Origin of the sequence: Amycolatopsis sp. WAC 01375 (assembly GCF_003947325.1) — a bacterium.
Classification (GTDB): Bacteria; Actinomycetota; Actinomycetes; order Mycobacteriales; family Pseudonocardiaceae; genus Amycolatopsis.
Window position 1 is genome coordinate 171883 of the sequence record NZ_QHHW01000033.1, and the last position, 56908, is coordinate 228790.

Consider the following 56908-nt stretch of genomic DNA (forward strand, 5'->3'; position numbering starts at 1 on the left):
TCGCCGCCTTGGCCGCGTACCGCTCGGCCTGGGTGACGAGATCCGCCGGCCCGTCGTAGGACGGGCACAGGCGGCGGATCTCGTCGTCGGTGATCTCCGGGTCGTAGCCCAGGTACACGCTCCGTCGCTCGGGCACCGCGCGCAGCACCGGCTCGGCGGCACGCTTCATCAGTTCCTTCACGGTCGCCGGTTCACGCATGGTTCTGCACCGCCTTCACGATCCATTGCTCGGCCGTCGACCGGCTGGCCGGGCCCCAGGTGAGCGTCCAGCGGCCGTCACCGTCCATCGCCGCGCTGAACTGGTATCGGCCGAGGTCGTTGTCCACCAGGCCGAACGCGCCGTGCGGGTACTCGGCGAGGATGGAGTTCCGCACCGCGAGATCGACGAGGACCGTGCCGTGCCGCGGCCGCGAAGCACCCGCACGGATCACCTCGACGGCCTCGCGGGCCCGCAGCGGGATCAGCCCGCCCGCGTCCGTTTCGATGCGCACGGTCTCGCCGGTGCCCGGCGGATGGTCGGGCAGCCCGTCGAACACCCAGCCGGGCAGCGCGCTGAGGAAACCGGACCGCAGCCGCGCTCGCCTGCCGAGCTTGTTCAGCACCGTGGTGTAGTCCTCGTCGCCGAAGAACCGGACCTCCCACGGCTCCGCGCGGGACGGGAACACCCCGGTCACCACGCCGCGGATGAACCCGCCGCGCAGCGCCCGGTACAGCCCGACGGCCTCGGGCGTGACCTCACCGCCGGGGGCCAGCCCGATGGTCGCCATCCCGCTCACGAACCGGGTGTACTGCTCCACCTCCTCGGCCAGGGTGAGCCCTGGAGTCGGCTCCTCGTCGGCCAGCACCGGCGGCACGGCGAGCTCGGGGTCGTAGAACTCCATCACCGAGGGACGCTCCGGAACCTCGGCGGACAGCGGGGCGATGACCTCGTCGATGACGTCGAAGACAGCGGTCGTTGAAGTGCTCACCTGACCATTGAACACCCTGGTACCGACAATTTTTAGAACTTTTGTTCGAACGGGTGAGGTCGGTCGGCGAGCGGTCGGTGAGCGGTTTCCGGTCGACAGATTTGCTCATCTGAGCTATTTTTTGCTCATGCAAGCAAAAGCGAAGACGTTCACCGAGAGTGCGAGACGAGCACAGATCGTGGCCGCGGCCATCGAGACGATCGCCGAGCTCGGCTACACCCGCGCGTCGTTCGCCCGCATCGCGAAACAGGCGAATCTGTCGAGCACCGGGCTCATCTCGTACCACTTCGCGAACAAGGAGGAACTCGTCCGCACGGTCCTCGAAGACGTCTTCCGCGAGATCGGCGCGTTCATGGCCGAGCGGATGGCCGATCCGCCGTCCGCGACCGCCGCGCTGCGGACGTATCTGGAGGCGAATCTCGAGTTCGCCGCCGCGCGGCCGACCCGGATGCGGGCGTTGCTGAACATCTTCCTCGGCGGCGCCCTCGACTACGACCCGGCGAACGAGCGGGCGGCGCTGGAACCGGTCGAACGCATCCTGCGCTGGGGCCAGGAGTCGGGCGAGTTCCGCGAGTTCGACGTCCACGTGATGGCGACGACGATCCGGCGTTCGGTGGAGGGTCCGGTGTTCCTGCTCGCCGGCACGACGGAGCCGGACCTCACCGCCTACGCGGCCGAGCTCGTGACCCTCTTCGATCTCGCGACCCGGAAGCAGTGATCCCGTGCTCAGGCAGTGGGGTGTGGTGCTGCTCGAGGTCGTCGTGCCCGTCGTGGGCTACTACGTGCTTCGCGGCTCCGGCGTCAGCGCGCTGTTCGCGCTCGCCCTCTGCGCCCTGCCGACCGTTCTCTTCGTCCTCTACCGGGCGATCCGGTGGCGGAAGATCGACACGCTCGCGATCTTCGTCCTGACGATCTTCGCGATCAGCGCCGCCGCCTCGTTCGTCACCGGCAGTCCCCGGTTCATGCTGGCGAAGGCGGGCTGGGTGACCGGGGTGATCGGCGCCGGTTTCCTGGTCTCGTTGCTGTTCGCCAGGCCGCTCGTGTTCGGCATGGCCCGCTCGATGGTCGCGAAGAGCCGCTTCGCGGACACCCTGCGCGCGGCCGAATGGGACGAGCTGTGGCCGCGGCACGCGTGGTTCCGGCGGGCGTGGCGGGTCGCGACCGTCCTGTGGGGTGTCGGCCTGCTCGCCGACGCCGCCGGACGGGTCCTGCTGGCGTACACGCTGCCGGTGGACGCCGTTCCCGCCCTCGGCACCGCGCTGTACGGCGTCACGTTCGTCGCCGTGCAGGTTCTGCAACACCGCTATTTCCGCCGTGTGGGGCTGTGGCGCCGTCTCGCGGACTCCTGAAAGGACCTGTCATGCATCTCCTGCTGGCCATCGTCACCGGCCTTCTCACGATCGTCGCCCCCGCGGATCCGCTGGTCGTCCGCACCGACGCCGGCCCGGTCCGCGGTATGGACTCCGGACCGACCCGGACGTTCAACGGGATCAGGTTCGCCGCACCACCCGTCGGCGAGGATCGCTGGAAGCCTCCGCGACCGCCCGAACCCTGGAAGGGCGTCGCCGATGCGACGAAACCGGGTGCCGCCTGCACCCAGTACCTGCCGGGCAGCGCCGAGGACTGCCTCTTCCTGAACGTCACCGTGCCGCGCGACGCGGGGAGCCGTCGCCTGCCGGTGCTGGTCTGGCTGCACGGCGGCGGCTACACCATGGACGCGGGAAGCCTTTACGGCGCGCGGCGCCTGGCGGACCAGGGCGACGTCGTCGTGGTGACGACGAACTACCGGCTCGGCGTCTTCGGCTACTTCGGTCTTCCCGGCCTCCACGGTTCCGGCGATTTCGGGCTCATGGACCAGCTTTCGGCACTGCGCTGGACCCAGCGCAACATCTCCGCGTTCGGCGGCGACCCACGGAACGTGACACTGGCCGGGCAGTCCTCGGGAGGGATGAGCACCTGCGCGCTGCTCACCTCGCCCGCCGCGGCCGGGCTGTTCGACAAGGCCGCGATCATGTCCGGCTCTTGCCTGCTCGACTGGCCGCGCGGAGGCCTGATCCCGAATCAGGAAGCACAAACGCCGTATTCGCCGCTCTCCAAGACCGAAGCCGACGGTGCGGCGGTGGCCGCGAGCCACGGCTGCACGGGTCCGGACACGATCGGCTGCCTGCGTCGGCTCCCTGCCGCGGATCTGCTGAAGGACAACCAGTCGTTCAGCAATCACCTGACCTATCACACGCCGTTGCTGCCGGCAGATCCCGCGAAAGCCGTGCGACAAGGCGCTTTCCACCGGGTACCGATGCTTTCGGGCGGCACGCACGACGAAATGCGCGCGTTCATCGCCGGTGTCGAAAAGCTCAAGCCGATCACCGAGGAGCGCTATCAGGAGTTCCTGCGCAAGACGTTCGGCGAGCACGCGGACGAGGTCGCGGCCGAATACCCGTCGCGGGACTACCTCTCGCCCGCCGTGGCCTGGGCGACAGTGACGACGGACCGGTCATGGGCCTGCCCGACGGCTGAGGGGAACCGGCTGCTGTCCCGGCGGACGTCCGTGCACGCCTACGAATTCGACGACAAGAACGCGCCGAACGTCAACCGCAACGACGTGCCCACCGTGCCGCACGGCGCGGCGCACGCCCTCGACCTGGTCTATCTGTTCGAGCTCAGCGGAGTCGAACAGTCGCTGGACGAGGCGCAGAAACGCCTTTCGGAGCAGATGATCGCGTACTGGACCACCTTCATGCGCACGGGTGATCCGAACGCGGCCGGCTCACCCCGGTGGGACCCGTCCGGGCAGGTGCTTTCGCTCGCGCCGGACGCGATCCGTCCTGTCGCGCACGACGCCGATCACCGGTGCGGCTTCTGGGCGGGCCTTCGCTCCTGACGCACCCTGTCTCCAAGCGCTATGAAAGGACCTTTCCTTGCAAATTTTGCAAGGAAAGGTCCTTTCATAGCGCGCTAAGGGAGCTACTTCGTCTTCGTGGCCGTCGAGCGCGTCGAGGGCTTCTTCGCCGTAGTCGTCTTCGCCGCCGTCGACTTGGTCGCGGTGGTCTTCTTGGCCGTGGTCGTCTTGGAGGCCGCAGTCTTGGAGGCCGCCGGCTTCCGTGCCGGAGCCTTGCGCTTGGGCGCGGGGCCCTTCGCGCGCTTCTCCGCCAGCAGTTCGGCGCCGCGCTCGGCGGTCAGCTCCTCGATGCTGTCCGACTTCCGCAGCGTCGCGTTGAACTCGCCGTCGGTCACGTACGGGCCGAAGCGGCCGTCCTTGACCACCATCGGCTTACCCGACACCGGGTCGTCGCCCAGTTCCTTGAGCGGTGGCTTCGCGGTCGCGGACCGGCCACGCTGCTTCGGCTCCGAGTAGATCTTCAGCGCCTCTTCGAGTGTGATCGAGAACAGCTGGTCCTCGGTCGTGAGCGAACGCGAGTCCGTGCCCTTCTTCAGGTACGGCCCGTAGCGCCCGTTCTGCGCGGTGATCTCGTCACCGGATTCCGGGTCCTTGCCGACCACACGCGGCAGCGAGAGCAGCTTCAGCGCGTCTTCGAGGGTCATCGCCTCGATCGACATCGACTTGAACAGCGAACCCGTCCGCGGCTTCGGCTGCTTCGCCTTCGCGGCCTTCTTCTGCGCGGCTGTCGCGCCCTCGGGCAGCGGCTCCGGCTCGGGCAGGAGCTCGGTGACGTACGGTCCGAAGCGGCCTTCCTTCGCCACGATCTCGTGTCCGCTGACCGGGTCCGTGCCGAGCACGCGGCCTTCCTGCGGCGTCGCGAACAGCTTCTCGGCGAGTTCCAAGGTCAGCTCGTCCGGCGGCAGGTCCTCGGGCAGGTTCGCCCGCTGCGACGTGCCGTCGACCTCACGCTCGAGGTACGGGCCGTAGCGGCCGACGCGCACGACGACGGTGTGGCCGTCGGGGTCGCTGAACAGCGGGATCGAGTTGATCTCGCGGGCGTCGATGTCCTCGACACCGGAGCCGACCAGCTTCTTCAGCCCGCCGAGGCGGCCGACGGAACCGTCGACGCCCATGTCGCCGCCGAAGTAGAACTTCGACAGCCACTGCGTGCGGTGCTCGTCACCGGCGGCGATGCGGTCGAGTTCGTCCTCCATGCCGGCGGTGAAGTCGTAGTCGACCAGCCGCTCGAAATGCCGCTCCATCAGCCCGATCACGGCGAACGCGACCCAGGAGGGCACCAGTGCGGAACCCTTCTTCCACACGTAGCCGCGGTCCTGGATGGTCTTGATGATCGACGCGTACGTCGACGGGCGGCCGATGCCCAGCTCTTCGAGCTTGCTGACCAGGCTCGGCTCCGAGTAGCGCGCCGGCGGGGACGTGGTGTGCCCGTCCGGGCTCAGGTCGGTCGCGGTCAGCGCCTGGTCCTTGACCAGCCGCGGGAGACGGCTCTGCTTGTCGTCCGCCTCGCCACCGCTCTCGGTGTCGACGGCCTCGACGTACGCCTTGAGGAACCCGGCGAAGGTGATCGTGCGGCCCGATGAGGCGAACGTGACCTCTTCGCCGCTGGTGGCGGTGCCGACGATGCGCACCGACATCGTGGTGCCCTTCGCGTCCGCCATCTGCGACGCGATCGTGCGCTGCCAGATCATCTCGTAAAGGCGGTACTCGTCGGTGTCCAGATCCTTCGCGACCTGGCCCGGCGTGCGGAAGACCTCGCCCGAGGGACGGATCGCCTCGTGGGCTTCCTGCGCGTTCTTCACCTTGCGGGTGTACTGGCGCGGCGACGGCGAGACGTATTCCTTGCCGTACAGCTGCGTCGCCTGGCTGCGCGCCGCCGAGATCGCCGACTCCGACAACGTCGTGGAGTCGGTACGCATATAAGTGATGTAACCGTTCTCGTACAGCTTCTGCGCGATCCGCATGGTGCGCTCGGAGGTGAACCGCAGCTTGCGGCCCGCCTCCTGCTGCAGGGTCGAGGTCATGAAGGGCGCGTACGGCTTCCGCGTGTACGGCTTCTCCTCGACGCTCGCGACCTTGAAGTCACGGTTCTTCAGCGCCTCGGCCAGCCGGACCGCGTCGGCCTCGGCCAGCACGCGGATCTCGTTGTTCGAAGCCTTGAGCTGCCCGTCCGAGCCGAAGTCGCGGCCGGTGGCCAGACGCGCGCCGTCGACGGCGATCATCCTGGCCGGGAAGTTGCGGGGAGACGCGTCGGCGCCAGCGTCCATCGTGGCGGAGATGTCCCAGTACGACGCCGACGTGAAGCGCATGCGCTCACGTTCCCGCTCGACCACGATCCTGGTCGCCACGGACTGCACGCGGCCCGCCGAAAGCTTCGGCATGACCTTCTTCCACAGCACGGGCGAGACTTCGTAGCCGTAGAGCCGGTCCAGGATGCGGCGGGTCTCCTGTGCGTCGACGAGGTCGCCGTCGAGCTCACGGGTGCTGTCGGCCGCGGCGCGGATCGCCTGCTCGGTGACCTCGTGGAAGACCATCCGGCGGACCGGGACCTTCGGCTTGAGGGTCTCCAGCAGATGCCACGCGATGGCCTCGCCCTCGCGGTCGGGGTCCGTCGCGAGGTAGAGCTCGTCGACGTCCTTCAGCAGGCTCTTCAGCTCGGTGACCTTGGACTTCTTGTCCGGCGTGACGACGTAGAGCGCCTTGAAGTCGTTGTCTACGTCGACACCCAGCCGTGCCCACGACTCGCCCTTGTACTGGGCGGGCACGTCGGCCGCGCCGCGGGGAAGGTCACGGATGTGTCCGACGGAGGACTCCACGACATAGTTCGCGCCGAGGTACGGGGCGATCTTGCGGGCCTTGGTCGGCGACTCGACGATCACCAGCCGACGACGGCCCGCGCCGTCGTCCGACGCCGAGGTCTTCTTCGTCCGTGCTCCTGCCACGCTGTCCTGCTCTCCGCTCATCTTCGGCGCCTTCGCGCCGCCTCTCGACCCGTCAGTGTGCACGCTCGCACCGCCCGGACCACGGCTAGGTGGTGCAACACGCCGCCGATCGTGTGTCCAGCGCATCGCCGCTGACCTCGTCGATGTTTCCTTTCAACACCTAGCACGTGATGTCCGACACGTCGGCCCGGGGGCCCGCGTGATGGCGTGAACACCCTCCGTTCGACGGTGGTGGCTCACTCCCGCCAACGCTTCACTTGATGTCCACGCCGACCCGAAAGGACTCCACGTGACCCGACGACTCCTCGGCACACTGTTCGCCATGCTGACCGCGTCCGCGCTGGTCGGGACCGCACAGGCCGAAGCAGCCACGACCACTTTCGCCGGAACCGTGGCGTTGTCGAACTGCTCCGGGTCGGTGGTCAAACCGCCCGAGGCGAGCCTCGACGACCCCGCCCTCGTCCTTTCCAACGGGCATTGCCTGCAAGAAGGTTTCCCGGACCCCGGAGAAGTAATCGTCAATCAGCCGTCGTCGAGGACCTTCAGCCTGCTGTCCAAGGACGGCCGTTCGTCGCTGGGCACCCTCAAGGCGAAGAAGCTGCTCTACGCGACGATGACCGACACCGACGTCTCGCTCTACCAGCTCAACACCAGCTACGCCAAGATCAAGGCGACCTACGGTATCGCCCCGCTGACACTTTCGCCGACTCGTCCGGCGGCGGGCATCGCGATGGACGTGGTGTCGGGATACTGGAAGAAGATCTACTCCTGCAACATCGACGGCTTCGTCCACGAGCTGCACGAGGCGGACTGGGTCTGGAAGGACTCGATCAGGTACACCTCGGCGTGCAAGACGATCGGCGGGACCTCGGGGTCGCCGATCATCGAGACCTCGACCGGGAAGGTCGTCGGCGTCAACAACACCGGCAACGAAAGCGGCCAGCGGTGCACGATGAACAACCCGTGCGAGGTCGACGCCGCCGGGAACGTGACCGTGCGGAAGGGCATCAACTACGGGGAGCAGACCTATCAGCTGACCTCCTGTCTTTCGCGCAGTGAACTGGACCTGTCGAACCCGAACTGCCGGGCTCCGAAACCCTGACCTACCCCGTCACCAAGTGCAATGAAAGGCCCCTTCATAGCGAAATTTGCAATGAAGGGGCCTTTCATTGCACTCGGGTCACTGGACTCGGGTCACTGCACTTGAGTCATCGCACTTGGGCGAGGATCAACCAGCGCGGACCACGGGTACCAGGCTCGGCCAAGCGGGTTCCGCCCCGGCGGGCGCGTCCCCGATCAGCTCCAGCACATGCGCGAGCCGCCTCCGCCCGGTGACCCGCAACAACGCCTCCTCGCCACGCTGCGCCTTCGCCGGCACGCCCAGCTGGGCCAGCGCCGCGATCAGCCGCTCGTGCGTCTCCGGCGCCTCCGGGTCGAGCGCGAGCAGGTAGCCGTTGCCCTGGGGACTGCCCGCCGCCAGCGCCCACATCCTCAACATCGCACCGTCGAGCCGGAACCCGTCCGGCAAGACCTTCTCTTCACCCCGGCTCCAGCCACGCTCCAGCGGCAGCAGGTCGACCCGGAACGGCGTTCTCACCAGCGGCCGCCCGCATTCGGCGGCCGAGACCTGCGCTTCGGCGCCGCGCCGACGGCACTCCCTGGCGAGGGCACCCGCCCGCCACGGCTCGTCGACCACGGCGGACAGCCGCGCGGCCGTTCGCCCGAAACCCGTCATCCGCCCGGGCCCGCACAGCACCCCGGCGAGGTCGGCGAGCCCCGGCCCGCTCGCCTCCGCCGAGAAGAGCGAGATCGTCCCGTCCACTCGCACAGAATAGAACACAAGTTCGAGTCATGGCCAGTGATGAGGCGGTGACTCAACGAGGTTGTTTGACCAATTCCTGGCAAATCGGGATCCGGCTGCTCGCCGCGGCGAGCTGAGGGACGTCGCTAAGGCCCCTGAGAAGGTCGAGGCGGTCTAGTTCGTCGAGCGACGTCCTCGCGTCGCGAAGCGCGGTTTTCGTCGCTTCGGGGTCGGCTGAGGAGTCGAGACGGTGGCGGACGTCGTCGGCGCGGGCGCGGATGCCTTCGAGCTGGACGACGGCGGCCGTTCGCGAGGTGTCGCCGCCGGCGACCGGGGCCGGGCCGAGGTGCTCGAGCGCTGCGGTGGTGCGGTCCAGCCCTCGGACCACCGAGGCCATCAGCTCGCTGGAGGTACGCGAAGCCTGCTGCGGCGAGCTCGGATCGACGCTGGGCAACGTCGCCAGCGTCCGGACGAGTCCGCCCGCCGCGCCGCAGTATCCCTCCGCCCAAGCGGAGGCGGGGTCGGCCTCCGACGCGCTGACCGTCGCGAGACCTTCTTGTCTGGCGTGGGAAGTCACCGCGGGCTGCTGCCCGCACCCGGCGAGGCCGAGCCCGATACCTGTTGCTAGCGCGGCAAGGACGGTGAACCGCGGCCGCACGAAAACACCTCCCGACCTGACGACTTCCCGATTGGCCCCCGACGGTACCGATACCGGTGGGCAATGCAAATCAACGTGGCGGCAAGAAGGGTCAGGAAGGCAGCTTCTTGCAGTTCGGCGCCTGTGCGGCCAGCGCTTTCAGCGACGCGTTCGTTTCCAGCTGCTGGAACGGGTCGGGCATGTCGTTGATGTCGGAGCCGATCTGCCGGAAAGCGGCCGCGGCGGCCGCCACGGCCCTCTTGTCGTCCTTCGGCGCGGCGTCCAGCGCGGCCTTCGCGGCGAGGACCTCGTCCCGGATCGGCGTCAACGCGTCGACGATGCTCTTTCGTGCCGCGTCCGCTTCCGCGCTGGGTGCCTGGCCGAGCTTCCGCAGGCCCGTGACCGCGTTGTCGAAACCGGGCGCGAACACCCCGAAGGCCTCGTCCATCACCCTCCGCGCGCTGGCGACGTCGTCCTGCTCGAAGTCGGGCATGGTGAAGTCACCGATCTTGGCGAAGTCGATCAGCGAACCGCAGAAACCGTCCATCCACGAACCCCCGGCCACGGGAGCGGGAGAAGAAGGAGAAGGGGCGGCCGCCTGCTCGGCGCCACCGCAGCCCGCCAGCAGGAGAACAGCGGCGAACAGGACGATCGAACGCCTCATGGCAGGGACTCCCCCGGATCGGTTCGGCGTGACGCGCAGAGATTAGCCTGCGCCGGAAAGCCGCCGGGCCCGCCACGGAAATCGTGGCGGGCCCGGCGGAGCAGAACTTTCGGCGTTACGCCTTCGCTTCCGCGGGCGTGTCGGAAAGGACCGACTCGCGGCGCTTGGAGACGACGATCGCGGCGACGATGATCGCGACGGCGACCAGCGAGATCCCGATCCGGACGCCGATGTTGGCGTCCGGGCCGATCGAGAACTGCACGACCGCCGGGGCGATCAGCACCGACACCAGGTTCATCACCTTGATCAGCGGGTTGATCGCCGGACCGGCGGTGTCCTTGAACGGGTCGCCGACGGTGTCACCGATGATGGTGGCCTCGTGCGCGTCCGAACCCTTGCCGCCGTGACTTCCGTCCTCCACGAGCTTCTTCGCGTTGTCCCAGGCACCACCGGAGTTGGCGAGGAAGATCGCCATCAGGGTGCCGGTCGCGATCGCACCGCCAAGGTAACCGGCGAGCGCGCCGGTGCCGAGGCCGAAACCGACCGCGATCGGGGCGAAGACCGCGAGCAGACCGGGAGTGGTCAGCTCACGCAGCGAGTCGCGCGTGACGATGTCGACGACACGGCCGTACTCGGGCCGCGTGGTGCCCTCCATGATCCCCGGGATGTCGCGGAACTGGCGGCGCACTTCGTAGACGACCGCGCCGGCGGCACGGGACACCGCGTTGACCGCGAGACCGGAGAACAGGAACACGACCGCGGCGCCGATGATCACACCGACGAGCGTCTCCGGGCCGACGATGTTCGCGACGAATTCCTTGCCATCGCCGATCGCCTTGGTGATCGCGTCCTGATAGGACCCGAACAGCGCCGTCGCCGCGAGGACCGCCGTGGCGATCGCGATGCCCTTGGTGATGGCCTTGGTGGTGTTGCCGACCGCGTCGAGCTCGGTCAGGATCTGCGCGGCGTCCTCGTCGACGTCACCCGACATCTCGGCGATGCCCTGCGCGTTGTCCGAAATCGGGCCGAAGGTGTCCATGGCGACGATGACACCGACGGTGGTGAGCAGACCGGTACCGGCCAGCGCCACGGCGAACAGCGCGACGCCGCCACCGACGAGGAAGGCTCCGAAAACGGCCGCGCCGATGACCAGCGCGGTGTACACGGCGGATTCGAAACCGACCGAGATACCGGCCAGGATCACCGTCGCCGCACCGGTTTCCGACGACTTGCCGACCTCCTTGACCGGCTTGTACTCGGTGCCGGTGTAGTAACCGGTGAGCTTGAGGATGATCGCGGCGAGCACGATGCCGATGATCACCGAGAGGGTCGCGATCAGCGCCGGGTTGCCGGACTTGCCCGCGAACGCCTGGCCGAACTCGGAGAACGAACCGGGCAGGTAGACGAACGCCGCGATCGTCGAAAGCACCGCGGAAATCCCCGCGGAGATGTAGAACGAGCGGTTGATCGTGACCAGACCGCCTTCGCCCGCCTTGGCCTTGGTGATGTAGACACCGATGACCGCGGTGATCACGCCGATGGCGGGAACGATGAGCGGGAAGATCAGGCCGTGCACGCCGAAGGCGGTGCTACCCAGGATCAGCGCCGCCACGAGCATGACCGCGTACGACTCGAAGAGGTCCGCCGCCATCCCGGCGCAGTCGCCCACGTTGTCACCGACGTTGTCGGCGATGGTGGCCGCGTTGCGCGGGTCGTCCTCGGGGATGCCCTGCTCGACCTTGCCGACCAGGTCGGCGCCGACGTCGGCGGCCTTCGTGAAGATGCCGCCGCCGACACGCATGAACATCGCGATCAGCGCGGCACCGAAACCGAAGCCCTCCAACACCTTCGGAGCCTGTCCGGTGTAGACCAGGACGACCACCGCGGCGCCGAAGAGGCCGAGACCGACGGTGATCATGCCGACGACGCCGCCGGTGCGGAACGCCAGTCGCATCGCCTTTTCGCGACCGCCGGGCTCACGCGAAGCGGCCGCGACACGCAGGTTCGCCTGCGTCGCCAGCCACATGCCGAGGTAGCCGATCGCGAAGGAGAACCCCGCGCCGACCAGGAAGAAGAGGGACCTGCCGATCTTCTCGTTCCAGTCTTCGGCCGGCAAAGCGAAGAGCAACACGAACACGATTCCCCCGAAGATCACGAGGGTGTTGCGCTGCCGTTTGAGATAGGCAGCCGCGCCTTCCTGCACTGCCTTCGCGATGTCCTGCATCTTGGAGGTGCCCTGGCCAGCGGCCAGAACCTCCTTGAGCAGAACGTAGCCGATGACCAGTGCGGCAAGGGCGACCACGGCGATCACACCGACGATGGTGTAACCACCTCCGGAGAGCGTGAGGTCGCCCTCCGCGAGGAACTGCCGGGACATTCGTCCTCCTGGAGACGTCGCCGTTGGCCAACGACGATCCGCCGATGGAACCGGCGGCTCGTGCGCTGGCATGGGGATCCGAGCCGAACGTCACGCTAGTCGCACTGCAAGGCACGTCTCACATGACGCTCGCCACAGACGGTGTGGATTGCGGGAGTGTATTGGTAGTGGGATGGAGGGCGGCAAGGCGTCCCCGCCACCGCACGTTCCGTAATCTTGTGAGGCTGGTCACTGTATCGATCACCGGCGGCCCGTTCCAGTGCTCGTTTCGTCCGGCGGCGGCCCGTTTCCGTCGGTGCGCTGTGCGAAGCTTCCGAAGGTGGACGGCACGGCGGAATCCGGTAAGGGTCGGCGGCTTCTCGACCGCGCGACGGCGGGAATCCCGGCTTCGCTGTACCCGGTCACCCATGTGGCCGAACTGCCGTCACGCCCGGCGGATTCGGTGGACTGGCCGGAGTGGGCGGCGGCTCCGGTCGTCGAGGCGCTGAGGGCGAACGGCGTCAAGGCGCCGTGGCGGCATCAGGCGGAAGCCGCGTCGCTGGCTCGCGACGGCGAACACGTCGTGATCTCCACTGGCACCGCGTCGGGCAAGTCGCTCGCGTACCAGTTGCCGGTGCTCTCGGCACTGGTCGAGGACGAGCGGGCCACGGCGCTGTACCTGTCCCCGACCAAGGCACTCGGCGCCGACCAGTTGCGCGCCGTGTCCTCTTTGGACATCAAGAAGGCGCGGGCGGCGTCGTTCGACGGCGACACCCCACTGGAAGAGCGGGACTGGGTCCGCGCGCACGCGAACTGGGTGTTCACGAACCCGGACATGCTGCACCGCGGGATCCTCTCGTCACACGCGCGCTGGTCACGGTTCTTCCGGCGGCTCTCGTTCGTCGTCGTCGACGAATGCCACAGCTACCGCGGCGTCTTCGGTTCCCATGTCGCACTGCTGCTGCGCAGGCTGCGAAGGGTCGCGGCGTACTACGGCGCCTCGCCGGTCTTCGTCCTCGCGTCCGCGACCACGGCGGATCCGGCGGCGTTCGCCGCGAAGCTCTCCGGACAGGACTGTGTCCCGGTCACCGAGGACGGTTCGCCGCGCGGCGCCCGCACGGTCGCGTTGTGGGAACCCCCGCTGCTGTCGGAACTTTCGGGTGAGAACGGGGCGCCGGTGCGGCGCTCGGCCGGCGCCGAGGCGTCCCGAATCCTGGCCGAACTGGTCATCGAGGGCGCCCGCTCGCTGGCGTTCGTCCGATCGCGGCGAGGAGCGGAGCTGACCGCTCTCGGCGCCCGGCGGATTCTGTCCGAAGTGGACGGTTCTTTGGCGGAATCCGTCGCCGCGTACCGCTCCGGGTACCTGCCGGAGGAGCGGCGTGCCCTCGAAGCGGCGTTGCTCTCCGGGCGGCTGCTCGGTGTCGCGACGACGAACGCGCTCGAACTCGGCGTCGACATCGCCGGGCTGGACGCGGTGGTGCTGGCCGGTTACCCGGGGACGCTCGCGTCTTTCTGGCAGCAGGCCGGCCGGGCCGGGCGAGCGGGTGACGCGGCACTTGTCGTGTTCGTGGCCCGCGACGATCCGCTGGACACCTATCTTGTGCACCATCCGGCCGCGATCCTGGACCGGCCGGTGGAGGCCGCCGTCCTCGACCCGTCGAATCCTTATGTGCTGGGGCCTCAACTGGCCTGCGCCATCGCCGAACTCCCGCTGACGGAACCGGAGGTCGCGGCCTTCGGCGGTGACGCGGCGCGTGCCGTGCTCGCCGACCTGGTCAAGGAGAAGATCATCCGGCGCCGCACGAGCGGCTGGTACTGGACTTCGCGCGACCGGCCGCATTCCGAGGTCGGCATCCGCGGTTCCGGCGGCGAGCAGATCGCCGTGGTGGAAGCCGATTCCGGCCGGATGCTGGGCACGGTCGACCCGGGTTCCGCCTGCTACGCGGTGCATCCCGGCGCGGTGTACCTGCACCAGGGTTCGTCCTATGTGGTCGACGAACTGGATCTGGAGACGGGTCTCGCATTGGTGCACGCGGAGGATCCGGACTGGACCACGTCACCGCGCGAGATCGTCGACATCAGCGTGCTGCGCACCGAGGAGACGCGGACGCACGGCGGGATCACGGTGAACCTCGGCGAGGTGTCGGTGAGTTCGCAAGTGGTCGGCTACTTGCGAAGGCGTCCGTCGGGCGAGGTGCTGGACCAGACCCCGCTCGACCTGCCGGAGCAGAGCCTGCACACCCGCGCCGTCTGGTACACGATCTCGGCGGAACTGCTCGGTCTGTCCGATGGCGTGGCGGGGACCGGGGGCCATCGGCCGGGGGCCGGGGTTCTGGAGCCGGTGGGGACCGGAGGCTCCAGGGTGGGGACCGGGGAACTTGGCGGAGCACCGGGGACGGGCGCCGGATTGGATCCGGCGCGCGTCCCCGGTGCCCTGCATGCCGCCGAGCACGCGGCGATCGGCCTGCTACCGCTGTTCGCTACGTGCGACCGCTGGGACATCGGCGGGGTGTCGACCGCGTGGCACGAAGACACCGGGGAGGCGACGGTGTTCGTGCACGATGGCCATCCCGGGGGTGCGGGATTCGCCGATCGCGGGTTTGCCGCAATTGTCCCTTGGCTGGCCGCAACGCGGGAGGCGATCGTTTCCTGCGAGTGCCCGGCCGGCTGCCCGTCCTGCGTCCAGTCGCCGAAGTGCGGGAACGGCAACGATCCGCTGGACAAGGCGGGGGCGGTGGCTGTTCTGGACACCGTGCTCGGGGCGTTGCGTCAGCACGGGTCCCGGTCCGGCCACCTGTTGGCTTGAAATTGTGGGTTGATCAGGCGGCGGTGCTCAGGGTCGCCACGGGGGTGGCGGCCTTGTCACCGGCCAGCGCACGGACGAGCACGTCGTGCACCTCGGTGGCCTCGGGCAGCTGCCAGCCCCAGACCTCGGGTTTGACCCGCCAGTGCACGACACCGTGCTGGAACGGCGACGGGGGCAGCGGGATGTAGTCGTTCGCGCCGTGCCACTGGATCGAAGCGTCGTCGGCCAGTTCCCGCGGGATGGTCGTGGCGACGGTGGTGAGGAACAGCCAGCGACCGTTCGGCATCGCGACGATCGGCGCCGGGTGACCGGTGGCGCGCAGCAGGCGGGCAGCGGCCTTGCCGAGCTCGTCGTCGACCTCGATGGCGTCCAGCACGGTGCCGGTGGCCACGAGCAGGCTGTGCGTTTCGTCGCCGAACCAGGTGGCGGCCTCGTGCGGGTGGGTCTCGGTCAGTTCGCGCCAGTTGTCCTGGGCCGGGACGGGACGCCGCCAGGTGAGGTCGTCACCGTCGGCGTTGAGCGCCGCGGGCTCGGCACCCGGGAGCACCGGCCAGCCACGCCAGGCGAGACCGATCGCCTCCGCACGCATTTCGATGCGGAAGGCGCCCCGCCAGCTGTCCGGCCAATTCGCGTCCAACATTACTGTCCCTGCCTCAGGTCAACTCTGTCCTGTGTCTGTCTCTGTCGCACCGGCCTCGGCGAACTTTTCGAAGTGGCGCACATCTCAATAAACGGCAAGTTGCACATCGGGAGAAGACCTCACGCGACAACCGGCGGTTACGCAGCGATGAACGCGCGGTAGTGCGACCGGACGGACCGAACGCCGGACGTCCGGTTAACCGCCGTCTCCGACCGGGCCTGGGCCGTTCGTCGCAGCCGACCTGGGCTTCCAGCCTCCGTGACGGCGCTAACGGTGAGCGGCGGACGACCGTTCGGCGGAGCGCTGATCATGGTTTCGACCGCTCGCCGTGCGTCAACGACCGCTGCCCGCGCCCAGCGGTTACTCGCGCGTACTACCGGCCGGTCACCGCCCGGCGACCGTTCACCGTGCGACGCCCGTCACGGTGGCCGGTCGACCGGACCGGCCCTGGCGCGTGCCTCGGCCCGTCCGATGGCCGCCAGGTGTCCCGACGGCTCGGATCGCACCTCGACCAGGGCGTCGCCGCGTTCCCACCGGCAGGTCAGGAGCGTGACCGACATCCGGACGGCGACCTGCAGCGCCCGTTCGCAGGCCACGCCGGGGCCGTCCGTCGCGTGCGAGGCCGCCGCTAGCGCCGCCAGATCGGCGGCGGCCTCGGCGCGGTGCCGGGTCGTGACGGCGGCGCCGATCCAGAAGACGAACGCCGCCGCGCCGATCAGGACGGCGACGATCGAGGCGGTCCACGCGGTCGCGACGCCGCGATCGTCCGCGGTCACGGCCCGCTCCCCGGCTCAGCGATGGCGAAGGCACGGGAGTTCAGCCGGATTCCCGGCAGGAGTCCGGCCACCGGTTCGGCCTCGACACCGGCGGAGATGGCGTCGCCTTCGCGGACGACGTCCAGTCGCGCGCCGGGCGGCGCGATCTCCCGCACCGCCTGCTCGGCACGAGCGGGTTGCCCGCGGGCGAGGAGCCGAGCCGCCTCGCGAGCCGCGTCGGTGCAGCGAAGCTGGTCGGCGGCGACCCCGATCCCGGCGAACAGCAGTGTCGAGACGAAGGTCAGCGCGCCGATACCGAGCGCGGCCTCCACCGTGACGGATCCGCGGTCGGGCATCAGAACTTCACCGACAAGGCCCGCTCGATGAGCCCGGTGAGCCCGGAGACGACGGCCTCGCTGCTGACGACCAGGTAGAGGACGGCGGCCAGCGCGGCGGCGGCCAAGGTGGCGATGGCGTATTCAATCGTCGCCATGCCGTCGTCGTCTCGGAAGGTGGGGAGCTTGTACATGGAATCGCCTTTCGGTTCAGTGTGTCGGTGAACCCGCGACCGCGATCGACGTCGGCAGGACGCTGCCTGGTCTTCCGACGTCACGGTGATCGACAGGGCGTCCTGCCACCGCGATAGCGGGGCCTTCGGTTGTCAGAAGAGGCCGCCGAGACGACCGGCGAGGCCGAGCACGACGGGCAGGACGCCGAGGCAGAGGAACGCGGGGAGGAAGCAGAGGCCGATCGGGGCCGCGAGCAGCACTCCGGCCCGTTCGGCGCGTTCCTCGGCCTCGGCGGAGAGCGACTCGCGCAGTCTTCGCGCAAGGTCCTTCGCGTGGGTCGCGAGCGCGGTGCCCGCTCTCGCCGTGCGGACGGCGGCGACGGACAGTTCGGTCAGGCCGGGCCGATCGCGGATCGGCGCCCAGGCTTCCGCCGGTCCGATACCCACGGCGAGGTGCGCCGTCACCGAACGCAGCGCCGCCGCTGTCTTCGGTGACGCGGCCGGTACGACGGCCTCGAGCGCGACGGGCACCGGCAGCCCACCCGCCAGGCAGGCGGCCAGCAGGTCGAGTGTGGCGGCGGACCGAAGGAGTTCGGAGACGCCTTTGTCCCGGGACGACCGTTCCCGGAGCCAGGCGAGGAGGCGTCCCGGCCGCGCGACGGTCCGGGCGGCGACATACGGCCAGGAGAAGACGGCACCGCCCAGCAGGATCAACGCCGCTCCGGTCAGCACGGCGCCACCCGCCCGGTGAGTGCCCGGCACCAGGCCGTGCCCGCCCAGATGAGCCCGCTGCCGACGACGAGCAGGAACTGACCGGCACCCGTCCCGGTGAGGACGCCGACCGGGCTCGCCCCCATCGCCTCGCCGAGTGGCAGGCACACCAGCGGGAGGACGGCGAGCACGGCGGCGCTCGCCCGCGGACCGGCCATCTTGGCTTTGAGACGGCGCCGGAAGCCGATCTCCGTCTCGGCGTCCCGTCGCGCGGCGTCGAGCACGTCGGCCATCGGAAGCCCGAACCGGTTCGCGAGGGTCCAGGCGTTCACCAGCGCCGGTGGCGCGTCCGGATCGGCGATCTCGCCGCCGAGCCGGGCGGCCGCACTGAGCCCGCGCAGCCGTTCGGACGCCGCGGGCACCGCCGCCGCGGTGGCTTCGAGAGCCGCCACCGGATGGGCACCCGCCCGGAGCTCGCCGATCATCGTCCGCAGCACGGAGGCGGTGAGTTCGGCTTCGGCCAGCGCCGCCTTCGCCCGTGCCCGCCATCGGTGCTCCTGGCGGACGGTCAAGATCACCACGAGCGTCGCCACCGCCCAGCCGATCCCGAGGACCGGCAGGACGAGCAACGCGGGCAGCGGCCACCAGCCCGCGCGGACGGCTCGGGGCGGCCGCCAGACGAACGGTGTGCCCGCCACGGGTCTCGGCCAGCAGGCCACTCCCACGCCGCAGGAGAGGAGGAACCAGGGAGTCATGCCGCCATCTCCTCGAACGGGGTCTCGTCGCCGATCCAGTTGCCCTTGCTCCAGATCGGGACGACCTTGGCCTCGCCACGGAACGACCGGAGGACGCCGACCTCGTCCAGCCGCCGGATCCCGCCCGGCAGGCGGCGCATGTGGAGCACCACCCGCACCGCAGCGGTCAGCTGGCTGTGCAGGGCGTCCCGTTTGAGCCCGCCGAGCGAGGCCAGCGCCTCCATCCGGGCCGGGACCTCCATCGGTGAATTGGCGTGCAAGGTGCAGCCCCCGCCCTCGTGCCCGGTGTTCATCGCGTTGAGCAGCGCGCAGACCTCCGCGCCACGCACCTCGCCGACGACCAGGCGGTCCGGGCGCATGCGCAACGCCTGCCGGACCAGCTCACCGAGGCCGACCTCTCCCGCGCCTTCGACGTTGGCAGGGCGGGCGACCAGGCTGACGAACTGCGGATGATCCGGTTGCAGTTCGCCGGCGTCCTCGACGCAGACGATGCGTTCGCCCGGCGGCACCGCGCCGAGCAGCGCGGAGAGCAGGGTCGTCTTGCCCGCCCCCGTCCCGCCGGACACCAGGAACGCGAGCCGTCGCCGGATGACCGAATCGAGCAGATCCGCACCGCTGGTGCCGAACACCCCGCGCAACCGGAGTTCGGCGAGATCATGACTGGCGGGCCGGAGAACGCGGAGCGAAAGGGAAGTCCCGGCGGGCGCGATCGGCGGGAGGATCGCGTGCATCCTGATCCGGCGTCGCGGTCCCGCCCCCGGCAGCCAGCAGTCGGCGAACGGTTGCGCGTCGTCCAGCCGCCGTCCACCGGCGAGGGCGAGCCGCTGGGCCAGCCTGCGGACCGCTTCCTCGTCGGCGAAGCGAACTTCCGTCTCTTTGGGACCTTCACCGTTGTCGGCCCAGACCTCATCGGGGGCGGTGACGAGAATGTCGGTGACGCCAGGCTTTTCGAGAAGCGGCGCGAGCGGGCCGACGCCGACGAACTCGTCACGCGCTAACCGGACCGCGCCGAGGACGGCGTCCTGACCGAGCGCCCCGCCTGCTTCGGCGCGGACCGCCCGCGCGACGCTCACCGGATCCGCCGGGACGGCCGATCCGGCCAGCCGCCGCCGGACCCGCTCGACCAGATCGTCGGTCATCGCGAGGCACCGGCCAGGTTTCCGCGTGCGGCCGCGAGGACTTCGGTGGCGGCCGTTGCCAGGTGTCCGCGAGGCTTCAGAAGGAACTCGCCGCGATCGAGGGCCGCCGAAAGGGATCGCTCGCGACCCATCGACGTGATGAGCGGGACGCCGACGGCGTCGGCGATCTCTTGCGGGATCAGCCCGGCGGGCGACGGACCGCGGACCGCGACCCCGATCCGGGTCGCGTGGGGTTCGAGCCTGGCGATGACCTGTTTCGCCGCCGCGCAGGCACGGAGTTCCGCGGGGACGACGACCACGACCAGATCGGCCAGCCCGATCACGGCGGACGTTTCGGTGCCGAAATACCTCGGCAGATCGCAGACGACCGTCCGGCCGGCTCGCCGACCGGCGCACAACACGCCCTCGATCGCGTCGGGCCCGGGGCCGCGTCCTTCCCTGCCGTAGGACACAAAGGACAGTGAGCCGGTCGCGTATTTCTTTCGCGGCAAGGCTTCGCTCAGCGCGGTCATCGACACCCTGCCGCCGAGGTCGAGCTCCGGCCAGCGCGGCCCGCGATCGCGTTCGGCGGCGAGGAGGACGTCGACCCCGCCGCCGAGCGGGTCGCAGTCGACGAGCAGGCCGCCGCTCCCGGACTTCTCCGCCCGGTACGCGACGGCGGCCGCCAGTACGGAAGCACCCGCTCCGCCCCGTCCGCCGATGACCCCGATGACGACGCCGTCGTCCCGAGCGGGCCCGTCGACGACGTCGGCGAACTCGCCGATGAGGTCGCTTTCCTCGTCCGGCAGCGAAAGGACCTTCTCCGAACCGGTGTTGAAGGCACGCTCCCACGTCACCGGGGTCGGCGCGCCCTTGCAGACGAGCAGGACCTTGTTCCGTCGCAGCAGGCGATTCGGTGTGCTCGCGGCCTCCTCGTCGAGCACCACTAGCGGCGCGCGGGCCCATCTCCCGCGTGCGGCGTCCAGATCCGGTGCTCGTTCGACCTCGCAGCCCGCGGCCGCCGCCACGCGCAGGATCTCGTCGAGCAGGATTTCGTCTCCGGCGACGACGAGTGGATGTTCTTCGGTCATGGCTCCCCCAGTGATCGGTCGGATTCGGGTTGTGACTCCACGGTCGCGCCACTTCCGGCCGCGCACAACGCCGTTCCGTCCCGCCTGTGGACAACCGGGGTGTTGTGGACAACTCCGCGGCGGGAGATCGGTTTCCCGGCGGTTTTGTCGGTCCCTTCCGGCACACTTCCCGGCTTTCCGTCCGCCCTGTTCCTCGACGAAACCGCGCACGGAAACCCTTGAGAGAAAAGAAAGTTAACGAACTCCGACCGATTCAGCCTTGCCCTGAAGGGATTTTCGCGACCGACAAGGTCTGAACCATTGGCAAGACGGGAAGTTAGAGGGCGGCCCTCGCCAGGGGGGAGGGACGAGGGCCGCCTGGGGTTCAGCCCCGGGGGGTCGGACTGAACCAGGGCCCGGTGCTACACCGGACAATCTCACTGTAACTCCGATACCGGCCCGTTGCGGGCGACGCCGGTACCCACAATTCGATAACGGCACGACGCGCCGGATCCGGTGCGCGGTCGTGAATTTTCCACCGCGATATCCCGGCCGTGGTCGACCAACGGGCGGGCCGATGTCCGGCTCTCCTATCCTTGGCGGGTGGACCGACCCAGCACGACGCCCAGCACGGTCGCGGCGTTCTTCGATCTCGACAAGACGATCATCGCCTCCTCGAGCGCGCTGGCCTTCAGCAAGCCTCTTCTGCGCGAAGGCCTGATCAACCGCCGAGCCGCGCTTCGCAGCGCGTACGCCCAGCTCGTCTTCTCCCTCGCGGGCGCGGACGCGGCGAAGACCGAGCGGATGCGGGCCGAGGTTTCCGCGCTGTGCGCCGGATGGGATGTCGCCCAGGTGTCCGCGGTCGTCCGCGAGACGCTGCACGACGTCGTCGACCCGCTCGTCTACGCGGAAGCCGCGGAACTGATCTCCTCGCATCGCGCGGACGGGCACGACGTCGTCGTGTTGTCGGCGACCGGCGAGGAGGTCGTCGCCCCGGTCGCCGAAATGCTCGGCGCGACGCGCAGCGTGGCCACACGGATGCAGATCGTGGACGGTCGTTACTCGGGCGAAGTCGATTTCTACTGCTACGGCGAGAACAAGGCCGTCGCCGCGAAGCAACTCGCGGCGACGTACGGCTACGACCTCACCCAGTGCCACGCGTACACGGACTCGAGCACCGACATCCCGCTACTCGAAGTCGTCGGACGGCCGCACGCGGTCAACCCCGACCGCGTCCTGCGCAAGCACGCGACCGAGCAGGGCTGGGAGATCCTCGCCTTCGAGCACCCGATGTCGCTGCGGACCCGGATCCCGGCGCGATCGGCGGGACTGGTGGCGCTCGGCGCCTTCGCCGCGGGGGCCACCTGGTACGGCTACAACCGGCGCAAACGCACCCGCTGAGCGCACACCCACACGGCGGCACCGAACCGGTTTTCGCAGCCAGGGTCGCGAATTGTCCGTCGCGGAGGGTGCCCGTGTCACTAGATCGAGCCTCTGTACCGGTGCACCCGTCTGCGCACTTGAAGTGACCCGGCTCACGGCGTAGAAAGTAGGTGCGGACGTTCGGTCGGCCAGGGAACAGGTAGAAGAGAAGCCTGTTCCACCCCGGCGAATCTCCGTGTGCGGACACCGGGTACCCACGCGCAGCGCGCCGCGGGAGGCTCGTCGTCTAGGGACTGCGTACCGGGACGCCGGACGCCGAGTCCATGAAGGTACGACCAGAGTTGCACGCTTGGTCGCCCGAGTTGCCCGCACTGACTGGCGGCGCCCGCCGGCTACGGCCGACGGGCGCCGCCAGTGTTTTACCCCTGTTTTCAAGCGTGACAGGCCCGTTCGCGTCCCTTTGTGTATGAACGGACCGATCGCGGGGGTGGCCGATGGACAAGCAAAGTGCTCGTGGGTAGCTTCCGGATATCAGTGCTTCCAGGTGGACTTCTTTCCACCTGAGAGTCAGGCACGAATCTGGGAGGCTTTGAGGTGACGACCCGAACCGCGCACGCCCGTCATCGGAGGATCCATGCGCTCGCCGTGCCCCTCGCGGGTCTGCTCACCCTCGCCGTCACGGCCGTTCCGGCGACCGCGCAGCCGGTGACGGCGGACGTGGAGGCGCAGCGGACGCTGCGCGGATTGACCCTGGAGCAGAAGGTCGGGCAGCTGTTCGTCACCTGGGTGAACGGGAAGTCCGCCGACGAGGTCAACGCCAAGAACAAGGCCGACTTCGGCGTGGACACCCCCGCGCAGGTGATCGAGAAGTACCACCTGGGCGGCGTCATCTACTTCAACAACGACAGCCGCGACAACTTCGACGATCCGGTGCAGGTCGCCAAGCTGTCGAACGGGCTCCAGCGGGCCGCCCTCCGCAGCGGCGCCCACATCCCGCTGCAGATCGCGACCGACCAGGAAGGCGGCACGGTCACCCGGATGGGTGCCCCCGCCACCGAGCTGCCGAACGCGATGGCGATCTCGGCCGGCCGTGACACCAAGGCCGCGCAGGAGGCCGCCCGGATCCTCGGGCACGAACTGCGCGCCGTCGGCATCAACCAGGACTTCGCCCCCGACGCCGACGTGAACTCGAACCCGGCGAACCCGGTGATCGGCGTCCGTTCCTTCTCCGGCCGTCCGGAGCTGGCGAGCGAGTTCGTCGCGGCACAGGTCAAGGGCTTCCAGAACTCCGGGCGGCGCTCCGAGACGGTGTCCGCTGCCGCGAAGCACTTCCCCGGTCACGGCGACGCCGCCACCGACAGTCACCACGAGCTGCCCAGGATCGACCGGAGCGAGGCCAGCTGGCGCGAGACCGACGTGCCGCCGTTCAAGGCCGCGATCAAGGCAGGCATCGACTCGATCATGAGCGCGCACATCCAGTTCCCCAGCCTCGACCCGTCGGGCGAGCCCGCGACGCTGTCGAAGCCGATCCTCACCGGCAAGCTGCGCGAGGAGCTCGGTTACCGCGGTGTCGTCGTCACCGACTCGCTCTCGATGGACGCCGTGCGCGAGATGCACAGCGACGCGGAGATCCCGGTGCTGGCGCTGAAGGCGGGCATCGACCAGCTGCTCATGCCGGTGAACCTCGAAGTCGCGATCAACTCGGTGCTCGACGCCGTCCGCAAGGGTGAGCTGACCGAACAGCGCATCGACGAGAGCGTCCTCCGGGTGCTCAAGCTCAAGCTGAACCGGGGCATCCTGACCTCGCCGTTCGTCGACCCGGCCAAGGTGATGTCGAAGGTCGGCACCCCGGCCAACCTCGCGACCGCGCAGGGCATCGCCGACCGGTCGGTCACCGCGATCCGCAACGACGGCGGCGTCCTGCCGCTCAAGCAGCAGCCCGCGAAGACGCTCGTGACCGGCTGGGGCGTGAGCACGACGACGTCACTGGCCGCGAAGCTCACCGCGCACGGCACGCAGGCGACGGCGTTGCAGACCGGCCAGACACCGACCGACGCGCAGATCGCGCAGGCCGTCGCGGCGGCGAAGAACGTCGACCTCGTCGTCGTGCTGACCAACAACGTCGGCACGTATCCCTTGCAGGGCAAGCTGTTGCAGGCGCTGGCCGACACCGGGAAACCCGTCGTCGCGGTCGCCGCCCAGATCCCCTACGACGCCGGTTACGAGAACCCGATCAAGACGTGGCTCGCCACGTACGGCTACATCTCGCCTTCGCTCGAAGCGCTGGCGAAGGTGATCCTCGGGAAGGTGAAGCCGCAGGGCAAGCTGCCGGTGGACGTCCCCGCAGGCAAGGACGTCGGCACGGTGAAGTACCCCTTCGGCCATGGGCTGACCTGGTGAACCTCAACCGCCGCCACTTCCTCGCCACCGGTGCGCTCGCGGTCCCCGCGCTGACGGCCGGGTCCTCGGTCGCGCGGGCGCAGCCGGAAAGCGAGAGCAAAGGTCCCCCGCTCACCCGCACCGGAGCGGACGTGCTGGCCGCCAAGGGCTGGGCACCGCTGTCCGGCCGGAAGCTCGGAGTGCTGTCGAATCCGACGGGTGTCCTGGCGAGCGGCGACCACATCGTCGACTCGATGGTCGCCGCCGGCGTCCGGCCGCTCGCCGCGTTCGGGCCGGAGCACGGTTTCCGCGGCAGCGCGCAGGCTGGCGGTTCGGAGGGCGACTACACCGATCCGCGCACCGGCGTGCCGGTGTACGACGCGTACGGCGCCGACGCGACGAAGCTCGCCGGGATGTTCACGAAGGCGGGTGTGGACACCGTCGTCTTCGACATCGCCGATGTCGGTGCGCGGTTCTACACCTACATCTGGTCCCTGTACACGGCGATGGTCGCGGCGGCGAAGGTCGGCGCGGCGGTCGTCGTGCTGGACCGGCCGAATCCGCTGGGCGGCAGGGCCGCCGGACCGATGCTGAACCCGGCGTTCGCCTCGGGTGTCGGCCGGAAGCCGATCGTGCAGCAGCACGGCATGACCGTCGGCGAACTCGCGCGGTTCTTCGCGGCCGAGTTCCTGCCTGCCGAGGGCGTCACGCCGGGCAAGCTCGAGATCGTCGAAGTGCGTGACTGGCGGCGTGATCAGCTCTTCGACCGCACCGGGCTGGCGTGGGTCCCGCCGAGCCCGAACATGCCGACGCCGGACACCGCGCTCGTCTATCCCGGCACCGGGATGTTCGAAGGCACCGTGTTCTCCGAAGGCCGCGGCACCACCAGGCCGTTCGAGATCATCGGCGCGCCCGGCCTCGACTGGCGCTGGCGTGAAAAGCTCGGCGAACTGCGGCTTCCCGGGGTGAAGTTCCGTGAAGCGTACTTCGTGCCGACGTTCGGCAAGTTCGTCAACGAGCCTTGCGGCGGCGTGCAGGTGACCATCACGGACCCGCGCGCGTTCGACGCCATCCGCACCGCGGTCACCATGTTCGTCACCGCGAAACAGGTGCACCCGGACAAGTTCAAGTGGCGGCCCGACAACTTCCTCGACAAGCTCTCGGGTTCCGACAGGCTGCGCACGATGATCGACAAGGGCGCCACGCCGGACGAGATCGTCGGGTCCTGGCAGGCCGAACTGGCCGAGTTCGACCGGAAACGCCGTCGCCATCTCATCTATCGCTGAGGGGAACGGCGGAGCCGAAGATGCATCCGAAAAGCAACCGAACGTGTGAACCCGCCCCGGCCGAAGGCCCCGCTATCGCGGTGCCACGGCGCCTTATCCGCCACCTTGACCTGAAAGACCAGGTCCGCGCCGTGGCGACGTCGATCGCGGTGGCGGGTTCCTCGACAAGCGCTGAGGGGAACGACCTTGCGTGTTAGGAAGATCCTGATCGCGGCTGTTTCCGTCCTGGTCGCGGCGACCACGCTGTCGACGGCGGGAGCACAGGCGATTCCGGGTACCGGAGAACAGGGAGACCGCGCGGCGGGCCGGTTCGACAGGCCGCGTGAGGGCTTCGCGCCCGCGTCCACCGTCCTGCGCGACGGCGCGCCCTCCGAGGTCGGCCTCGACCCGGCGCCGATCAAGGCGGCCGAGCAGTTCATCGAGAGCTGGACGAAGCCGGACGCCACCGGGCATCCCCACTTCTCCGGAGCAGTCGGCCTGCTCGCGCACGACGGCGTGGTCGTCGAGCGCCAGGCCGTCGGCGGCGCTGTCCGCTACGCCGACGCGAAGGGCACAGAGCTGCCACCGGAGCAGCAGGTGCCGATGCGCGCGGACACCATCTTCGACATGGCCTCGATCTCGAAGCTGTTCACCTCCATCGCGGTGATGCAGCTGGCCGAGACGGGCAAGCTGGACATCTCGGCCCCGGTGGTGCGGTACCTGCCGGAGTTCGGGGTGAACGGCAAGGAGGCCGTCACCGTCCAGCAGCTGCTCACGCACGTCTCGGGCTTCGCCGCGACACCGCTCCCGTCGCTGTGGGAGGGCTACCCGGACATCCCGTCGCGACGGAAGGCCGTCCTCGACAGCCCGCTGAAGAACGCGCCCGGCAGTACGTACCTGTACTCCGACATCAACCTGCTGACGCTCGGCTTCCTGGTCGAAAAGCTGGCCGGGGCACCGTTGGACAAGGTGGTCCAGAACCGCATCGCCGGCCCGCTGGGCCTGGCCGACACCGGATACAACCCGCCGCTGTCGAAACTCGCCAGGGTCGCGGCGACCGAGTACGCCGCGAAGCCGCCTCGGGGGCTCGTGCGCGGCGAAGTCCACGACGAGAACGCCTGGTCGCTGGGCGGCGTCGCCGGGCACGCGGGCGTCTTCTCCACCGCGCCGGACATGGCCGTGCTGGCGCAGACGATCCTCAACGGCGGCGCGTACCGCGGTCAGCGGATCCTGCGTCCGGAGACCGTCCAGTCGATGCTGACGAACTACAACCACAAGTTCCCCGACAACTCCCACGGGCTCGGCTTCGAACTCGACCAGCCCTGGTACATGGGCGCGCTGTCGGCGCCCTCGACGGCGGGCCACACCGGGTTCACCGGGACCTCGCTGGTGATCGACCCGCTGTCGAGGTCGTTCGCGATCCTGCTCACCAACCGCGTGCACCCGACGCGGAGCTGGGGCTCGATCAACCTCGCCAGGGAGGCGTGGGCGAGCTCGCTCGCGAAGGCGATGGCCGTCCGCCCGGCGCACGGCCGTGAGGCGTGGTTCAGCGGCGCCGGGGACGTCTCCACGGCCACGCTCACGACTCCGCCGCTACAGACGCGCGGTGGGCCGCTGAAGGTCTCCTTCGCCACCTTCGTGGACACCGAAGGTCCCTCGGACTCGCTCTTCTTGGAAACAAGTACCGACGGCGGAGCCACCTGGAAAACGATTACTCTGCGTGCAAACGGACCAGGCGCTCCCGCCGGGGACCAACCCGGACTCGGCGGGCACGGCCATCGGGCTTGGTGGCGGGTCGCCGCCGAGGTGTCGCAAAGCTCACAAATCACCCTCCGCTGGCGTTACACGACCGATGCCCGTTACACCGGACGGGGAATTTCTTTGGACGGTGTGAAAGTCACCGAACGCGGCCGCACACTGCTGGACAGTGAGCATAATCCGCCTACTTTCGTCGCTACCGGCTGGAAATTGAGCCCTAGGTAACCAGCCGGTTCCGATGCGGTGACCTGACCGCCCCGTTGACCGGGACACAGCCCCTTGCGTCGCGACACTAAGTTGCCAAGTCGTTAGCTCGACCTCGTTAACGGCCTCGACCTGGTTAGCGACTTTCTGGTCAACGATTAATCGCAAATCGAATCCGCAGACACGGATAGGTTGCGATCTTCCCGAAGGGTGTGGGTAGCCTTGTCGCAGATGCCAACGGTTAGTAACTTTCCCACGGTGGGCGATACCGATTCCGTAATCGCGGCCGCACCGTCCGAGGCCGTGCCGGCGCAGCCGACACGGGACGCTGACGCGAGCCCGCTTGTCCGGATTCGCTCCCTCCTGCCCGGGCTCGCCCGGGCAGAACAGCGTGTCGCGAAGGTCGTCCTCGAGGACCCCGCGACGGTCGCACGACGCAGCATCACCGAGGTCGCGCTCGCGGCCAACACGAGCGAAACCACCGTCACGCGGTTCTGCAAGGCCGTCGGTGTCGGCGGATATCCGCAGCTCAGGATCGCCTTGGCGGCCGACACCGCCCGCACGGAGGCCCGGTCGAGCCGGAACCTCGGCGGCGAGATCGGTCCGGAGGACGACCTGGCCGCGGTGATCGGCAAGGTGAGCTTCGCGGACGCCCGTGCCGTGGAGGAGACCGCCGACCAGCTCGACGTCCCGTCGCTACAGCGGGTGATCGACGTTTTGGCGGGCGCCGGCCGGGTCGACGTCTACGGCGTGGGCGCGAGCGCGTTCGTGGCCGCGGACCTGCAGCAGAAGCTGCACCGCATCGGGCGGGTCAGCTTCGCCTGGTCGGACACGCACATCATGCTCACCTCGGCCGCCGTGCTGAGCCCGGGAGACGTCGCGATCGGCATCTCCCACACGGGCGCGACCACGGACACCGTCGAGGCGCTGCGCGTGGCCCGCGAGCACGGCGCGATCACCGTCGCCGTGACGAACTTCCCGCGTTCGCCGATCACCGAGGTCTCCGACCACGTACTGACCACGGCCGCGCGGGAGACGACGTTCCGCTCGGGTGCGACCGCCAGTCGCATCGCGCAGCTGACCGTCATCGACTGCCTGTTCATCGGTGTCGCGCAGCGGCACATGGACGCGTCGGTCAACGCGCTCGACGCGACCAGGGACGCGGTTGGCTCGCACCGTCTGGGCGTCCGGCCCGACGGCAGGCGGCGGCCGCGGGAAACCGGCAAATGAGCGAAAAAGTGAGGCGCATGATGACCGTCCCACGCCAGGTGGTGCACGTCGATTCGCCAACCGAACAGCGCAATCCACGGACGACCGACATCGACCTGATGTCGACCATGGGGATCCTCGGCGCGATCAACGCCGAGGATCGCCGGGTCCCCGAAGCCGTCGCCGAGGTGCTGCCGCAGGTGGCACGGGCGGTCGACTTCGCCGTGGAAGCGCTGCGGTCGGGAAACCGCGTGCACTACTTCGGGGCCGGCACCTCCGGCAGGCTGGCGACGTTGGACGCGGCGGAGCTCGTGCCGACGTTCAACGTGCCCTCCGATTGGTTCATCGCGCATCACGCGGGCGGCGCACGCGCGCTGCGCCAAGCCGTCGAAGACGCTGAGGACGACGCGAAGGCCGGAGCCGCCGAGGTGACCGAGTCGGTCGCCCCCGGCGACTTCGTGCTCGGGCTGACGGCTTCCGGCCGGACTCCCTACGTCCTCGGCGCGCTGGCCGCGGCCAGCCGTCGTGGCGCCCGGACCGCTTTGGTCTCGGGCAATCCGGCCGCGGTGACGCCGCCGGGGGTCGATGTCCTCATCGCGGTGGACACCGGCCCCGAGGCGATCGCCGGGTCGACGCGGATGAAGGCGGGCACGGCGCAGAAGATCATCCTCACGGCGTTCTCCACCGCGACGATGATCAAGCTCGGCCGCACCTACTCGAACCTGATGGTCAGCATGCGGGCGACCAACGCGAAGCTGCGCGGACGGACCATCCGGATCCTGCGCGAGGCCACCGGGATGAGCATGGCGGACTGCTCCGACGCGCTCACCGAGGCCGACGGCGACCTCAAGGTCGCGCTGGTCCATCTGCTGTCCGGCGAGGACGTCGCGAACGCGGCGAAGGCGCTGGCGGCCAACGATGGCCACGTACGCAAGGCTCTCGACTCCCTGCGGGTGCGCGCGAGCTGAACCCGATCGCCCAGGCTCCCTGGTCTTCGCGACCGAAACACCGGCGGACAGGCCCGTTCATCCCGGCGCTTCGCGCTCACGCGACGCGAACGGGTGTCCGTCGCCGGGATGACGCTGCTCGGCGTCATCGGCTGGGGGTCCTGACGCTTTCGTGGCGCCGCGCCAGTACGGGCTCGGCGCCGCAGGCGTGTCCGTGGTGACCCCGGTGCCCCCGCCGACCCCGATGCCGCATTGGGGACACCACAGCAGGGGAAGTCGAGCGGCCGCGCGATATTTAGCGTACCCACGCTAACGATAGCAAGGGTCCCTTGCTATCACTTTCGGTCAGGCGGGCTGGGCCACCGGCCTCCGCGAAGGAACCGAAAGCGCGAAGGCGAGCAGAGCGACGAAGGCGGCAACGGGGCCGACCCACCAGACGCCCGCCGATGACAGGACGACGCCACCCAGCGCGGCACCGAGGGCACCGCCGCCGTAGATCGCGGAACCGTTGAGCCCCAAGGCGACCGTCGGCGCGTCGGGCGCCAGCGAGAACAGCCGGTGCTGCTGCGGCACCATCAGCATCCCGCCGAACACCCCCGAAGCCAGCGCGAAGACCAGGGCGCCGGGCAGGCTCAGCACGGCGAAGTCCAGCAGCGCCAGCGTCGCGACCGTGCCGACGAGCGAGATCGAGCGGACGCGCGCGGAGCCGAGGGAGTCGGTCGCGCGGCCCGCGAAGGCGTTGCCCGCGATCTGCCCGATCCCGAAACCGACGAGCAGCCACGAGATCATCGCGCCCGCCGCCACGGGCGCCACCAGCACCGGCAGGTACACGAAGGCCGCGAAGCCCGCAGCGGTACCGAGAACGCTTACGCCGAGCACGCGCGCGATCGGCGGCCGCGCGACGACGGCGAGCCTGGCGCGCAGGGTCACCGTCGGCATCCGGACGCCGGGCAGCAGCGGCACGAGCAGCGTCACCACCACCGCCACCGCGCCGATCCCCCACATGACCGCGCGCCAGCCGAACCAGTTCCCGGCGAGTACCCCGATCGGCACGCCGAGCACCATCGAGACGCTCATCCCGGCGGAGACGGTGGCCAGCGCGCGGCCGCGGCGCTCGTCCGAGGCCAGTGCCCCGGCGAGGACGTAGGCGTTGGATTGGAACGCGGCGGCGCCGAGGGCGGCCAGCACGCGCGCGACGGCGACCACGGCGAAGGACTCGCCGAGCGCCTGACCGGCCATGCCGATCGTGAACAGCACCATCCCCGCGCCGAGCACCCACCGCCGATCGAGTTTGCCGGTGAACGCCGCGATGAGCGGCGACGAGATCGCGTAGGTCACCGCGAAGACCGTGGTCAGCTGGCCCGCGGCGGCTTCGGAAACGCGCAGGTCGGCGGCAATGGTGGGCAGCAGCCCGTTCAGGACGAACCCGTCGGTGCCGACGGTGAACGTCCCGACGGCGAGTACCAGCAGAGCCCCCAGAGCGAGCCGATCATTAGATGATCGTCGAATCGTCATGAGAGGTATAGTGGCCGGACTATTCGATGACTGTCAAACAGTTGGAGCGAAGTGAGCACCACGCTGCCGCAGCCGGTGACCGAGGAGATCGAGATCGTGCCGGTTCTCCAGGCGCTCGCGGATCCTGTACGCCTGGAGCTGATCCGCGCCCTGCGAAGCAACCCTTCGCCGCGAAGCTGCGCCGTCACCGAGTACGACGTCGAGATCAGCGCGCCGACGCTTTCCCATCACTGGAAGGTCTTACGCGAAGCCGGCCTCACGACGACGTTCGTCGAGGGCCGGACCCGCTGGGTCGAGTTACGGACCGAGGACATCCACGCGCGGTTCCCCGGGCTACTGGACGCCGTCCTCGCCTAGCCGCCACTTCGCCGCGAGTTCTCCCGCGGCGCACACGCCGACGTCGAGCAGATACGGCCCGGCCTGACCGCAACCGGATCCCGGCGCGATCGGCTGACCGTGCCCCATCCCGGTGACGGCGTGCGTGTCGACGGCGGCGCCGACGTCGGTCCACTGCTCGGCAAGCTCGCGCATGTTCATCGGGGCGACCGTGTAGTCGGCCGTCCCGTGCCAGACACTCACCGGCGACCGCGGCCCCGTGCCCGCGGCGCGCACCTTGTCACCCCACTGTTCCGGGGTCAGATCCTTGCCGGGGTTCATGCAGGAGTACGCGTCGATCATCGAAGCCGCGCAGCCGTAAGGCAGTCCCGCGACGACACCGCCGCCCGCGAACAGCTCCGGATACGCCGCCAGCAGCACCGAGGTCATCGCTCCGCCCGCCGACAGACCGGTCACGTACGTCCGGCTTCCAGCAGCGTACCGCGTCATCTGCGCGATCGATTCGGCCTCCCCGGACCCGCGCTTGATGTCGCCCGCCTGGAACCAGTTGAAGCACTTGCTGAAGTTGTTCGCCGAGACCTGTTGCGGCAGAACGAGTTTGAAGCGCAGCTTATCCGCGAGCCCGACCCAGCCGGAGCCGCGCGCGTAGCCGGCCGCGTCCTGGGTGCAGCCGTGCAGCACGACCACCGCCGGACGTCCGGACGGCAGCCCGTCGGGAACGTATTCGAACATCCGCAAAGCACCGGGATTGCTCCCGAACCCGGTCACCGGGCGGATCGTCGCCGCCTGTGCCGGAGTCGAAAAGAGAAGGGTCAATGCCGAAACCACCGCGCCGATGAGGAGTTTTCGCATCACCCGAGGGTAAAACCGCCACCCGCGGGGTTTCCACGTGGCAGACCACCACAGCCGCGACCTGTTTTGTGTGGCCGCGCCCGGTACCGGCCTCCGAAGACCGCGCTTATCGTCGGCCGATGCGGCTCATTCTGGTCCTCGCGATGATGCTGGCCCTGGCCACCCCCGCCCAGGCGGCAAGCGGTTGCGGGAACGTGCGCGTTCCCGGCGCCGCGAAACAGCAACTGTCCTGTTTGGACGATCTGACGACCACCGGGACCCTGGCCACCGGTCATACGGTCCAGGCCGACTGGGCCGGGCTGACCTCGGCCGGTTTCCCCGCGCCCAACGGAGTTCCCGGCGTCCAGATCGACGGCTACTTCCCGGACACCTCGACGTCGAACACCACGCACGGCTGGAATCACGACGCGCAATTCGTGCTCCGACTGCCGGATCACTGGAACGGCGGCCTCGTCGTCTCGGGATCCCCCGGCGTGCGGCGGCAGTACGCGAACGATCGCGCGATCGGCGACCAGGTCCTCGCCGCCGGCTACGCGTTCGCCGCCACCGACAAGGGCAACACCGGCGCCGGTTTCCACACCGACGGACGTCGCCCCGGCAACGCGCTCGCCGAGTGGAACTCGCGGGTCACCCAGTTGACCATCGCCGCGAAGGCCGCCGTGGCGCACCGCTACGGACGCCCGCCGAGCCGCACGCTCGCGGCCGGGTTGTCGAACGGCGGCTACCTCGTCCGCTGGCAACTCGAGAACCGGCCGTGGCTCTACGACGGCGGCATCGATTGGGAGGGCACGCTTTGGCACGAAGACGGGCCGAACCTGTTCACCTTCCTGCCGCCCGCGATCAAGGCCTACCCCGCGTACGCCGCCGGTTCCGCGCAGGCCCACCAGCAGATCCTCGACGCCGGTTTCGCACCGGGCTCGGAATTCCTCTGGCAGTATCACAACGACGTCTACTGGGGCCTGACGCAACGCATCTACCAGGCCGAGTTCGACCCGGCGTTCGCCGGAACCGACTACGACTACGCCACTCGCCCGCGGTCGGTGCACCGTGCGGTCGACCGGATTTCGCTGACCGGCCGGATCGGCAAACCGCTGATCACCCTGCACGGCACCCTCGACACCCTCCTGCCGATCACCCGCGATTCCGACGTCTACCAGCGCATGATCGCCGAACAGGGCCGCGCCGGGTTACAGCGCTACTACCGGGTCGTCGACGGCAACCACGTCGACGGGCTTTACGACGCGTACCCGGACAAGCTGCGGCCCATCGGCCCGTGTTTCCGCACGGCGTTCACCGCGCTCGAAGGCTGGCTCGACGGCGTCCGCCCGCCCGCTTCGGCGACGATCCCACGCGCGAGCGGTGACCTGGCGACCACTTGCGCACTAAGCTGATCGGATGGAATTCCAGGACGTCGTACGACGCCGTCGCATGGTCCGGAAGTTCACCGATGAACCCGTCGCCGAGGCGAGCCTTCAGCGCATCCTGCGCAACGCGCTGAAGGGTCCCTCTGCCGGTTTCTCACAGGGACAAGGATTTCTCGTTTTCACCGGCGAGGAACTGGCGAAGTTCTGGGAGTTCGGGGCGAGCTGGGCGCCGGAAACCGTGACCACGGCCCCTGTCGCGATCGTGCCGCTCTCGGTCAAGAACGCGTACCTCGACCGCTATGCCAAGCCCGACAAGGGAGTCGCCGACCGCGACGACTCGTGGTGGCGCGTGCCGTACTGGGATGTCGACACCGGGATGGCGACGATGCTGATCCTTCAGACGGCCGTCGACGAGGGCCTCGGCGCGGTGTTCTTCGGGCTCGCGCCGGAAAGCGTGGAGCGGCTTCACAGCGAGTTCGGGGTGCCTGCGGATCACGACCCGATCGGCGTCGTGGCGCTCGGACACGGTGACGAGCCCGGACCTTCACCCGCCTCTTCGGCGACCAAAGTCGCTCGCCGCGGCTTCGACGAGGTCATCCGTTTCGGTCACTGGTGAGGCGGTGCAGCCTGAGCGCCAGCTGCAGTTCCAGCGCGCGCTCGGGCGCCTGCCACTGCTCGCCCAGCAGTGACGCGATGCGGTCCAGCCGCTGCACGACGGTGTTGACGTGCACGTGGAGAAGTTCCTTCGCCCGCGTCAAGTTGCCGCCGCAGGCGAAATACGCGCGAAGGGTGCCGATCAGATCCGTGCCGCGGCGTTCGTCGTAGTCGAGCACCGGGCCGATCGTGGCGGTCACGTACGCGCCGAGGTCGGCGTGGTCGCCGAGGAGCAGCCCGACGAACCCGAGATCTGCCATGCTCGCGCCTTCCCCCGCCCGCCCGAGTGCCAGCAACGACGCGACGCACCGCGCGGCTTCGGCGTGCGCCACGGCCAGTTCCCGCGGCGACGCCGCCGGGCCCGCCGCGCCCACCGTGACCGGACAGTCCATTGTGGACGTCAGTTCGGCGGCGACCGATCCGGCCAGCGCCCCGGGCTCCGCGCCGCGGACCAGCAGGACGACCTCGTCGGCGTGGACACCGACCAGATCCGCGTGCCGCACGGCCGCCGCGGCCAGCCGTCGCCGGGAGACGTCGTCGGAATGCGCGACCAGCACCGCATGCGGTGTCGACAAATCGACTCCCAAGCGACGACCGCGGGCCAGTAGCGCGGAGGGGTTGCGGCCCGGCGCGGTGAGCAGGTCCGACAACAACTCCCCGCGCACCTCGTCCTCGGCGCGCGCGACGGAACGCCGTTGCATCAGCAGCACCGCGGTGACCACGCCGGCCCGCTCGAACAACCGCCGATCGGCCTCGCCGAGCGACGGCCCGCCGCCGAGCACCAGACTGCCGAGGAATTCCTGCCCAGCCTGGACGGCGCACAGCCAACCGTCCTCTGTGGACACCGCCCGGCCGCTCGCCCGGGACGCCGACACCGCAGCACGCGAGAGACTCAGCTCCGCACCGGTGCGGGCCAGGACGACGCCGTCCGCGTCGTAGACGGCGATGGCGCCGCCGAGCACGTCCGCGACCGCGGCGGCGACCTCGGCAAGGTCGCCGCCGCGCAGCACGAGATCCATCAGCCGGTCGTGCGCGTCTTCGGCGCGGCGCATCGCGTCGTTGTGCGCGCTGATCGTCGCGTTGGCGGCGTTCAGCTCGGCGACCGCGCGGCGCGTCTCGTCGAGCAGATGCGCGTTGTCCAGTGCGATCGCCGCGTGGTCGGCCAGCGACGACAGCAGCGCGACCTCGTCGGGCGAGAACTCCCGCGTGGTGCGGTCGGAGGCGAACAGCACCCCGATGACCTTGCTGCCGATCGCCAGCGGCACCCCGAGGATCGCGGTCAGCCCCTCGTCGAGCACCCCGGTGTCGATCGACGACGTATGGCGGAACCGCTTGTCGTCGAAGTAATCCGCCGTCGCGTACGGCCGCGCGGTCTGCGCGACCAGCCCGCCGAGCCCCTCGCCCATACCCAGCACGATGTCCTGGAACAGCGCGGAAACCGAGCCGTCGGTCACGCGGACGTAGGTCTTGCCTTCGGTTTCGTCGTTGAGGCTGAGATACGAGACGTCCACGCCGAGCAACGCCCGCGCCCGCCGCACGATCGACCGGAGGACGGCGTCCGGATCGTCCAGCCGGGCGAGGTCGCTGGCCGTGTCGAACAGCGCGGCCAGCTCCGCCTCGCGCCGCCGGTGCTCGGCGACGGTGTCCCGGATCCGCAGCGCCAGCTCGGTGGCCTTCGGATCGACAGGGACCTGCGCCAGCTGCTCGCTGCCCGCCCCGGAGGCGAGCAGTTCGAGCAGCCGGCGCAACCGCGTCGCCGTCTCAGCACCGTCCACAACGGTCATGCTGGCACGTGACCGCGCTCCGTGAGAACTTCGGAGTGCAGGGACTCGCCCTTGGTCTCGCGGGCGGCGAGCAGCGCGATCACGGTCAGCACGCACATCGCGACCACGTAGAGCGAGACCGGGATCGTGCTGCCGAACTCCTTGAACAGCGCGACCGCGATGAGCGGCGCCACCGCCCCCGCCGCGATCGACGACAGCTGCCCGCCGACCGAAAGGCCGGTGTAGCGGACCCGCGTCGGGAACTGCTCGGAGAAGAACGCGGCCTGCGGCCCGTACATCGCGCCGTGCAGCACCAGCCCGACGGTCGCCGCGAGAATGATGACACCGGAATTCTTCGTGTCGAGCATCGCGAAGAACGCGAAACTCCACGCCGCCATGCCGACCGCGCCGAACAGATAGACCGGGCGGCGGCCGATCCGGTCGGAAAGAATGCCCCACAAGGGAATCGTCACGAAATGCACGGCGGAGCCGATGAGCACCGCGTTCAGTCCGGCCGACTTCGGCAACCCCAGCCCGGTGGTGACGTAGACGAGAATGAACGCCGTGATCACGTAGTACGAAACATTCTCCGCCATGCGCGAGCCGATCGTGATCAGCACCGCGCGCCAGTTGTTCCGGAACACCTCGACCACCGGCGCGTGCTCGGGCTTGCTCTTCTCCTGCGCGGCAAGGAACACCGGCGATTCGCTGACCGCGAGCCGGATCCACAGCCCGATCACCACGAGGACACCGGAAAGCAGGAACGGGATCCGCCAACCCCAGCTGAGGAACGCCTCATCGGACTGCGTCCCGGCGAGGATCGCCAGGACCGCCGTCGCGAGCAGGTTCCCGCCGGGAGCACCGCACTGCGGCCAAGACGCCCAGAACCCGCGGCGTTTGTCGTCGCCGTGTTCGGAGACGATCAACACCGCACCGCCCCATTCGCCGCCGAGCGCGAAACCCTGTACCAATCGCAGCAGCGTCAGCAGGACCGGCGCCAGGACACCGACGGAGGCGTACGTCGGGAGGATGCCCATCGCGCAGGTCGAACCGCCCATCAGCAGCAGGCTCAGCACCAGCAGCTTCTTGCGCCCGACGCGGTCTCCGAAGTGCCCGAACACCAGCCCGCCGATCGGCCGCGCGAGGAAACCGACCGCGTAGGTCAGGAACGCGAGCAGCGTGCCGGTGAGCGGATCGTTGGTGGGGAAGAACAATTTGCCGAACACCAGCGCCGCGGCGGAGGTGTAGAGGAAGAAGTCGTACCACTCGATCGTCGTGCCGATCAGGCTGGCGCTGACGACCTTCGCGATCGAGCCGCGGTTCTGCGTGGTCACCGGGGAGGTCCTTTCTGGGAGAGGGTTCACGCGGCGGTCCAGCCGCCGTCGAGGGGGATGGACGTGCCGGTGACGTGGGCGGCGTGGTCACCGGACAGCCAGAGCACGCAGGCGGCGACGTCGGCGGGTTCGATGAGCCGTTTGATCGCCGACCGGCGGAGCAGGACCTGCTCGATGACGGCGTCGCGTTCGAGCCCGTGCTCTTCGGCCTGCGCCTGGAGCTGGCCGGTGACCAGCGGTGTGCGGACGTAGCCGGGGTTGACGCAGTTGCTGGTCACGCCGTGTTCCGCGCCTTCGAGCGCGGTGACCTTGGAGAGCCCTTCGAGCGCGTGTTTCGCGGTGACGTACGCGGATTTGAACGGGCTCGCGCGGAGGCCGTGGACGCTGGACATGTTGACCACGCGCCCCCAGCCGCGGTCGTACATGTTCGGCAGCACGCGGCGGATGAGCAGGAACGGCGCGGTGACCATGAGCGCCTGGATGCGGGCGAACGTCTCCGGCGGGAATTCGTGGATCGGCGCGATGTGCTGGAAACCGGCGTTGTTGACGAGGATGTCGATCTCGGCCGGGAGGGTCTCGACGGCCTGGGCGTCGGTGAGGTCGACGACGTGCGCGATGCCGTTGATGCCGGCGGCCGCCTTCTCGACGGCGTCGTCGATGTCGGCGAGGTGGACCTTGGCCCCCGCCTCGGCGAGCGCTTCGGCGCAGGCCAGGCCGATCCCGCTCGCCGCGCCCGTGACCAGCGCGGACTTACCGGCAAGATCGCTGTGATACGCACCACTCATGCCGGACGACGTTAGGTCGCCCGGCCCGCTTAGGCCATGTGGTTACGCCCTACACCTGCTCAAGATCCCGTGTGCGCTCCGCACACCCCGCAATTCGGCACCTGGTTGCGATGGTTGTGCGTGCAAGCATCGCAACCAGGTGCCGAATTGCGGGGGTCAGCCGGCGGCGTCGGAGATCGACTTCGCCTCGCGGGCGCCGGTCTCGAAGGCTTCACACGAAAAGAGCAGCCAAGCCCGGACGCCATCAGGAGTTCCGCCGGAGAACGCCGAAGCGGCTTCGAGGTACTTCGGCACGCGCCGGAAGTACGCCACCTCGGGCACCGTCAGCGCCTTCGGGTCCAGCCCGGTCGCCACCGCGGAAAGCCGCGCCGCTGCCCTCGCGACGACACCGTCCGCGGAGCCGAAAGGCTTGAGCGCCAACAGTTCCCCGTGCACGACGGCGGTCAGCACCGGCCCCGGCACCGACGTCGCGCCGGTGATCAGTTGCGCCAGCATCTCCAGCCGCGGACCGACGTCGCCGGACGACCGCGGCCGTCCCAGTGCGTCGGGATCCGTCACCAGATCCGACGCGGCGAGAAGGTGCAAGCGCGCCAACGCCTGCAACGGAGCACGACGCCAGGTCGGAAGCAGACCTTCCAGCGCTTCCGCCACCCGCAGCGCGCCGGCCAGCACCGGATCGGTCACTTCACCGGATTCGGGCAGTTCGGGCGCGGCGCCTTCGATCCCGGCCGACGCCCGCGCCGACCGCACGGACGCTTCGGCGGCCGTCTCCGCGCCGCCGCGCAGGTTGGCGGGCAGCCGGTGGACGGCGAACACCGCGTCCTGTGCCGATTTCGCGGCCGCGGCGACCCCTTCGAGGTCCAGCAGCGGCTTCAGCGGATCCGTCACGCGTCCAGCACCTGGCCCTCACGGCGTACGACCGGTGCCTGCACCGACCACGGGAAGTTGATCCACCGGTCCGTGTGCTTCCAGACGTACTCGCATTTGACCTCGGAGCGCGGCTTCTCGTAGACGACCGCGCAGCGCACCTCGGCGACGTGGTCGGCGCAGAAGTCGCGGACCAGCTTCAAGGTCGCACCCGTGTCCGCGACGTCGTCGGCGACGAGCACCTTCTTCTTCGTCAGGTCGACGACGTTCGGCACCGGCGGCAGCATCACCGGCAGGTCGAGACGCTGATCGACGCCGGTGTAGAACTCGACGTTCATCACGTGCAGGTTCTTCACGTCGAGCGCGTAGCCGAGCGCGCCCGCCACGAACAGCCCGCCTCGCGCGATCGACAGGATGAGGTCCGGCTCGAAGCCGTCGTCGGCGACGGCCTGCGCCAGCTCCCTGCTGGCCGTCCCGAACAACTCCCAGGTGAGCTCTTCCCGCTCCTCGGCCATGCTGCCTCGCCTTCTCGATCGTTCCCGCGAGCATAGGCAACGCCTCAGTGGCCTTCTCGAATGCTTCGAAACTGGCTCTCCAGTAAGGCCATTGCCGTCCGTAGCGTCGAGCCCGTGACCGACTGGAACACCCACGCGACCTTGACCGGCGAACGCGTCCGCCTCGAGCCGCTCACCCGCGATCACGCGAAGGGCTTGTTCGCGGCGGGCTCCGACCCGGCGATCTGGACCTGGCTCAGCCTCCGGCAGCCGCGGGACCTCGCCGCGGCCGAAACCATGGTCGACGACATCCTCGCCGACCCGGACCGCCGCGCCTGGGCCCAGATCGACGCCCGCACCGGCGAGGTCGCGGGCACGACTTCGTTCTACGCGATGAACGCGCGCCACAAGATCGTTTCCCTCGGCTACACCTGGATCGGTTCCGAATGGCAGCGGACCGGACTCAACCGCGAGTCGAAACTCCTGTTGCTGCGCCACGCTTTCGACGACCTCGGCGCGAACCGCGTCTCGTGGGAGACCGACATCCGCAACCTGCAGTCCCAGAAGGCGATCGAACGTCTCGGCGCGCAACGGGAAGGGGTGCTGCGCGCGCATCGCGTCCGGCCCGACGGGACCATCCGTGACACCGTCGTCTACTCCGTCACCGGACCAGAATGGCCCGCGGTCCGTACCGCTTTGTCCTCAAGCGTGTGAATGCCGCGCGCAACCACGATGCAACCTTTTACTTCGCGTCGTAACGTCGATAGCGTGCCAACGGGCGTGAAGACACGCGAATCACAGGAGGCATCGCACCATGACCGAGCAGTCGCCGGCGCTGGACAATTTGCTCACGGAGAGCAGGACCTTCCCCCCGAGTGAGGCTTTCAGCGCGCAAGCGAATGCCACCGCCGACTTCTACGCCGAAGCCGACGCCGACCGCGAAGCGTTCTGGGCCAAGCAGGCCGAGCGCCTCCACTGGGAAACGAAGTGGTCCCAGGTACTGGACTGGACCAATGCGCCGGTGGCGAAGTGGTTCGTGGGCGGGAAGCTCAACGTCGCGTACAACTGCGTCGACCGCCATGTCGATTCCGGGCACGGCGACCAGGTCGCCATCCACTGGGTCGGCGAGCCCGGTGACAACCGTGACATCACCTACGCGCAGCTGAAGGACGAGGTTTCCAAGGCCGCAAACGCCTTCGAGTCCCTCGGCCTCACGGCGGGCGACCGGGTCGCCATCCAGATGCCGATGGTGCCCGAAGCGATCGTCGCGATGCTCGCGTGTGCCCGCATCGGCGTCCTGCACAGTGTCGTCTTCGGTGGTTTTTCCCCGACAGCACTGCGATCCCGGGTGGACGACCAGGCGGCGCGGATCGTCATCACGACCGACGGCCAGTACCGCCGCGGCAAGGCCGCCCCGATGAAGGCCAATGTCGACGAAGCGCTCGAAGGCGCCGAATCGGTCGAGAAGGTCATCGTCGTCCGCCGCACCGGCGAAGAGGTGCCGATCACCGAAGGCCGTGACCTCTGGTGGCACGAACTGGTCGACAGCCAGTCCGCGGAGCACGCGCCGCAGGCGTTCGACTCCGAGCACCCGCTCTTCATCCTCTACACCTCCGGCACCACGGGGAAGCCGAAGGGCATCCTGCACACCTCCGGCGGATACCTGACCCAGGCGGCGTACACGCACCACAACGTCTTCGACCACAAGGCCGGCGAAGACGTCTACTGGTGCACCGCCGACATCGGCTGGATCACCGGGCACACGTACATCGTGTACGGGCCCTTGGCGAACCGGACGACGCAGGTCGTCTACGAAGGCACGCCGAACACCCCGCACGAGGGCCGCCACTGGGAGATCGTCCAGCAGCACAAGGTCTCCATCTACTACACCGCGCCCACGCTGATCCGTACGTTCATGAAGTGGGGCAACGAGATCCCGCAGAAGTACGATCTCTCGTCGCTGCGCGTGCTCGGCAGCGTCGGCGAACCGATCAACCCCGAAGCGTGGATCTGGTACCGCGAGAACGTCGGCGCGAACTCGGCGCCGATCGTCGACACCTGGTGGCAGACCGAGACCGGCGGGATCATGATCTCGCCGCTGCCGGGCGTCACCGCCACGAAGCCGGGCTCGGCGCAGAGGGCACTGCCGGGTATCTCGGCGAAGGTCGTCGACGACCAGGGTGTCGAGGTCGGCAAGGGCGGCGGCGGTTACCTCGTGCTCGACAAGCCGTGGCCGGGCATGCTGCGCGGCATCTGGGGCGACGAGGAGCGTTTCCGCGAGACCTACTGGTCCCGCTTCGCCGACCAGGGCTACTACTTCGCCGGCGACGGCGCGAAGTACGACGCCGACGGTGACGTCTGGCTGCTGGGCCGGGTCGACGACGTGATGAACGTGTCCGGGCACCGCATCTCGACCACCGAGGTCGAGTCCGCGCTGGTCTCGCATCCGACGGTCGCCGAGGCCGCCGTCGTCGGCGCGACCGACCCGACCACCGGTCAGGGCATCGTCGCGTTCGTCATCCTCCGCGGCAACGCGGTGGATGGTGGCGATGAGGCCGTGCAGGAGCTGCGCAACCACGTCGCGAAGGAGATCGGCCCGATCGCGAAGCCGCGGCAGATCCTGGTCGTGCAGGAGCTGCCGAAGACGCGGTCGGGCAAGATCATGCGCCGCCTGCTGCGCGACGTCGCCGAGAACCGCCAGGTCGGCGACGTGACCACGCTGGCCGACTCGTCGGTGATGGATCTGATCTCTTCGGGCCTGAAGACCGGCAAGTCGGAGGAGTAACTCCACCTCGCGCGCGCCATGAAAGGTCCTTTCCTTGCAAATTTCGCAAGGAAAGGACCTTTCATGGCGTTCGACACGCCTACCACACCCCGGTTCGCTCTACTCGAACGCCTGTTCTAGGATGTGCCGGGTACCACCCCATACCCGGGCAAGGAGACGACACCGACGATGACCGTGGATGCCTTGACACGCACTGACGCCGTGTCCGAAGAAGCGGCTACCGAAGCGCCCGTCGACTCGACGCCGCAGGCGGAGACGGCCGAAGCCCCTGCCGAGGCCAAGACCGAGACTCCGGAAACCCCGGAGACCCCCACCGAAGACGCCACCGACGGCGCGGTGGAATCCCCCAAGCCCAAGCGTGGCCGCCCGAAGGTCGCCACGACGGCGAAGAAGACCCGCACCGTCGAGCTGACCCTCACGGTCACCGGCACCGCCGACGGCGAGTGGCAGGCCGAGCTCAAGAACGGCGCCAAGTGGGTCGCGAAGGGCCTGGAGATCCCGGCCGCGGCCGTGTCCCGCGCCGCCAAGGAACTGCACGCCGACCTGTCGGGCCCGATCGACGAGGTCATCAACGCCGCCCGCGAGCTGCAGGCCGCGAAGGTCGCTCAGCTCGAAGCCGAGCTGGAGAAGGCGAAGCTGGCGCTGGCCGAGCTGGACGCGTAAGACTTTCCTCCCGACCGGGGCGGACGCTGGATATCAGTGTCCGCCCCGGTTTTTCATTCCGCGATCGGCGGCCGCGAAGGCAGTGGCGTCTTGAACTCGACCCACTGACTGTCCACGATGGCCTCGACGCTGTGCGGGACACCGCGCGGGTGGACGATCGTGCCGCCGGCTTCGAGGGTCACTTCCCGGCCGTCGAGTGTGCCGCGCAGCGAACCCGAAACCAGGTACACGATGCTGTCGTGATCGTGGCTGTGCACGGGAGAAGCGACGCCCGCCGGGTAGGCGATCTCGTACGCCAGCCCGCCTTCCGCCGTGGCGAGCGTCCGGAACCGGCCCTGTCCGCCGATCAGCGGCAGACCCTCCACTGTGGACATCGGCGACCAGGTCATCGCGCGGGCTCCATGGCCGCCGCCTCCTCCTCGCGGTCCGGGTCACGGGCGAGCACGACACCGATGACGCTCACCACCGCGGTCGCGAGCAGGTAGACGCCGATCGCGACCCAGGTGTCGAAGCCGGCCAGCAGCGCCGTGAACAGCAGCGGCGCGGGCGCCCCGCCGATCACGCCGGCGAGGGTGTACGCCAGCGAGCTGCCGGTGTAGCGCAGGCGCGGCGAGAACTGCTCGGTGACGAGCGCGGCCTGCGGGCCGTAGAGCGCGGCGTGGATGACCAGCGCGAGCACGATGCCGAGCGCCAGCATGAGGAACGAACCGCCGCTGACCATCGGGAAGAACACGAACGGCCAGATCCCGGCCGCGATGGTCGCGACCAGGTACATCTTGCGCCGCGAGACACGGTCCGAGAGCGCGCCGAACAACGGCATCAGCACCAGCTGGAACGCCGAACCGATCATCACCGCGGCCAGCCCGGCGCCACGGGAGAGGTCGGTGTGCGTGGTGACGTAGGTGAGGACGAAGACGGTGAACAGCGCGTACAACACGTCCGGGCAGACGCGGATCAGCACGGCCGCGACCAGCGCGCGGCGTTCGGTGCGGAAGACCTCGGAGATCGGCGCCGACGAACGCTCGCCGCGCTCCTGGATCTGTTTGAAGACCGGCGTCTCCTCCAGCTTGAGCCGGATCCACAGGCCGAAACCGACCAGCGCGCCGGAAAGCAGGAACGCGATCCGCCAGCCCCAGCTGTTGAACTGGGCCTCGGTGAGCAGCGCGGCCAGTACGGCGAGGACACCGTTGGCGAGCAGGTTGCCCGCGGGCGGGCCGATTTGGGCGGCGGACGCCCAGAAACCGCGTTTGGCCGGATCGCCGAACTCGCTGGAGAGCAGGACGGCGCCACCCCATTCGCCGCCGATGCCGACACCCTGCGCGAACCGCAGCGCCACGAGCAGCACCGCCGCGAAGCCGCCGATGTTCTCGTAAGTGGGCAGGACACCGATGAGGAAAGTCGCCACCCCGGTGAGCACGAGCGTCATGACCAGGATCCGCTTGCGGCCGAGCACGTCGCCGAGGCGGCCGAAGAGGAATCCGCCGAGCGGCCGGGCGAGGTAGCCGACGGCGTAGGTGGAGAACGCCGCCATCGTGCTCGCGAGCTGATCTTCCGAGGGGAAGAAGAGATGCCCGAAGATCGTCGCGGCCGCCACCGAGTAGGCCGCGAAGTCGTACCACTCGAGCGCTGTTCCCGAGAGGCTGGCCGCGAAGGCCTTGTGCAGCGAACGCCGGTCACCGGCTGGTGAGGTCATGTCCACATCCCGTCCGTAGGAGATCCGCAACCCCGCCGGGAGGGGTTGAATTGCGGATATACTCCTTGTATACAAGCTGTATGCGCAACCCCCAATCTCGGAGGACAGATGCCTGAGCTGCGTTTCACCCTTCCCGGCGGCGAGGAGCGGCGAACCGAGGTCCACACGCTGCTGAACGCCGGATACGCCGGTCGCAGCCAGGAGGACGTCGCCGCCCATGTGGCCGAACTGGCCGAACTCGGCGTCCCCGCGCCTTCGGTGATCCCGGCGCTCTACCCGGTCGCGCCGTACCTGGCGAGCCAGACCGACGAGGTCCCGGTGCAGCACGAGCGGACCTCCGGCGAGGCCGAATGGGCCATCGTCATCACCGGCCCCGCGCCCGAGGACGTCCTCCTGACCGCCGCCTGCGACCACACCGACCGCGCGCTCGAAGCGCACGGCGTCGCGTGGAGCAAGAACGCCGGCCCCGACGTGCTCGCCGCCAAGGCCTGGCGCCTCGTCGACGTCCAGGACCGGCTCGACGACCTCACGCTTTCGGCTTGGGCCGGGGAAACCCTGATCCAGCAAGGAAAACTCGCGGAGCTGCTGCCGCCGTCGTACTGGCTGGACGTGCTGCGCGAGCGTGACCTCTACGCCCCGGGCACCGTGCTGATCTCGGGGACCATCCCGATGGTGCACGGCGTCGACCAGTTCGCCGATTCCTGGCGGGTGGAACTGGGCGACCCGGCGACCGGCGAGACGATCGAACTCGCCTACACCGTGCGGCGGCTGCCCGAACCGATCGGCTGAAGCAGTTCGCCGACGAAGACGCGGTACTCGTCCTTCATCGGCAACTCACGCTCCACGCGGACGCGGCGGCGGGTCGCGGGGACCTCGATCTCGCGCACCGGATCGAATCCGGTGCGCTCGTAGGATTCCCAGTACAGCCCGACGCCGCGTCGCTGCCAGGCGGGCACTTCGGTGAAGTTCACGCCATGCGCGTAAAGCAGCTCGTTCTTCTCGGGGATACTCGCGCCGTCCAAGACGTCTCCCGCTTCCCGCGCCGATTTCCCCGCCTTGCGCAAGATCCAGTAGCACCAGCCGTTGAGCGCGCAGCGTGTCGCGTCCGCTTGACGCCATGAGAAATAGTCGACGACGTCGTCCGCCGTCGTGCCGAGCCAAACCCGGCCGTCGAAATGCGCGGGCACTCCGGCCGCGTGCGTGAACGCCGCCGACGCGATCCCGGCGGAGATCGACACGAGCTTCTCGACACCCCTTCCGAACAGGTCGGCGGCGGGATCGAGCAGGATCGAGATCTCGTCGCTCTCGGTGTAGACGTACGGCGCGGCGAAGTCCGCCATCAAGGCCTTGGCCGCCTCGACCATGCACTCGCTGAACCGGGGATCGAAGGGCTTCTCGAACCGCGCTTCGGTGAACTTGGAGAACCCGCGGCCGTCCACGCGGAGCACAGTCCACGATCCCGGCGGGACGGTCAGGCCGTGGAACCACTCGCGTTCGCGTTGCCGCGCCTCGAAACCGCCGGATTCCACGGTCACCCCCGTTCCACGACGAAACCACCCTCACCGTCGAATCCGACGGTGTACAGCTCATCGAAACCATCCTCGGCGCCAGGTCGCCTGAGGCGTTTCAGCGTCGCATACAGACCGACGTCGGGCACCCGGGTTTTCCCTTTCCTGAGCGCATTGCGCCCGTGGGACCCGGCGAGGTCGGGCGGGAACCAGTAGCCGCGCACCCGCGCGCCGTACCGCCTGGCGACCTCGACCAGCGGCGCCCATTCCTCCGGCGAGGGGTTGGTGTTGTCCACGACCACCGAACGGCCGTCCTCGAGCGCTTCGGCCAGCATCCGCAGTTGCCGGACCTGGGGACGCCGGGCGTTGGGGAAGGTGTCCTTGCTGACATGGACGTGTGTGCTCGCGAACTCCCGGCGGAAGAACGTCGTCTTCCCGGACGCCTGGAGCCCGATCAGGATCACCACCTCTGCCACGGACTGAACCTAGCCGATGGGTTAGGTAAGGCAATAGTCAATAAGGATTGCCTCTATTTACCGAAACGGCCTTCGCTCGCCGGATACCGTTCTTTGTGTTTCACTGAAAAGGTGACCGAGACCGTATCGACCGCACATCCGCACGAGCCGCACGCGGATCTGGGCGGCAAGCTGAACTGGCTTCGCGCCGGGGTTCTCGGCGCGAACGACGGGATCGTTTCGGTGGCGGGCATCGTGGTCGGCGTCGCGGGCGCGACCACCGACTCCACCGTGATCGCGACCGCGGGAATCGCCGGACTGGTCGCGGGCGCCCTTTCGATGGCGGGCGGCGAATACGTGTCGGTGAGCACCCAGCGCGACACCGAACGCGCCCAGTTGCGGCTGGAAAAGCGTGAACTGAAAGAGATGCCGGAGGCCGAAGAACGGGAACTCGCGGAAATCTACGAGGAGAAGGGGCTCTCTCCGGAACTCGCCGCCGAGGTCGCCCGCGAACTGACCGAAAAGGACGCGCTCCAGGCGCACGCCGAAGCCGAACTCGGCATCGATCCGGACAATCTGACCAGCCCTTGGCAGGCGGCGTGGGCCTCGTTCGTGGCGTTCACCGTCGGCGCGCTCCTGCCGCTGCTGTCGATCGTGTGGACGCCGACCTCGGCGCGGGTCTGGGCGTGCGCGTCGGCGGTGGTGGTCGGCCTGGCGCTGACCGGGTTCGTCAGCGCGAAACTCGGCGACGCCCGCGTCGGCCGCGCGCTCGCGCGGAACGTCGGCGTCGGCGCGCTGACGATGCTGGTGACCTACTACGTCGGCGTGCTGTTCGGCGTCAGCGTGGGCTGAACCGGCGCAGAGAGGCGTCCGTGCCCAGCTCCGCGCGGGCGGCCGGGTTCTCCACGTAGAACCGCACCAGGTGATAGACCACGGTCGGGTCGAGCGCGAACGACGTCGTGTCGATCTCGATCATCGGCGCGGGCGGCAGCTTGTCGAGCTGCCAGATCCCGCCGAGCCGCCGCTTGTCCCATGGCGCGTTGGTGTAGGCGATCACCAGCACTTCGGGCGTTCCGTTGTACGCGGCCTTCGCCCCGGCGAACGCCTCCCACGGCAGGAACGACGAAAAGGCCCTCCCGCGCTGGAAAATCCCCTGCCGAGCCAGGACGACCCGGCCGCGCTGCAACCGGCCCGCCACCACGAAGACGAGGAAACTCGAGAAGAACAAGGCGGCGAGCCCCATCAACGCCGCTCCGACCGGTGCCGCCGCCCCCTCTTCGCCCGCCGACAGGAAGTCCCAGACGCCCAGCGCGCAGAGGGCCGTCAGGCAGACCATCAGCAGTGTCAGGACGGTGAAGGCCGCTTGCGAGTAGCGGATTTCGGTGGCCGGGTGCCCGTCGTAGGTGGTGATCGCGATGTCGGCATGGCGATGCCCGGGACGGATCCTCGTCACCAGCCCGTACACCGCTGTGAGCAGGAACAACGCCGCGAGCAGGAGGGCGTACTTCAGCGCCCCGGCCTTGCCGATCGCGACGAACCCGAACCCGACGGGCACACAAGCGACCCCGAGGAGCACCACGAAGACCAGCGCCGCCTTGTACTTCCCGCCGTCACCGGGCGGCCATTCCGCGGGTCGCTCGCCGAGGTCAGAAGATGGCATCCCACGCGTCCTTGGCGAGTCCGCCGATGGCCTTGCCCGCATCGCCCACAGCTTCGGCCCCGTCCTCGATCGCTCCGCCAACGTCGCCGATCCCGTTCGTCCACAGGGAATCGACCATGCCCGACGCGAATACACCTACCACAGCACCGCCGATGGCACCGACCGCCGTTCCGACGACGGGCACCGGGATCAGGGTGCCGATCGCCGCGCCGGCGGCCACCGAGGCGCCGAAACCGACGCCACCGGAAACGATCGCCTGCGCGGCCGGTTTGCCGTTGGCGATGTCGTAGGCGACCCCGGCGACGGCGAGCGCACCACCCGCTCGAAGGCCCCACTTGGCCGCGTTGGCGTCGGTGTTCTTCGCCGCGGCCGCGACGTCGTCCGCCTGCTGGGCAGCGGTCCGGCCGAGGTCGACATCGCGATAGATCTGCGACGCGGGGGTCCCCGCCGGCGCGGTTCGCGCCCGCTCCAGGAACTTCGCGGATTCCTCGGAAAGGAACTTCGCCTGTTTGCCGAGAATCGACGAATGTTTGGCGGCGAGTGTCCCGGCGGCGCCGCTGGTGAGGTCGCCGACCACGAGGAACCACTTCTGCGTGACGTCCTGCCAGACGTTCTTCAGCGTGTCACCCGCGAGTTTCGCGATGTGGCTCGCGGCGTCGGACTCGGTCTTGGCCGTGTTGTACGCCTTGACCTTGGCCGCGTGCGCGTTCGACGCGGTGACGGCGTCGTCGTGCGCCTTCACGGCGTCCGGCGTGGCGGCCTCGCCGGTGGGTGCCGCGCCGGGCGCGGACGGGCCCTTGCCCGGATCCTCGATGACGTCGCCGTTCACCGTGAGCCCGGCGGCGGCGGCGCGTTTCCGGACCCCGCGCATGTCTTCCTGGGCGCGGTGGAGGTCCGCGGCGTAAGTGTCGAAGTTCTGCGCGGCCGTCTTGGCCGCGGCGGACAACTGGTCGGTCTTTTCGGCACCGGTGGTCATCTTGGCGCGGAAGGCCTGGCCGCCCTCGCCGCCCCATCCGGCGTCCGCGCTGTTCCTCGCGTGGTAGATCTGCGTCGCCGCGTCCGAAACGCTTTTCGCCAGCGAGTCGCGCAGCCAATGGCCCGCGCCGCGGACGCTTTCGGGATTTCCCTCGATCTTCGTGTCGATCCCCATGGTCAACGCCCCCCGGCCGCTTTACGGACGTCTTCTCCCGCGGCGTGGTCCTGCTCGCGGTAGCCCTTGTTCGCCGAAGCGACGTCGTCGCCGGCACCGGCCGCACCGAGCACCAGGGCACTCGCGTTCTCGACGAAATGGGCGAGGATGCCGACGACCGCGGGCGTACCGACTCCCGCGTCGGGAGTGCCGGGGACCGAGTTACCCAGCTTGTCGACGTCGGAACTGGCGTTGCGCAGTTTGCTCGCGATGCCGTCGAGGACGTCGTGATCGACCTTCGGCCCGGTCACGCCGCCCCCTCCTGCCGTTTGTCCTCGGGAATCACGACGTCGAGCAGCAGCAGCTGAAAGGGCTGCGCCTTCTGCAACGCGTCGAGCCCGGGTGTCGGCATGACGATCCACGGCTGATGGGGACCACAGCAGTCGTGCAGGCGATCGAGCGCGGAATAGGCGAGGAGCGCGACCCTGCCGTCTCTCGTCGTGCGCATGGCGACGCGCGCCTCAGTGGCGTCGGCCACCGCTTCCATACAGGGCAGGTACACGACCGGCGGGAATTCCCGCGGGATCGGCTTGCTTTCCGGCTGTGCGTTTTCGGGACTGGTCATTTCGTCAACCCTGATGGTCCGTTTTGCGTCGTCCATGGCGATCGTCTCAGTTCGTCGGCTTTGACGCAGTTCGGCGCCGTGGGGTTCCCGGACCGGAATGGACGAAGGCCCCCTTCCCGCGTTGTGCGCCGGAAGAGGGCCTTCATCAGGTGAATCGGAGCGTCTAGTGAACGCCCTTCATCAGCTTGCGGATCATCGGCGTCGCCACCAGGAGCGCCACACCGACCACGATGGCCACTCCGCCGACGATGCTGAAGTACGGCGCTTCGTTCTCCACCGAGTAGTACTCGGCGAGCTTTCCGGACATCGCCGTACCGAGCGAAATGGACAGGAAGTTCAGCGCCACCATCTGCGTCCGGAACGCCTCCGGCGCGAGTTTGGTCGACAGCGAAAGGCCGACCGGCGAAAGCATCAGTTCCGCCATGGTGAACACGAACAGGATGCCCGCCAGCGCGAGCAGCGGGCTCGCGTTCTTGCCGCTGCCGACCATCGGGAGGAACAGCAGGAACGCCAAGCCCATGGTGACGGTGCCGAGGACGAACTTGATCGGCGAGGACGGCTGCTTGGGGCCGAGTTTCGTCCAGATCGCCGCGATCACCGGCGCGAACAGGATGATGAACACCGGGTTGATCGAGTTGACCCACGCCACCGGCATCTCCCAGCCGAAGACGGTGCGGTTCAACCGCTCGTCGGTGTAGGCGGCGACGACGGTGAACTGCTGCTGGTACAGCGAGAAGAACGCCGCGCTCGCGATGAACATCGGGATGAACGAGTACACCCTGGTGCGTTCGTCGGAGGTGATCTTCTTGCTGCTGATGATCACCACGAAGTAGATGACCGAGATGACCGCGACGGCCCCGACGACGATGTCGACCAGGTTCGCCGGGTTGATCACACCGAAGACCACCAGCAGGACGATCGCCGCGACACCCACCGCGGTGCCGCCGAGGACCAGCGGACGCCGGGAGGCGGGCAGCGGGTTGGGGATCTCGCTCGCCTTCTCGCCGAGGTTCTTGCGGCCGATCGTGTACTGGATCAGGCCGAGCGCCATGCCGACCGCGGCGAGCCCGAACCCGACGTGGAAACCGATCTCGCTCTGCGCGAGCCCGGTCAGCAGCGGCCCGACGAACCCACCGACGTTCACGCCCATGTAGAAGATCGTGAAACCGCCGTCACGACGCTCGTCACCTGGCGCGTACAGCGTCCCGACGATGGCGGTGGCGTTGGACTTCAGCCCGCCGCTGCCGACGGCCACGCAGACGAGGCCGACGCCGATGCCCGCGAGACCGGGCAGCACGGCGAGGCTGACGTGCCCGATCATGATCAGGATCGCGCTGTAGAACAGCGTCCGTTCGGAGCCGAGCACGCGGTCCGCGACCCAGGCGCCGATCACCGCCGACAGGTAGACCATGCCGCCGTACGCGCCGACGATGCCGAGCGCGGAGGCCTTCGGCAACGCCAGGCCGCCCTGGCTGACTTCGTAGTAGAGGTAGATCGGGAGGATGCCGAGCATCCCGTAGAACGAGAAACGCTCCCACATCTCGACGCCGAAGAGGTTCGCGAGCCCTCGTGGGTGCCCGAAAAACCTCGTGTCTCGCTGGACCTCGGTAGAGGTACTCACCATGCCGTCCTTTGTGAAGACATCGTTGTCGGTTTCCGATTGACATGCTAGAAGCCCACCATGTGGACGGGACACCGACGTCCGCATGATCTCTGTGGCAGCTGTCATGAAAGCGAGATTTCCGCAGCTCGAGGTATTAAAATCGCGTCAAGGTGCGCCGGGAAGTCTGGTCGGCAACAGTGTTCGTCGTCGCCGAAAACCGGAGGATGCTTTGTCCGGACCCACCCGCCCCGCGAAAGCCGTCGCCGAATTCGCCCGCTACCTGCGCACGGAGACGACCGGCGGGATGATCCTGCTCGGCGCCACCGCGATCGCCCTGCTCTGGGCCAATTCGCCCATTGACGACGTTTATCGCGCGATCCGCGATTTCCGGCTCGGCCCCGAATTCCTCCACCTGAATCTGACGATCGGCGACTGGGCGAAAGACGGCCTGCTCGCGCTGTTCTTCTTCGTCGCGGGGCTCGAACTCAAACGCGAACTCGTGGTCGGTGAGCTCTCCCGGTTCAAACAGGCGATCCTGCCGGTGGTCGCCGCGTTCGGCGGCATGATCGTCCCGGCGCTGGTCGCGCTCGCCGTCGGCTGGGGAACGCCGGGCATCGAACGCGCGTGGGCCATCCCGGTCGCCACGGACATCGCGTTCGCGCTGGGCGTCCTCGCCCTGACCGCGTCGAACCTGCCGAGCAGCGCCAGGGTCTTCCTGCTCTCGCTCGCGGTGGTCGACGACCTCGGCGCGATCCTCGTCATCGCGATCCTGTTCACCGCGAAGTTCGACCTCGTCGCCGCGGGCGTCGCCGTCGTCGCGCTCGCGTTGTACGCGTACCTGCAGAAGCGCCGAGTCCGCAGCGCCTGGATCTACGTGCCGCTGGCCCTGATCACGTGGGTCGCGGTGCACTCGGCCGGCGTCCACGCCACCATCGCCGGCGTCGCGCTCGGCCTGCTCACCCGCGTCCGCGCCGACGAAGGCGAGGAGCACGCGCCCGCGATCCGGCTCGAACACCGGTTGCAGCCGTGGTCCGCCGCGGTCGCGGTGCCGCTGTTCGCGCTGTTCGCGGCCGGGATCAAGGTGGACGCCGAATCGCTCGGCGAGGTGTTCACCACGGCGTTGCCGCTGGCCATCCTGGTCGGGCTGGTCGGCGGGAAGCTGATCGGGATCTTCGGCGCCAGCCTGCTCGCGGTGAAGTTCAAACTCGCGGAGAAACCCAGGGGGATGGGCTGGCGGGACATCGGCGCGCTGTCGATGCTCGGCGGCGTCGGGTTCACGGTGAGCCTGCTGATCGCCGATCTCGCGCTCGACGGGGAGTCCGTCGAGCTGGCGAAGGCGGCGGTGCTGATCGCTTCGGCCATCGCCTCGCTTTCGGCCGCCGCGATGCTCGTGCACCGCAGCCGCGTGCACGCGAAGGACGATTGAGAGCCCGACACTCGCCGGTCCGCCGCGCCCGTGATCGGGGCACGTGGCACGATGACCGGTGTGAGCAGCCCCAAGCACGAACGTACCGGCCCCGACGGCGTGGGGGCCGTGCCCTACCTCCCCCTGTCGAGCGATGACGACGTGGTAGCGAGCGAGCAGTCCCTCGGGAAACTCGTCGGCGATGCCACACAGCACGTTTCGACGCTGATCCGCGCCGAGGTCGAGCTGGCCAAGTCCGAAGTCGTCGCGGAGGCGAAGAAGGGCCTCAAGGGCGCCATCTTCTTCCTTGTCGCGCTGGTCATCGGCCTGTACAGCTCGTTCTTCTTCTTTTTCTTCCTCGGCGAACTGCTGTCGGAGTTCCTGCAGCGCTGGGCGGCGTTCCTGATCGTGTTCGGGCTGATGCTCGTCTCGACGGCGGTCGCGGGCTTCCTCGGCTACCGCAAGGTGAAGAAGATCAAGGCGCCGGAGCGCACGATCAACAGCTTCAAGGACACCGCCGCCGCGTTCAAGCCGCGTCACGGCGCCGAAGACCAAGACTGAGTCTTCGAGCGGTGCAGGCGACACCGGATCCGTCGATCGTCCGGATCGACGGCCCGTGGACCCATCGTGACGTCTCGGCGAACGGCATCCGGCTGCACGTCGCCGAACTCGGCGACGGGCCGGTGGTCCTGCTGCTGCACGGGTTCGCCGAGTTCTGGTGGACCTGGCACCACCAGCTGACGGCACTCGCCGACGCCGGTTTCCGCGCGATCGCGGTCGATCTGCGCGGCTACGGCGACTCGGACAAGCCCCCGCGCGGCTACGACGCGTGGACCTTGGCCGGTGACGTCGGCGGGCTGATCAAGTCGCTCGGCGCGCGCAAGGCCCATCTCGTCGGACATGCCTGGGGCGGCATGCTCGCGTGGACGGTCGGCGCGCTGCACCCCCGGCTGGTGTCTTCGGTCAGTGTGCTGGGCGGCGCGCATCCGCTGGCGTTGCGCCGGGCCGTCCGGCGGCCGGGACAGTTGCGCGCGTCGGGACATCTGTTCCGTTTCCAGTTGCCGATGGCGCCGGAAAAATGGCTGGTCAAGGACGAAGCGCTCGCCGTCGAAGAGCTGTTCCGCGCCTGGTCCGGTCCACAGTGGACGGACACGCCCGACTTCATCGAGACCGTGCGGACGTTCCGGCAGGCGATGCTCGTGCAGGGAGTTCCGCACAGCGCGCTCGAGTACTACCGATGGGCGTTCCGCGCGCAGTTCCGCGGCGAAGGCCGCCGGTTCAGCGAAGCACTGCAAGGCCGCTTCGCTCCCCGCGTGCTGCAACTGCACGGCGAGGAAGACCGATGCGTTCTACCCGAGACGGCGGCGGCGTCGCGGCGCTGGGCCCCGGACGCCCGTCTCGAGCGTTGGCCCGGCATCGGGCACTTCCCGCATCTGGAGGCCCCGGAGCGCACATCGGCGGCACTGCTGGACTTCCTCCGTATCTTGGAGGCATGACCGAGCGCAAACCGACGGGCGTGTCGTTCGAGTCCTGGGTGGACCGGCAGGTCCGCGCCGCGGAGGCGAAGGGCGAGTTCGACGACCTTCCCGGCGCGGGGAAACCGCTGCCGAAGACCGACGGCGACGACACGGCTCTGGCCTGGGTGGTGAACAAGGTCCGCGCCGGAGGGCACGACGTTTCGGCACTGCTGCCGCCGTCGCTGGCCATCGCGAAGGAACTCGACGACCTGCCGGACACGCTGGCGCGGGTGCGCCGTGAGGCACGGGTGCGGGAGATCGTCGAGGACCTGAACGAACGGATCCGCGCCGAGCACCGTCGTCCGGCGGGCGGCCCGGTGTTGCGGGCACGGCCGATGGACGTGGAGGAGACCGTCGCTTCCTGGCGCGAAGGCCTCTCGTCAGGCTCCTGATTCACCCTCCGCACGTGCGGGCTCAGTTCGCGCAGGGGCCGGTCGACGCGTTCGCGCTCAACGCCGGGGCCGTGTCCACCACCGGCCGCACCTGCTCCGAAGTCAGCGTGAAGCCGGTCTCCGGGTCTTCGACGGCCGCGCCGAAGACGACCCCGATGACCTCGCCCTCGGGATTGATCATCGGCCCGCCCGAGTTGCCGCTGCGGACCTGCCCGCGCACGGTGAACACGTCCCGCTGCACGGTGTTGGACTCGTAGATGTCCGGCCCCCGCAGGTTGATCCGGCCGCGCACTCTGGCGGACGTCGCGGTGTACGGGCCGTCGAGCGGGTAGCCGAGCACGATCGCGTCGTCGCCCGCCCGCGCGACCTGCTGTTTGAAGGGGAGCACCGGCGCCTGAAGCCTCGGCACCGCGAGCACGGCCACGTCGGCCTCGGGGTCGAAGTAGACGACCCTGGCCGGGAACTTGCCCGAAGTCGACTCGATGGCGACTTCGTCGGTCCCCGCGACGACGTGCGCGTTCGTCATCACGCGCTGCGGCGCGACGACGAATCCGCTGCCCTCCAGCGCCCGCGAGCACGAAGTCGCGTTCCCGCGGATCTTCACGACGCTGCGGTGCACCTGTTTGACGATCGCGCTCGCCTGCAATGCGGTGTCCGGCGGGCTGGTGTCCTGGACGTTCGGCTTCTGGAACGGGTCCACAATGGACGGGAAGCCCGACGCGTCGAGCAGTTTGCGCAGTTCGCTCGGGAAGCCCTGCGCCGCGTCCGGCATGACGTTGTTGACCTCGCCGAGCACGACCGAGCTGTTGATCGACTTCGCCAGCCCAGGCACTCCCGAGACGGCCGTGAGCGGCGTCGCGATCAGCCACGCGACCACGAACACCACGGCGGCCTGCACCACCGCGCCGAGTGTCTTGTCGACCCCGGAAAGCTTGTCCGGGTTGATCTTCTGCCGCAGTTTCCGGCCGGTCCAGACCCCGAGGGTCTCGCCGAGCGCGACCAGGAACACCACGGTCGCCACCGCGAAGGCGACCTTCGCCGCCGGATGTTCGAAGAGTTCGACGATCAGCGGTGCGATCTTGATCCCCGCCAGCGCGCCGAGCACCACTCCGACCAGCGAAGGAAGGGCGATGATCACCCCCTGGAACGCGCCGGACACGCCCGCCAGGAGCGCGAGGAGGATCACCAGTACGTCGACCCAGTTCACCGGCGCCTACTCCTTCTCCGGCACTTGCCGCCCGTCGACCCGCGCCTGATGTTCGGCCAACGCTACGTCAAGGTCCCGGACGTCGCCGTGGTCCCAGTCCCGTTCCCAGCCACCGAGCGACAACGTCATCGCCAGCAGGCCACCCGTGAAACCCCAGACGAAAAGCCCGCCCACGTCGAACGCGGGCCCCTTCCAGTCGTACCCCTCGCGCGTCACCTGGAACCGGTTGGCCGGGTCGGTGAGTTCCGCGACCGGCACCCTCGCCACCGCCGCCGTCTCGCCGGGATCGACGGCGTGCACCGGGGACGGTGTCCGCCAGTAGGCGAGCACCGGCGTCACGGCGAAGGCGGACACCGGCACGAACAGTTCCGGGAAGATCGCCACCGGCAGCACGCCCGCGGGTTCGACGCCGGTCTCCTCCTCCGCCTCGCGCAACGCGGTGCCGACCGGCCCGTCGTCGTCCGGCTCGGCGCCCCCACCGGGGAAGGAGACCTGGCCCGCGTGCGAGCCGAGGGTGTCGGCGCGGC

Annotated in this window: 56 protein-coding genes (2 of these 56 running past the window's edge); 23 read left to right on the forward strand and 33 right to left on the reverse strand. The window is 69.0% G+C overall.

The annotated features are described in order from the left end of the window. Nucleotides 1–199: the start of an ESX secretion-associated protein EspG gene (locus DL991_RS21870; protein ID WP_125786197.1), read on the reverse strand. 575 nt of this gene lie to the left of the window's left edge; only the first 199 of its 774 coding nucleotides appear in the window; the start codon lies at nucleotides 197–199; its stop codon lies off the left edge, out of view. Beyond that, nucleotides 192–983: an ESX secretion-associated protein EspG gene (locus tag DL991_RS21875; protein ID WP_125786198.1), complete on the reverse strand. Its 792-nt coding sequence runs from the start codon at nucleotides 981–983 to the stop codon at nucleotides 192–194. The genes DL991_RS21870 and DL991_RS21875 overlap by 8 nt, the downstream gene beginning before the upstream one ends. Before the next feature lie 112 nt (nucleotides 984–1095). Here DL991_RS21875 and DL991_RS21880 point away from each other — a divergent pair, with 112 nt between their 5' ends. From DL991_RS21880 to DL991_RS21890, 3 genes are read left to right on the forward strand one after another with little or no spacing between them, the layout of a single operon-like run. Next, the gene (locus tag DL991_RS21880; RefSeq protein WP_233598932.1) at nucleotides 1096–1686 is read left to right on the forward strand and encodes a TetR/AcrR family transcriptional regulator; all 591 of its coding nucleotides are present in this window, start codon (nucleotides 1096–1098) and stop codon (nucleotides 1684–1686) included. Between the two features lie 4 nt (nucleotides 1687–1690). Next, on the forward strand, nucleotides 1691–2317 hold the full coding sequence (locus DL991_RS21885) for a VC0807 family protein (protein WP_125786199.1): 627 nt from the start codon (nucleotides 1691–1693) through the stop codon (nucleotides 2315–2317). An 11-nt stretch (nucleotides 2318–2328) separates the two neighbouring features. Beyond that, entirely contained in the window at nucleotides 2329–3849 is a 1521-nt protein-coding gene (locus DL991_RS21890) for a carboxylesterase/lipase family protein (RefSeq protein ID WP_125786200.1), read from the forward strand. Nucleotides 3850–3932: 83 nt separating this feature from the next. On the opposite strand, the gene topA is transcribed toward DL991_RS21890, so the two are convergent. Next, entirely contained in the window at nucleotides 3933–6830 is a 2898-nt protein-coding gene (gene topA, locus DL991_RS21895; protein WP_199754028.1) for a type I DNA topoisomerase, read from the reverse strand. A 268-nt stretch (nucleotides 6831–7098) separates the two neighbouring features. On the opposite strand from topA, the gene DL991_RS21900 reads away from it, so the two are divergent. Then, a complete protein-coding gene (locus tag DL991_RS21900) occupies nucleotides 7099–7911 on the forward strand; it encodes a serine protease (protein ID WP_125786201.1) in 813 nt (270 codons plus the stop codon). Between the two features lie 126 nt (nucleotides 7912–8037). Here the strand turns inward: DL991_RS21900 and DL991_RS21905 are convergent, their stop codons facing one another. The 4 genes from DL991_RS21905 to DL991_RS21920 form a co-directional block, all read right to left on the reverse strand. Continuing rightward, nucleotides 8038–8649, reverse strand: a complete 612-nt coding sequence (locus DL991_RS21905; protein WP_125786202.1) for a hypothetical protein — start codon at nucleotides 8647–8649, stop codon at nucleotides 8038–8040. A gap of 34 nt (nucleotides 8650–8683) precedes the next feature. Continuing rightward, nucleotides 8684–9268, reverse strand: coding sequence for a hypothetical protein (locus DL991_RS21910; protein WP_125786203.1), 585 nt, complete (start codon nucleotides 9266–9268; stop codon nucleotides 8684–8686). A gap of 91 nt (nucleotides 9269–9359) precedes the next feature. Then, nucleotides 9360–9911 (reverse strand): hypothetical protein, encoded by a 552-nt coding sequence (locus DL991_RS21915; protein ID WP_233598933.1) that lies wholly within the window; start codon nucleotides 9909–9911, stop codon nucleotides 9360–9362. A 115-nt stretch (nucleotides 9912–10026) separates the two neighbouring features. Then, entirely contained in the window at nucleotides 10027–12288 is a 2262-nt protein-coding gene (locus DL991_RS21920; RefSeq protein ID WP_125786204.1) for a sodium-translocating pyrophosphatase, read from the reverse strand. Between the two features lie 319 nt (nucleotides 12289–12607). Here DL991_RS21920 and DL991_RS21925 point away from each other — a divergent pair, with 319 nt between their 5' ends. Next, complete coding sequence (locus tag DL991_RS21925; protein ID WP_125786205.1) at nucleotides 12608–15073, forward strand: DEAD/DEAH box helicase; 2466 nt, start codon at nucleotides 12608–12610, stop codon at nucleotides 15071–15073. Nucleotides 15074–15086: 13 nt separating this feature from the next. Here DL991_RS21925 and DL991_RS21930 read toward each other — a convergent pair whose 3' ends face one another. The 8 genes from DL991_RS21930 to ssd form a co-directional block, all read right to left on the reverse strand. Next, nucleotides 15087–15713 carry a bifunctional DNA primase/polymerase gene (locus tag DL991_RS21930; protein ID WP_125786206.1) on the reverse strand — a complete coding sequence of 209 codons (627 nt, stop codon included), beginning with the start codon at nucleotides 15711–15713 and terminating at the stop codon, nucleotides 15087–15089. Nucleotides 15714–16132: 419 nt separating this feature from the next. Further along, nucleotides 16133–16489, reverse strand: a complete 357-nt coding sequence (locus DL991_RS21935) for an Rv3654c family TadE-like protein (RefSeq protein ID WP_125786207.1) — start codon at nucleotides 16487–16489, stop codon at nucleotides 16133–16135. Next, entirely contained in the window at nucleotides 16486–16824 is a 339-nt protein-coding gene (locus DL991_RS21940; RefSeq protein ID WP_125786208.1) for a TadE family type IV pilus minor pilin, read from the reverse strand. Before DL991_RS21940 ends, DL991_RS21935 begins: the two co-directional genes overlap by 4 nt. Then, nucleotides 16824–16997, reverse strand: coding sequence for a DUF4244 domain-containing protein (locus DL991_RS21945; RefSeq protein WP_125786209.1), 174 nt, complete (start codon nucleotides 16995–16997; stop codon nucleotides 16824–16826). Before DL991_RS21945 ends, DL991_RS21940 begins: the two co-directional genes overlap by 1 nt. A gap of 132 nt (nucleotides 16998–17129) precedes the next feature. After that, complete coding sequence (locus DL991_RS21950) at nucleotides 17130–17708, reverse strand: type II secretion system F family protein (RefSeq protein WP_125786210.1); 579 nt, start codon at nucleotides 17706–17708, stop codon at nucleotides 17130–17132. Then, a complete protein-coding gene (locus DL991_RS21955; protein ID WP_125786211.1) occupies nucleotides 17702–18442 on the reverse strand; it encodes a type II secretion system F family protein in 741 nt (246 codons plus the stop codon). The genes DL991_RS21950 and DL991_RS21955 overlap by 7 nt, the downstream gene beginning before the upstream one ends. Beyond that, the gene (locus DL991_RS21960; RefSeq protein ID WP_125786212.1) at nucleotides 18439–19581 is read right to left on the reverse strand and encodes a TadA family conjugal transfer-associated ATPase; all 1143 of its coding nucleotides are present in this window, start codon (nucleotides 19579–19581) and stop codon (nucleotides 18439–18441) included. The genes DL991_RS21955 and DL991_RS21960 overlap by 4 nt, the downstream gene beginning before the upstream one ends. Next, entirely contained in the window at nucleotides 19578–20651 is a 1074-nt protein-coding gene (ssd, locus tag DL991_RS21965; protein ID WP_125786213.1) for a septum site-determining protein Ssd, read from the reverse strand. Before ssd ends, DL991_RS21960 begins: the two co-directional genes overlap by 4 nt. 582 nt (nucleotides 20652–21233) lie before the next feature. On the opposite strand from ssd, the gene DL991_RS21970 reads away from it, so the two are divergent. The 6 genes from DL991_RS21970 to DL991_RS21995 all read left to right on the forward strand — a co-directional run bounded on the left by DL991_RS21970 (nucleotide 21234) and on the right by DL991_RS21995 (nucleotide 29796). Continuing rightward, on the forward strand, nucleotides 21234–22031 hold the full coding sequence (locus DL991_RS21970) for an HAD family phosphatase (protein WP_125786214.1): 798 nt from the start codon (nucleotides 21234–21236) through the stop codon (nucleotides 22029–22031). Nucleotides 22032–22607: 576 nt separating this feature from the next. Then, nucleotides 22608–24413, forward strand: a complete 1806-nt coding sequence (locus tag DL991_RS21975) for a glycoside hydrolase family 3 protein (RefSeq protein WP_125786215.1) — start codon at nucleotides 22608–22610, stop codon at nucleotides 24411–24413. Beyond that, the gene (locus DL991_RS21980; RefSeq protein ID WP_125786216.1) at nucleotides 24410–25678 is read left to right on the forward strand and encodes an exo-beta-N-acetylmuramidase NamZ domain-containing protein; all 1269 of its coding nucleotides are present in this window, start codon (nucleotides 24410–24412) and stop codon (nucleotides 25676–25678) included. The genes DL991_RS21975 and DL991_RS21980 overlap by 4 nt, the downstream gene beginning before the upstream one ends. A 186-nt stretch (nucleotides 25679–25864) precedes the next feature. Beyond that, a complete protein-coding gene (locus DL991_RS21985) occupies nucleotides 25865–27640 on the forward strand; it encodes a serine hydrolase (protein WP_125786217.1) in 1776 nt (591 codons plus the stop codon). 210 nt (nucleotides 27641–27850) lie between these two features. Continuing rightward, nucleotides 27851–28849, forward strand: a complete 999-nt coding sequence (locus DL991_RS21990; RefSeq protein WP_370307155.1) for a MurR/RpiR family transcriptional regulator — start codon at nucleotides 27851–27853, stop codon at nucleotides 28847–28849. A gap of 17 nt (nucleotides 28850–28866) precedes the next feature. Further along, on the forward strand, nucleotides 28867–29796 hold the full coding sequence (locus tag DL991_RS21995) for an N-acetylmuramic acid 6-phosphate etherase (protein WP_125786218.1): 930 nt from the start codon (nucleotides 28867–28869) through the stop codon (nucleotides 29794–29796). Between the two features lie 324 nt (nucleotides 29797–30120). On the opposite strand, the gene DL991_RS22005 is transcribed toward DL991_RS21995, so the two are convergent. After that, on the reverse strand, nucleotides 30121–31290 hold the full coding sequence (locus DL991_RS22005; RefSeq protein WP_125786219.1) for an MFS transporter: 1170 nt from the start codon (nucleotides 31288–31290) through the stop codon (nucleotides 30121–30123). Between the two features lie 51 nt (nucleotides 31291–31341). Between DL991_RS22005 and DL991_RS22010 the strand changes: the two genes are divergently transcribed. Further along, entirely contained in the window at nucleotides 31342–31647 is a 306-nt protein-coding gene (locus tag DL991_RS22010) for a helix-turn-helix transcriptional regulator (protein ID WP_125786220.1), read from the forward strand. On the opposite strand, the gene DL991_RS22015 is transcribed toward DL991_RS22010, so the two are convergent. Continuing rightward, a complete protein-coding gene (locus DL991_RS22015; protein WP_125786221.1) occupies nucleotides 31624–32478 on the reverse strand; it encodes a PHB depolymerase family esterase in 855 nt (284 codons plus the stop codon). The two genes, DL991_RS22010 and DL991_RS22015, sit on opposite strands and share 24 nt — an antisense overlap. Nucleotides 32479–32597: 119 nt before the next feature. Between DL991_RS22015 and DL991_RS22020 the strand changes: the two genes are divergently transcribed. Together DL991_RS22020 and DL991_RS22025 are read left to right on the forward strand one after the other, a co-directional pair. After that, complete coding sequence (locus DL991_RS22020; protein WP_199754029.1) at nucleotides 32598–33869, forward strand: tannase/feruloyl esterase family alpha/beta hydrolase; 1272 nt, start codon at nucleotides 32598–32600, stop codon at nucleotides 33867–33869. Between the two features lie 4 nt (nucleotides 33870–33873). Next, a complete protein-coding gene (locus DL991_RS22025) occupies nucleotides 33874–34458 on the forward strand; it encodes a nitroreductase family protein (RefSeq protein ID WP_125786222.1) in 585 nt (194 codons plus the stop codon). On the opposite strand, the gene DL991_RS22030 is transcribed toward DL991_RS22025, so the two are convergent. From DL991_RS22030 to DL991_RS22050, 5 genes are all read right to left on the reverse strand, one after another. Next, nucleotides 34436–36280, reverse strand: coding sequence for a GAF domain-containing protein (locus tag DL991_RS22030; protein WP_125786223.1), 1845 nt, complete (start codon nucleotides 36278–36280; stop codon nucleotides 34436–34438). The two genes, DL991_RS22025 and DL991_RS22030, sit on opposite strands and share 23 nt — an antisense overlap. After that, nucleotides 36277–37593, reverse strand: coding sequence for an MFS transporter (locus tag DL991_RS22035; RefSeq protein ID WP_125786224.1), 1317 nt, complete (start codon nucleotides 37591–37593; stop codon nucleotides 36277–36279). Before DL991_RS22035 ends, DL991_RS22030 begins: the two co-directional genes overlap by 4 nt. A gap of 26 nt (nucleotides 37594–37619) precedes the next feature. Continuing rightward, on the reverse strand, nucleotides 37620–38378 hold the full coding sequence (locus DL991_RS22040) for a 3-hydroxybutyrate dehydrogenase (RefSeq protein WP_125786225.1): 759 nt from the start codon (nucleotides 38376–38378) through the stop codon (nucleotides 37620–37622). Nucleotides 38379–38534: 156 nt separating this feature from the next. Then, on the reverse strand, nucleotides 38535–39266 hold the full coding sequence (locus DL991_RS22045; protein ID WP_125786226.1) for an oxidoreductase: 732 nt from the start codon (nucleotides 39264–39266) through the stop codon (nucleotides 38535–38537). Further along, nucleotides 39263–39760 carry a phosphoribosyltransferase gene (locus DL991_RS22050; RefSeq protein ID WP_005166906.1) on the reverse strand — a complete coding sequence of 166 codons (498 nt, stop codon included), beginning with the start codon at nucleotides 39758–39760 and terminating at the stop codon, nucleotides 39263–39265. Before DL991_RS22050 ends, DL991_RS22045 begins: the two co-directional genes overlap by 4 nt. Before the next feature lie 114 nt (nucleotides 39761–39874). Here DL991_RS22050 and DL991_RS22055 point away from each other — a divergent pair, with 114 nt between their 5' ends. The 3 genes from DL991_RS22055 (at nucleotide 39875) to DL991_RS22065 (ending at nucleotide 43187) form a co-directional block, all read left to right on the forward strand. Next, entirely contained in the window at nucleotides 39875–40453 is a 579-nt protein-coding gene (locus DL991_RS22055; RefSeq protein WP_125786227.1) for a GNAT family N-acetyltransferase, read from the forward strand. Between the two features lie 100 nt (nucleotides 40454–40553). Next, complete coding sequence (acs, locus tag DL991_RS22060; RefSeq protein WP_125786228.1) at nucleotides 40554–42524, forward strand: acetate--CoA ligase; 1971 nt, start codon at nucleotides 40554–40556, stop codon at nucleotides 42522–42524. Nucleotides 42525–42692: 168 nt separating this feature from the next. Beyond that, nucleotides 42693–43187 (forward strand): DUF6319 family protein, encoded by a 495-nt coding sequence (locus DL991_RS22065; RefSeq protein WP_125786229.1) that lies wholly within the window; start codon nucleotides 42693–42695, stop codon nucleotides 43185–43187. A 53-nt stretch (nucleotides 43188–43240) separates the two neighbouring features. Here DL991_RS22065 and DL991_RS22070 read toward each other — a convergent pair whose 3' ends face one another. Further along, complete coding sequence (locus tag DL991_RS22070) at nucleotides 43241–43576, reverse strand: cupin domain-containing protein (protein WP_125786230.1); 336 nt, start codon at nucleotides 43574–43576, stop codon at nucleotides 43241–43243. Then, on the reverse strand, nucleotides 43573–44880 hold the full coding sequence (locus tag DL991_RS22075; protein WP_125786231.1) for an MFS transporter: 1308 nt from the start codon (nucleotides 44878–44880) through the stop codon (nucleotides 43573–43575). The genes DL991_RS22070 and DL991_RS22075 overlap by 4 nt, the downstream gene beginning before the upstream one ends. Before the next feature lie 108 nt (nucleotides 44881–44988). On the opposite strand from DL991_RS22075, the gene DL991_RS22080 reads away from it, so the two are divergent. After that, nucleotides 44989–45669, forward strand: a complete 681-nt coding sequence (locus DL991_RS22080) for a DUF2848 domain-containing protein (protein WP_125786232.1) — start codon at nucleotides 44989–44991, stop codon at nucleotides 45667–45669. On the opposite strand, the gene DL991_RS22085 is transcribed toward DL991_RS22080, so the two are convergent. Together DL991_RS22085 and DL991_RS22090 are read right to left on the reverse strand one after the other, a co-directional pair. Beyond that, entirely contained in the window at nucleotides 45633–46415 is a 783-nt protein-coding gene (locus tag DL991_RS22085; protein ID WP_233598935.1) for a tRNA(His) guanylyltransferase Thg1 family protein, read from the reverse strand. The two genes, DL991_RS22080 and DL991_RS22085, sit on opposite strands and share 37 nt — an antisense overlap. Beyond that, on the reverse strand, nucleotides 46412–46864 hold the full coding sequence (locus tag DL991_RS22090) for an ATP-binding protein (RefSeq protein WP_125786233.1): 453 nt from the start codon (nucleotides 46862–46864) through the stop codon (nucleotides 46412–46414). The genes DL991_RS22085 and DL991_RS22090 overlap by 4 nt, the downstream gene beginning before the upstream one ends. Before the next feature lie 111 nt (nucleotides 46865–46975). Here DL991_RS22090 and DL991_RS22095 point away from each other — a divergent pair, with 111 nt between their 5' ends. Continuing rightward, nucleotides 46976–47695, forward strand: a complete 720-nt coding sequence (locus DL991_RS22095; RefSeq protein ID WP_125786234.1) for a VIT family protein — start codon at nucleotides 46976–46978, stop codon at nucleotides 47693–47695. Here the strand turns inward: DL991_RS22095 and DL991_RS22100 are convergent. From DL991_RS22100 to DL991_RS22120, 5 genes are all read right to left on the reverse strand, one after another. Beyond that, nucleotides 47682–48503, reverse strand: a complete 822-nt coding sequence (locus tag DL991_RS22100; RefSeq protein WP_125786235.1) for a hypothetical protein — start codon at nucleotides 48501–48503, stop codon at nucleotides 47682–47684. The two genes, DL991_RS22095 and DL991_RS22100, sit on opposite strands and share 14 nt — an antisense overlap. Next, nucleotides 48490–49653, reverse strand: a complete 1164-nt coding sequence (locus DL991_RS22105) for a hypothetical protein (protein ID WP_125786236.1) — start codon at nucleotides 49651–49653, stop codon at nucleotides 48490–48492. Before DL991_RS22105 ends, DL991_RS22100 begins: the two co-directional genes overlap by 14 nt. 2 nt (nucleotides 49654–49655) lie before the next feature. Continuing rightward, nucleotides 49656–49943 carry a hypothetical protein gene (locus tag DL991_RS22110; RefSeq protein ID WP_125786237.1) on the reverse strand — a complete coding sequence of 96 codons (288 nt, stop codon included), beginning with the start codon at nucleotides 49941–49943 and terminating at the stop codon, nucleotides 49656–49658. After that, a complete protein-coding gene (locus DL991_RS22115; RefSeq protein WP_125786238.1) occupies nucleotides 49940–50257 on the reverse strand; it encodes an SAV_915 family protein in 318 nt (105 codons plus the stop codon). Before DL991_RS22115 ends, DL991_RS22110 begins: the two co-directional genes overlap by 4 nt. Nucleotides 50258–50420: 163 nt before the next feature. Then, nucleotides 50421–51881 (reverse strand): peptide MFS transporter, encoded by a 1461-nt coding sequence (locus DL991_RS22120; protein WP_199754030.1) that lies wholly within the window; start codon nucleotides 51879–51881, stop codon nucleotides 50421–50423. Between the two features lie 208 nt (nucleotides 51882–52089). Here DL991_RS22120 and nhaA point away from each other — a divergent pair, with 208 nt between their 5' ends. Genes nhaA through DL991_RS22140 form a run of 4 tightly spaced genes read left to right on the forward strand, consistent with a single transcriptional unit; the run spans nucleotide 52090 to nucleotide 55174 of the window. Then, nucleotides 52090–53286, forward strand: coding sequence for a Na+/H+ antiporter NhaA (gene nhaA / locus DL991_RS22125; protein ID WP_125786240.1), 1197 nt, complete (start codon nucleotides 52090–52092; stop codon nucleotides 53284–53286). A 51-nt stretch (nucleotides 53287–53337) separates the two neighbouring features. Next, the gene (locus DL991_RS22130; protein WP_125786241.1) at nucleotides 53338–53826 is read left to right on the forward strand and encodes a phage holin family protein; all 489 of its coding nucleotides are present in this window, start codon (nucleotides 53338–53340) and stop codon (nucleotides 53824–53826) included. Nucleotides 53827–53837: 11 nt separating this feature from the next. Continuing rightward, nucleotides 53838–54761, forward strand: a complete 924-nt coding sequence (locus DL991_RS22135) for an alpha/beta fold hydrolase (RefSeq protein WP_125786242.1) — start codon at nucleotides 53838–53840, stop codon at nucleotides 54759–54761. Further along, nucleotides 54758–55174, forward strand: a complete 417-nt coding sequence (locus DL991_RS22140) for a DUF1992 domain-containing protein (protein WP_125786243.1) — start codon at nucleotides 54758–54760, stop codon at nucleotides 55172–55174. Before DL991_RS22135 ends, DL991_RS22140 begins: the two co-directional genes overlap by 4 nt. A gap of 22 nt (nucleotides 55175–55196) precedes the next feature. Here the strand turns inward: DL991_RS22140 and DL991_RS22145 are convergent, their stop codons facing one another. Continuing rightward, nucleotides 55197–56381, reverse strand: a complete 1185-nt coding sequence (locus tag DL991_RS22145; RefSeq protein ID WP_125786244.1) for a MarP family serine protease — start codon at nucleotides 56379–56381, stop codon at nucleotides 55197–55199. 6 nt (nucleotides 56382–56387) lie between these two features. Further along, nucleotides 56388–56908, reverse strand: the 3' portion of a protein-coding gene (locus DL991_RS22150) for a CoA pyrophosphatase (protein WP_125786245.1). The gene runs 187 nt beyond the window's last position; 521 of the gene's 708 nt are visible here — the last part of the coding sequence; its start codon lies off the right edge, out of view; its stop codon occupies nucleotides 56388–56390.

Bases quoted from the DNA above. Each gene is read 5' to 3' on its own strand.
- DL991_RS21920 (WP_125786204.1), bottom strand. From the start codon at position 12,288: ATGTCCCGGCAGTTCCTCGCGGAGGGCGACCTCACGCTCTCCGGAGGT.
- topA (WP_199754028.1), bottom strand. From the start codon at position 6,830: ATGAGCGGAGAGCAGGACAGCGTGGCAGGAGCACGGACGAAGAAGACC.
- DL991_RS21995 (WP_125786218.1), top strand. From the start codon at position 28,867: ATGATGACCGTCCCACGCCAGGTGGTGCACGTCGATTCGCCAACCGAA.
- DL991_RS22120 (WP_199754030.1), bottom strand. From the start codon at position 51,881: ATGGTGAGTACCTCTACCGAGGTCCAGCGAGACACGAGGTTTTTCGGG.
- DL991_RS22115 (WP_125786238.1), bottom strand. From the start codon at position 50,257: ATGACCAGTCCCGAAAACGCACAGCCGGAAAGCAAGCCGATCCCGCGG.
- DL991_RS22080 (WP_125786232.1), top strand. From the start codon at position 44,989: ATGCCTGAGCTGCGTTTCACCCTTCCCGGCGGCGAGGAGCGGCGAACC.
- DL991_RS21940 (WP_125786208.1), bottom strand. From the start codon at position 16,824: ATGCCCGACCGCGGATCCGTCACGGTGGAGGCCGCGCTCGGTATCGGC.
- DL991_RS22005 (WP_125786219.1), bottom strand. From the start codon at position 31,290: ATGACGATTCGACGATCATCTAATGATCGGCTCGCTCTGGGGGCTCTG.
- DL991_RS21930 (WP_125786206.1), bottom strand. From the start codon at position 15,713: ATGTTGGACGCGAATTGGCCGGACAGCTGGCGGGGCGCCTTCCGCATC.
- DL991_RS22100 (WP_125786235.1), bottom strand. From the start codon at position 48,503: ATGCCATCTTCTGACCTCGGCGAGCGACCCGCGGAATGGCCGCCCGGT.
- DL991_RS22050 (WP_005166906.1), bottom strand. From the start codon at position 39,760: ATGGCCGAGGAGCGGGAAGAGCTCACCTGGGAGTTGTTCGGGACGGCC.
- DL991_RS21880 (WP_233598932.1), top strand. From the start codon at position 1,096: ATGCAAGCAAAAGCGAAGACGTTCACCGAGAGTGCGAGACGAGCACAG.
- DL991_RS22030 (WP_125786223.1), bottom strand. From the start codon at position 36,280: ATGACCGTTGTGGACGGTGCTGAGACGGCGACGCGGTTGCGCCGGCTG.
- DL991_RS22025 (WP_125786222.1), top strand. From the start codon at position 33,874: ATGGAATTCCAGGACGTCGTACGACGCCGTCGCATGGTCCGGAAGTTC.
- DL991_RS22105 (WP_125786236.1), bottom strand. From the start codon at position 49,653: ATGGGGATCGACACGAAGATCGAGGGAAATCCCGAAAGCGTCCGCGGC.
- DL991_RS21945 (WP_125786209.1), bottom strand. From the start codon at position 16,997: ATGTACAAGCTCCCCACCTTCCGAGACGACGACGGCATGGCGACGATT.
- DL991_RS21955 (WP_125786211.1), bottom strand. From the start codon at position 18,442: ATGACTCCCTGGTTCCTCCTCTCCTGCGGCGTGGGAGTGGCCTGCTGG.
- ssd (WP_125786213.1), bottom strand. From the start codon at position 20,651: ATGACCGAAGAACATCCACTCGTCGTCGCCGGAGACGAAATCCTGCTC.
- DL991_RS22070 (WP_125786230.1), bottom strand. From the start codon at position 43,576: ATGACCTGGTCGCCGATGTCCACAGTGGAGGGTCTGCCGCTGATCGGC.
- DL991_RS21890 (WP_125786200.1), top strand. From the start codon at position 2,329: ATGCATCTCCTGCTGGCCATCGTCACCGGCCTTCTCACGATCGTCGCC.
- DL991_RS21915 (WP_233598933.1), bottom strand. From the start codon at position 9,911: ATGAGGCGTTCGATCGTCCTGTTCGCCGCTGTTCTCCTGCTGGCGGGC.
- DL991_RS22130 (WP_125786241.1), top strand. From the start codon at position 53,338: ATGACCGGTGTGAGCAGCCCCAAGCACGAACGTACCGGCCCCGACGGC.
- DL991_RS22015 (WP_125786221.1), bottom strand. From the start codon at position 32,478: ATGCGAAAACTCCTCATCGGCGCGGTGGTTTCGGCATTGACCCTTCTC.
- DL991_RS22075 (WP_125786231.1), bottom strand. From the start codon at position 44,880: ATGACCTCACCAGCCGGTGACCGGCGTTCGCTGCACAAGGCCTTCGCG.
- acs (WP_125786228.1), top strand. From the start codon at position 40,554: ATGACCGAGCAGTCGCCGGCGCTGGACAATTTGCTCACGGAGAGCAGG.
- DL991_RS22040 (WP_125786225.1), bottom strand. From the start codon at position 38,378: ATGAGTGGTGCGTATCACAGCGATCTTGCCGGTAAGTCCGCGCTGGTC.
- DL991_RS22020 (WP_199754029.1), top strand. From the start codon at position 32,598: ATGCGGCTCATTCTGGTCCTCGCGATGATGCTGGCCCTGGCCACCCCC.
- DL991_RS22140 (WP_125786243.1), top strand. From the start codon at position 54,758: ATGACCGAGCGCAAACCGACGGGCGTGTCGTTCGAGTCCTGGGTGGAC.
- DL991_RS21960 (WP_125786212.1), bottom strand. From the start codon at position 19,581: ATGACCGACGATCTGGTCGAGCGGGTCCGGCGGCGGCTGGCCGGATCG.
- DL991_RS21990 (WP_370307155.1), top strand. From the start codon at position 27,851: ATGCCAACGGTTAGTAACTTTCCCACGGTGGGCGATACCGATTCCGTA.
- DL991_RS22065 (WP_125786229.1), top strand. From the start codon at position 42,693: ATGACCGTGGATGCCTTGACACGCACTGACGCCGTGTCCGAAGAAGCG.